The following is a 56560-nucleotide window of genomic DNA, read 5'->3' on the forward strand; positions in this document are numbered from 1 at the left end:
GCGAGAATACGGGCTTCGGGAAGGTTGGGGGTGGCAATGATGGACAGGGGCAGCAGGCGTTCGCGCATCGCGTAGCCGACTTCATCCTTGCCCAATCTTCCGCCGCCGCCCGCGCGCAGTACCGGGTCGCACACCACGGGTAAATGCGGGTGCGCCGCGAGCAGCTCGACAACCGTGTCGACCATCGCAAGCGAACCGAGCATGCCCAGTTTGACGGCGGCGACTTCGGAGTCGTTGAGTACGGCGTTGGCCTGAGCCAGCACCCACTCGCGGTCTAGCACGCGAAAGTCAGTGACGTTGACTGTGTCTTGCACGGTCAGGGCGGTGACGGCCGGAGCCGCATGACAACCCTGAGCGAGCAGGGCTTCGATATCTGCCTGCAGGCCGGCGCCACCACTTGGGTCGTGGCCGGAGAGACAGAGGACAACGGGGCGAGAGCTGTAGATATTCATGGTGCGCGAGCTTACCACCAAACATCTTTTTTCGGGTGTTGCCCCATCAATCCCCAGGCAGCAAAACGAAGGTCAGCAGGGCCTGTTTTCATAATCTGACCGAGCAAACAGCTCTATCTCAATGCATAGCGCTGGAACGCCCGTGCTAGAGCCTTTGTAGGAAATTTTTCTATAGTGTTCATTGGCCATCAACGGCTATGCTAGAGTGGATCCAAACCAATAACAGTTAGTACCGGTTTTTATGTCTACTCAAAGGGAATGAGGGGCTTCCTGAGGTAACCGGACAGGGCACGCTGGGGCTTAAATGCGCTATTTGCTGATGTTGCTGTTTTATTTGCCTTTCATGGCGAGCGCAGTCGAGTTCGACGAGTTCACTCAGAGCCTTCCCTTGGGCCGAGCCCTGCAGGTATATGAAGACGTGGATGGCCAGGCGACCATCGCCGACGTTCGTGCGCAAGCGGCTGCCGGAAATTTCATATCCCACGATAAAGAGACGCTCAACGCCGGGTATTCGCGTTCGGCTTTCTGGCTGAAAATCGATCTGCATTACCGGCCGACGAACCCTGCGGCTCAGCGCACCTGGCTGCTGGAACTGGCGTATCCGCCGCTTGATCACCTTGATCTGTATTTGCCCAATGCTGCCGGTGACTATCAATTAATCCGCCGCACCGGCGATGCCTTGCCATTCGACAGCCGCGAGATACGCCAGAACAACTATTTGTTCGCGCTTGATTTCAAACCTGACCAATCGCAAACCGTGTACATGCGTTTGCAAAGTGAAGGGTCGATTCAGGCGCCGGTGACGTTGTGGTCGGCTACCGCATACCTCGAAGAACAGCCCGTGCGGCTTTACGTGTTGGGGCTGATCTACGGCGTATTGCTGGGGATGCTGGTCTACAACCTGTTCATTTACCTGAGCGTGCGCGACACCAGTTACCTCTATTACATCTTCTACATCGCCTCGTTCGGCATGTATCAGCTGTCGGTGAACGGCGCCGCCGTGCAGTATTTCTGGCCCGACAACCCTTGGTGGACCAACGCCTCGACGCCATTTTTCATTGGCTGTGCAGGCTTGTTCGGCAGTCAGTTTGCCCGCAGTTTCTTGCAAACGGCCACTCACAATCGGTGGATGGACCGCTTGCTGCTGGCGCTGGTTGCGTTTGGCGCACTCGTTGTCGGCTTGTCGTTGATGACCAGTTACGCACTGGCCTTGCGTTTGGCGACAGCCCTGGCCTTGTCTTTTACCGTGGTGATTTTCGCCGCCGGCATGTTTGCCTGGCTGCGCGGCCTGCGGGTGGCGCGTTATTTCATTATTGCCTGGTCGGCGTTCCTGCTGGGCGGCGTTATCAACACATTGATGGTGCTGGGTTACCTGCCCAATGTGTTCCTCACCATGTATTCCAGCCAGATTGGCTCGGCGATCGAAGTAGCCCTGTTATCTCTGGCACTCGCTGATCGCATCAACTCAATGCGCGAGCAGCAGGCGCAGACGCTGTTCGATGCCGGTCAAAAACTTGAAATCCTCAACCAGCAACTGGCTCACAGCAATAAGCTCAAGGATGAATTTCTCGCCACCCTGACCCACGAACTGCGCACGCCCATGAACGGTGTCATTGGTTCGCTTGAGCTGATGCAGACCATGGACATGGACCAGGAACTGGCGCAATACCAGCAAACGGCTGCCGGGTCGGCGCGGGACATGATGCGTATGGTCAACGGCATTCTCACGCTGACCGAGTTGCAGGCCGGCAAGCTGAAAGCTAATCCGGCAGCCTTCAGTTTGCGCGGTGTGGTCGAGGCCTTGCGTGTGCAGTTCGAGGGCAATGCGTCGTTCAAGTCTCTGGATTTCAAAGTCGAAGTTACGCCCGGTTTGCCGGATCGCTTGCAGGGCGACAGCGCGAAACTGGCGCAATGCCTGGAATGCCTGTTGGATAACGCCATCAAATTCACCAAGGTTGGCGGGCTGGCGCTGCGGGTGACAGGGAAAGCGGCGGAGCCTGGCCGAGTGGCGCTGTCGTTTGCTGTCATCGACACGGGCATCGGTTTCACCGACCTTGGCGAGGCGACGCTGTATCAGCGATTCTTCCAGCTCGACGGCTCGATGACCCGTGAATACGGGGGGCTGGGCGTAGGCCTGGCCATATGCCGGCAGCTTGTGGAGTTGTTGGGCGGCAGCCTCACACACCGTTCCGAGCCCGGTCGAGGCAGTCGTTTTCAGCTCGATGTGGCGTTCGAACTGGACGTGGTGGAGCGGTCGCCGGCACCGATGATGCAGCGTGATTTGCGACGCTTGCGATTGCCACAAGATTGCACCGTGCTGTTGGTGGATGACAGCGGCATCCATCAACTGGTGATGCGCGGCATGTTGCTGAAGCTCGGCTTCAAGGTGCGCACCGCCGACAGTGGGCCCGCGGCGCTTGAGCAGTTGCAGCGAGAAAAAGTGGATGCGGTCCTGCTTGATTGCCAGTTACCGCCGTTGAATGGCGTGTCGCTGTGCTGCGAAATTCGCGAACTGCCAGGCTGCGCCGGGTTGCCGGTATTTATCCTCGCCCTGAATGCCAATCGGGAGCGCTGTCCCACTGGCGACCTGATCGATTACCTGAATAAACCGGTGAAATTCGAAGATCTCCAAGCGGCGCTCTACCGTCAGGTTCTCTGTCGGGAGTAGGGTGAAAGCGCCGGCAATTAGGCGTGTATGACACTTTGAACAGGGTGGAGGCGGTGCTTAACTGGTGCTCTGGCTGACCCGAGGAGCCCTGTCATGAACCTGCACCAGTTCGCCGAAACCCACGAAGTTACCAACCAGCCACCTTCGCTGGACGGCACCAACCTGTATCGCATTGACGTGCCGTTGCAGGAATGGTCGCGGCATTTTGGTGCTGGTTGGGCCGAATCGCGGATAGACGCCTATGGCGCGCTGGCCGGCGGGCCGTTGATGGAAGCAGGCTTTCTTGCCAATCAAAATAAACCGGTGTTCGTTAGCCATGATCGTTATGGTCATCGCATCGACCTGGTGGAATTTCACCCGGCTTATCATGAGCTGATGCGCACCGCCATTGAACACGGTTTGACGTCCCTGCCTTGGACCCATCCGCAGCCCGGCGCCCATGTTGCACGCGCCTCCATGACTTACCTGCACAGCCAGGCTGAAGCCGGCAGTGGTTGCCCTTTGACCATGACGTTCGCCAGTGTTCCGGCGATGCGCCTGCAGCCAGACCTGGCCGAAAAGTGGCTGCCCAAAATCATCGCCACCGAATACGACCCGCGCAATGTCGGCATGGCCCACAAGGCTGGCGTCACGATTGGCATGGCCATGACCGAAAAACAGGGCGGCACCGATGTCCGCGCCAATACCACCAAGGCCTATCCGGTGGGGGCAAGCGGCCCAGGTCAGGCTTATGAACTGGTGGGCCACAAGTGGTTCTGTTCGGCACCGATGTGCGATGCCTTCCTGACCCTGGCGCAGACCGACAAAGGGCTGACCTGTTTTTTGCTGCCGCGTCATCGCCCGGACGACACGCGCAACCAGTTCTACATCCAGCGTCTGAAAAACAAACTGGGCAATTGCTCGAATGCCTCCAGCGAAGTTGAATTTCGTGGCGCGCTGGCCTGGATGGTCGGTGAAGAAGGTCGCGGAGTGCCGACCATTATTGAAATGGTGGCCATGACGCGTTTCGATTGCATGGTGGGTTCAAGTGCGCTGATGCGTCAGGCGTTGACTCAGGCCAGTCATCACTGCGCTCATCGCAGCGTGGGTGGCAAGGTGCTCAGCGAGCAGCCCTTGATGCAGAACGTGCTGGCCGACCTGGCACTGGAAAGTGAAGCTGCATTGGCCTTGAGCCTGCGCATGGGCCGCGCGCTGGACCATTTGCAGGACGACGATGAAGCAAAATTCGCCCGGTTGGTTACTGCGGTGGGCAAGTACTGGATCTGCAAGCGTGCGCCGGCAATGATCAATGAAGCCGCCGAATGCATGGGCGGCGCGGGTTATGTAGAAGAAAGCATCCTGCCGCGCCTGTACCGCGAGGCGCCGGTCAACTCGACGTGGGAAGGTTCTGGCAATGTGCAGTGCCTGGACGTGCTGCGCGCCTTGTCCAAGGAGCCGGGTGTGCTTGATGTGTTGTTCAGCGAGTTGGGTGATGGCCACGGCGACAAACGTCTGGCCGCACACATCGGCCAACTGCAAACAGCCTTCAAGGACACTCATGACATTCAGTATCGCGCTCGCCAACTCACCGAAGACATCGCGTTGGGGCTGCAGGCCAAGCTACTGTTGGAGGCGGGTAATGCCGCCGTCAGCGACGCGTTCATCGCCAGTCGCCTGGGCTCCGCCGGTCGCGTGTATGGCGCTTTGCCACGCGGGCTGGACGTGGAAGCCATCGTCGCCCGGTCGACTCCGGTATTAATGTAGGAGGCTGGCTTGCCTGCGCTGGCGATATCGAAAACGTCATCGCCGGCAAGTCCGACGCCTACAGCATTTGTCAGGCGCTTGGAATATTGCTGGCGTGCCGGGCAACATCGAACCTCCTGCATCGGATGTGTGAAATACCCCGGCATTTGTGTCATCGCCACGGTTCCCGTCGGACCACGATGCAGGCAAGATAAAGACCTGCAAGTCAGAACACAGGATGCTGATCGTGACCGAAGCTTTTATTGTCGTTCAAACCGCCGAGCAAGCCGTGGATCGGCTTGCGATTTTGCACGAGCGTGCAACCACCGCGCTGAATAAGGCGCTCAAAAGTTACCTCAAGGATCGTATCGAGCCAGACGCCGAACAGCGTGCGATGTTTCGTTATCCGGAACTGCGCCTGACCTACCTGTGCCAGGGCGAAGTCCCACAGACCACTCGCGCTTATGCCAAGGTTCAACTGCCGGGCACCTACAGCGTCACCGTGACTCACCCAGGTGCCTTTCGCAAATACCTGCTGGAACAACTCGTGCCGTTGATGCACGACTTCACCGTGACCGTGGAAGTCGGCGTCAGTCAGCAGAACATCCCTTATCCGTACGTGGTCGAGCAGGGTGATGAACTCGCCGGCTCCGGCGTTACCGCTGCCGTGCTGGCGCGCGTATTCCCCAGTACCGACCTGTCGGCGGCGACCGATGCCATTGCCGATGGTTTGTACGATTGGGAAAACACCGATCCGCTGCCGCTGGCGTTGTTCGATGCGGCGCGGGTAGATTTTTCGCTGCGCCGTCTGGTGCATTACACCGGCAGTGACTGGCGTCATGTGCAGCCGTGGATTCTGCTGACCAACTACCACCGCTACGTTGACCAGTTCATCGTGCATGGCCTTGAGCAGTTGCGCAGCGACCCGCGTTTTGTACGCATGGTGTTGCCGGGCAACGTCATCATCGAAAAGAGCATGGATCACGGCGAAGCGTCGGCGATTGCGGCGGGTGTGGTCTGGCATCGCTACCAAATGCCGGCGTATCACCTGATCGCCAGCGATGGCCACGGCGTCACCCTGGTCAACATCGGCGTCGGGCCTTCCAACGCCAAGAACATCACCGACCACTTGGCGGTGCTGCGTCCACATTGCTGGTTGATGATCGGCCACTGTGGCGGTTTGCGTCAGTCGCAAACCATCGGCGATTACGTACTGGCCCACGCCTATATGCGCCGCGACGGGATTCTCGATCGGGTCGTGCCACCGAACATTCCGATCCCGGCCCTGGCTGAGGTGCAGATGGCATTGCAGCAAGCCGCCGCCAACATCACTGGCGAAAAAGGCGATGAGCTGAAAAAACGCCTGCGCACCGGCACCGTGTTGACGTATGACGACCGTAACTGGGAATTGCGTTGGGCTCAGGAGCGTCCGTTGATCAACCTGTCTCGCGCCGTGGCGGTGGACATGGAAAGCGGCACGATTGCCGCTCAGGGTTATCGCCTACGGGTGCCGTATGGCACGTTGCTGTGTGTGTCGGACAAGCCGCTGCACAGCGAAATCAAGCTGCCGGGATCGGCCAACGCGTTCTACGAGCGTGCGGTCAGCCAGCACTTGAAGATCGGCATCGAGGCGGTGGATTTGTTGCGCACCGAACTCAACTCGCTGCACTCGCGCAAATTGCGTAGTTTCGACGAGCCGCCGTTCCGCTAACAATCATGGTCATTTGACGGTCAGGGCACTAGCATTGTCAGCCCCGACCGTTAGATGTTCCTGTGCCCATGTCTCGTCCTCAACGTCCCGTTTCTCGCCGCCCTGGTGTGAAACCTGCGCCAACCTCCCAAGCCCCACGCCGTGTTGCCAAAGCACCACCGGCCGAGCCGAAACTGATTTTGTTCAACAAACCGTTCGATGTGCTGACGCAGTTCAGCGACGGCGAAGGGCGGGCGACGCTCAAAGACTATATCGATGTGCCCGGGATTTATCCGGCGGGGCGCCTGGACCGTGACAGCGAAGGTTTGCTGCTGCTGACCAACGATGGTCAGCTTCAGGCGCGCATTGCCGACCCCAAACATAAATTGGCCAAGACGTATTGGGTGCAGGTTGAAGGCGAGCCCACTGCCGAGCAGTTGCAACGCTTGCGCGAGGGCGTGGAGCTTAACGATGGCATGACCTTGCCGGCTGAAGCGCGGTCGCTGGAAGAGCCGCAACTGTGGCCACGCAACCCGCCAGTACGCTTTCGTAAAAGCGTGCCCACAACTTGGTTGGAGCTGGTGATCCGCGAGGGGCGTAATCGCCAGGTGCGACGCATGACCGCGGCAGTGGGCTTGCCGACGCTGCGGCTGGTGCGGGTCAAAATCGGTGACTGGTCAATCGAAGGACTCGACCAAGGCCAGTGGAAAGAAGTGCCTGCGCGGCTATGAATTGTTTTCGATGTAAGCGATGACCACGCTTTTGATGATGAACGCGAGAATTCCCAGGCCCAATACAAAAAACAGGATGAAGGTGCCGAAGCGTCCGGCCTTGGACTTCTTCGCCAGGTCCCAGACGATGAAACCCATGAAAATGATCAGGATGGTGACCAGGCCAGTCATCATCCACTCTTCAAATACTGCAGGATCCATCGAACATCTCCAGCGGGGGCGCGGCTAAAAGGGCGGGGCGAGTATACGCCAAGCGGATTTTCGCGGCATTGACCTGCGTCGGTGGGTCGCAGCAAGGTGTCTTGTCACCCAGTGTAGTGAGGGGATTTATCCCCGTTCCAATGCGTAGCTCTGGCCGAGACTCTTAGGGTCGCTGCGCAACCCAAGGGAATAAATCCCCTCGCCACACAACGATCTCACCTCATTCCCCCTCACCACCTACAGAGCGATCAGCTGCGCAAATGGGTCAGCGGCAGTTCAGTGCTGTTCAGAACCTGGTTCAATACAAAACTCGACCGTACGCTGGTCACGCCTTCAATTCGCGTCAAATGCCCCAGCAGCAGTTTCTGGTAGTGATCCATGTCTGGCACCACAACCTTCAATTGATAGTCTGCATCCACGCCAGTCACCAGGCTGCACTCCAGCACTTGTGGCAGCGTTCGAATGGCCGCTTCGAAGTTTTCAAAACGCTCGGGTGTGTGCCGGTCCATGCCGATCAACACGTACGCTGTCAGGCTCAAACCGAGTTTTTTGCGGTCGAGCAGCGCTACCTGGCGGGAAATGTAACCGTCATCTTCCAGTTGCTTGACCCGGCGCGAGCACGGCGAAGGTGACAGGCCGATGCGTTCGGCCAGCTCTTGGTTTGAGATGCGCGCGTCGCGCTGCAATTCCGCCAAAATGCTCAGGTCGTATCGGTCGAGTTTGCTCATCAATCAGGCCTTTGTCATAACTATTGCGGCAGATTATCTATCCAGGGTTAAAAATTGCGCAAGTGATGTTTAATTGAGCAATCTTCGCAATCCCCTGTCGAGGCCCCAGGCCTATTCTTATTAACAGAATCACTGCTCGGACAAACAGTCCACAGCGGCTCGCCCAATCAGGCCAGCCGCGGCCGCCACCCCATCAGGGATGTGCTGGCCGCCGAGCTACACACTGTCCAGAAGACGGCGTGAGGTGAGCCAACGTCAAAAGCGTTGAGCACGGACGAAGTTTTAGAAGGGAGGCCGACGGGTCTCCCTTTTTTCTTGCGTGTAATTTGCAGCATCACTCAATAAATAAGTTGCGTGACTGATAACCTGTTGCAGAACCGGCCTGTGCTTTTCAAGTCTTACGTACAAGCCCTAACCCGCAGTGAGGAAAAGCATGAAGTCGCGCATCTGGCGTTTGGCCGGTGTTGGTTTGCTGTGTGTCAGTGTGAGTGCGCAAACACTTGCCGATGACCCGGAGAGTCGCAGCAATAGTAATGGGCAGCACGAGCCGCAGCATCAGGGAAACAATCAGGGCCATGGCGGCGGTAATAATCAGCAGCACCCGCAAAATAATCCTCAGCCAAATAATCAGCCACGGCCGCCGCAGAATCAGCCACGTCCTCAGAACAACGAAATCATTCGTGGTGAAAACAGCCGCCAGTTCGAGCACAACGGTCAGTATCCGAACGGCGGGCAAGGGCAAAATCGCCCGCCGCAGAACATCAACAACCAGGCTCGCCCGGCGCCTCAGCCTGCCAATAACCTGCCGATCCAGAGTCACCCGGACGCGGTGCGCCAGACCCAGCAACCGCAGCGTGGTTACTATCAGGACGTCCCTGGGCGTAACAACAATAACAACCCGAACTGGCAGGCCGGGAATCAAGGCTCACACCCCAATGATCATCGCTGGGAAGGTCGCCCGGACGGGCATGGCAATGGCTGGGGCCCAGGCCCGCAATACCGTCCAGGCCAGGTGATCGACCGTTTCCCGGACCGTAATTTCCGCGTGCCGTATCGTGGCCAGGATTACTTTTATTCCGGCGGTTACTGGTATCGCCCACAAGGGCCGCGATACATCGTGGTGCAACCGCCACGTGGGATTCGTGTGCATTACATGCCCGATTACGCCCGTGAAGTGTGGATTGGCGGTGCGCTGCTGTTCCTGGCGGCTGGCTCTTATTACGCCTACGAAGAAAGCACTCAGGATTATGTTGTGGTCGAACCGCCGGTCGGTGCTCCGCCGCCGCAACCGCAACCGGCCAGTAACGGCATTGACGTGACGGCGTATCCGGCTAACGGCCAGTCGCCGCAACAAGTCAGCCAGGACGGTTACCAGTGCGCCCAGTACGCGGTGCAGCAGAGTGGTTTCAATCCACAAACCGCGACCTACCAACCAGACCCTTCGGTGGTGCAGGCTTACCGCCAGGCCGAAGGCAACTGTCTGAGCAGTCGCGGTTATCAGGTCAGCTACTGAGCCCTGGCAGCCTTGACCACTTCCTGCGGGTCGGCGTGCACCAGCACTTCGGCTCGCGGGTACTCGGCATGAATCGCATCGGCGGCTTGATCGCTGATGCCGTGTGCGACGGATAACGTCAAATCCCCAGGCAGCTCAAGGTGCAACTGCACGAACCAATGGTTGCCGGAGATTCGTGTGCGCAAATCGTGAGCGCCCAACACACCCGGCACGCTGCAGGCTAATTCCAGCATGCGTTGGCTGACATCCGTCGGCAGCTCTTCGTCCATCAGGACCGCAAAACTTTCGCGGGCGATCTGCACCGCACTCCAAAGAATGTAGGCCGCAATTCCAAGGCCGAACCACGCATCCAACTGATGCCAGCCGAAACCCGCCAGAATCAGGGCCACCAGAATACTGCCGTTGAGCATCATGTCCGAGCGGTAGTGCAGCGAGTCTGCGCGCACGGCGTTGGAGCCAGTTTCCTTGATCACCCGGTGTTGCAATATCAACAAGGCCAGGGTCAGTGCGAGCGAGAAAATGATCACGCCGATGCTGATCCACGGCGCGCCGACAGGCTCCGGATGTTTCAACCGGTCAATCGCCTGCAAGGCTATCAACACCGCACTGCCACCAATGAACAGCGCTTGAGCCATGCCCGACAGGGATTCGGCCTTGCCGTGGCCGTAACGGTGGTCCTCGTCTGCCGGGCGCAGCGCGTAATGCACGGCCAACAGATTGAGCAACGAGGTGACGCCGTCGAGTGCCGAGTCGGTCAACCCGGCAAGCATGCTGACAGAGCCGCTCAGCCACCAGGCGATGGCTTTGGCGACAATCAACGTACACGCAACGGCCACCGAGGCGCGGGTGGCCAGGCGTAACAGCCGTGCGTGTTCGGAACTGGTTTTCATGGGCGCGGCTTTTCCTTTGAGTGTCCCTGCAAACGCACGAATTACGCGGCGGGTTGCAAGCCGAACATGGCCAGTTGCTGGGAGCTGCCCTTGTGCTGGATCAGGCGTGGATCGTCCAGCGGGAAGCTGCGACCCAGTTCGCTTTTGAGAATAGTCTGCAATTTGTGGTTATCGACCCGGCCATCAGCGCCGATCGCTTCCTTGAGTTTTTCCGGGGCGATCTGAGCGGTCTTGCCCGGTTCAAAGTAAATGGCGCCGGTGGCGAAGTCGACGGCGAACGCGATCAGGCCGGGGATGATATAGAACAGCAGGCCAACGGCATCCAGCGCAGCAATGGCCGGGTCGATCTTGCCGTCGATCTGGCCGCGACGATCCGGGTAGAAAATCGATCCGCAAGCCGTTACCTGGGTCAGTAACGTTGCGACCAGCACACCGCCAATCAGGCGAAAGGGAACACGCATATGAAATCTCCTGAGTAATTTCAAAACGAAGGGGCATCAGTATGAATTAGGACCATGATTAACGCCGGGCAGTTCGCCGTTATACTTGCTGGCTTGCCTGGGAGCCAGCATGATTTCTTTGCCGATTGATGAAGTTTTACCCGCCCTGCGTGAAGCCTTGGCTACACGCCATGAAGCCGTGCTCGAAGCACCGCCCGGCGCGGGTAAGACCACCCGCGTGCCGCTGGCCTTGCTCAATGAGGCCTGGCTGGCCGGGCAGACCATTGTGATGCTCGAACCACGTCGCCTGGCAGCGCGCGCTGCTGCGGAACGTCTGGCCAGCGAACTGGGCGAAAAGGTCGGCGACACCGTGGGCTATCGGATTCGCCTCGACAGCAAGGTCGGACCCAAAACCCGTATAGAAGTGGTCACCGAAGGCATTCTCACCCGTCGCTTGCAAGACGACCCGGCGCTTGAAGGCGTGGGGTTGCTGATTTTTGACGAATTCCACGAGCGCAGCCTCGACGCTGACCTGGCGTTGGCCCTGAGCCTGAATGGCCGGGAGCTGTTGCGCGAAGATCAGCCGCTGAAAATCCTGTTGATGTCGGCCACCCTGGAAGGCGAACGCCTGGCAGGGTTACTCGATGATGCGCCGATCTTGCGCAGCGAGGGCCGCATGTACCCGGTGGCACTGCGCTGGGGGCGACCGTTCCAGCCCGGCGAGTTCATCGAGCCGCGTGTGGTGCAAACCATTCTTGAAGCCTTGAATGACGAGACGGGCAGCGTGCTGGTGTTTCTGCCGGGGCAGGCTGAAATCCGGCGCGTACATCAACAACTCGCCGAGGCGTTGGGCGACAACCCGCAGGTGTTGCTCTGTCCGTTACACGGTGAACTGGACCTCGCCGCGCAACGCGCCGCGATTGATCCAGCGCCGGCAGGCTTTCGCAAAGTGGTGCTGGCCACCAACATCGCCGAAACCAGCCTGACCATCGACGGCGTGCGTGTGGTAATTGATGCCGGGCTGGCGCGAGTGCCGCGTTTTGACCCCGGCAGCGGCATGACGCGGCTCGACACCCAGCGTATTTCCAAGGCCAGCGCCACGCAGCGTGCGGGCAGGGCAGGGCGACTGGAACCTGGCGTGTGTTATCGCTTGTGGTCGCAGGATCAGCACGAGCAACTGGCGGCTTACGCCAGCGCGGAAATCCTCTCGGCCGATCTCACCGGTCTGGCCTTGCAGTTGGGGCGCTGGGGCGTGACGCCGGGGCAATTGGTGTGGCTGGACGTGCCTCCCGCCGCCGCGTATGCCCAAGCACAGGATTTGCTTGATCGCCTGGGCGCATTGCATGGCGAGGCGCTGACCCGTCACGGTCAGGCCATGGCCGAGTTGCCGGCGCATCCGCGCATCGCTCATTTGTTGTTGCGGGGCCAAGCGTTGGGTTTGGCCGACATGGCGTGCGACGTTGCGGCGTTGCTTGGCGAGCGCGACATTTTGCGCGGGGCGGGCGCCGACCTGCACAGCCGACTGGTGCTGCTATCGGGTGAGGCGCGTGCGGCTCGTGGCGGTCAGGGCGGTGTGCAGCGCGCCCGGCAACTGGCGCGGCAGTACCGAGGTTACTTGCGGGGCAACGCGTCGGAGCAGGTCAGCGACCCGGATCATCCGCGTTGGCTCGGTGCCTTGCTGGCGCTGGCCTATCCGGATCGGGTCGCCCAACAACGGCGGCCGGGTGGCGCGGAGTATCGTTTGGCCAATGGTCGAGCCGCGCTGTTCGCCGAGGCCGATAGCCTGATGAAACAGGCGTGGCTGGTCATTGCTGATCTCGGCAGTCGCCAGGGGCAGCGTGAAGAACGGATTTATCTGGCGGCCGATTTTGACCCGGCACTGTTTGACTCGGTGCTGGCGGAGCAAGTGCGCGTGGTCGATCAACTGGATTGGGACGAGCGTGAAGGCGTATTGCGTGCCGAGCGTCAGCGCAAGGTTGGCGAGTTGATCCTCAGTCGCGAACCGTTGACCGGCCTCGATGAAACCGCGCGCAGTCAGGCGCTGGTGAATCTGGTGCGGCGCAAAGGCCTGGAACTGTTGCCCTGGACCCCAGAGCTGCGCCAATGGCAGGCGCGGGTAGCGTTGTTACGGCAATTGGACCTGGCAGGCAAGAGCGAGAGCGAATGGCCGGATGTCAGCGACACCGCGCTGCTTGAAAATCTTGAGCATTGGCTGATGCCGTACCTGGGTAAAGTCTCGAGGCTGAGTCATTTCGGCAATCTGGACCTGTCGAGCATCGTTCATAACTTGCTGCCATGGCCATTGCCGCAACGGCTGGACGAACTGGCGCCGCATCACTTGAGCGTGCCGTCGGGTTCCTCTATTCGTCTGGATTACAGCGAGCAGCCGCCGATTCTCGCTGTGCGGCTGCAAGAGTTATTCGGCCTGGCCGAAACTCCGCGCATTGCCGGTGGCCGGCAAGTGGTGAAACTGCATTTGCTGTCGCCAGCACGGCGGCCGGTACAAGTAACGCAGGACTTGGCGAACTTCTGGCGCAGCACGTATGCCGAGGTGAAGAAGGATTTGAAGGGGCGCTATCCCAAGCACTATTGGCCGGATGATCCGCTGGTGGCCGAAGCCACCGCACGGATCAAACCCCGGAAGTAATGGTCGGGGGATTAACGTTATCCTTCCTTTGAATTGGCGCGTTGGTGTGCCAATTCAAAGGCCGCAACATAGCCGTTGTACATTTTCGATACATCAGTTTCCTTGGCACGTTCAACATGGCGTTCCCTTGCCTCCTGGTGTTTGCTTAGTGTCAGTGCAATGTTCAGTTTTCTGACAAATACACCGATGGATTCATCGGACAGTGATTGGGTGTGTGGGAACAGAGGGTCGATCACTTCCGTTTCCTTGCGCTTTACACTTAGATTGTAGATATCAGTCAGTTCGCCCATGGCATTACACGTTCCAGGAAGTTCAGTGTATACCGCGATGCATCCTGCAGCCGCCGCTTCTAGAAGTGTAAGTCCCCACGATTCGGTTCTTGAGGTCGACAGGATGACGTCCGTGGCGGACATAACAGAAGGCATGTCTTGAAAGCCCAGGAAGTGAATACGACTTTTGAGTGTTTCATATTCATTGCCCAATGAAGTTTTTATAAGCGCCTGAAGGCGAACATTGTCGTTGCTCATCATCGACCCGCACCCGATAAAATGCAGGTGCTCGTGGGTGGGTTGCTTGAGCATTTCACCCATAATTTTTATAAAGGCGGTGACGTCCTTTTCTGGAGAATAGCGTCCTGCCAACGTTACGACACTGGCGGTTTGCGGAATGTTGTTTTCTTCTCGAAACCGCTGGCGATCAGCAGCGTTATGAGAGAATTTTACACAGTCTGTTCCATTCTCAACTTCCATCATGACGTTAGCGTTTCCGCCGACATCCAGGTAGTTCTGACCGGCTGATTGTGAACAGACGACGGCAACCTGAATGGCATCGTGTGTCGCCAACATGTTTTGAGTCACGCAGTAAGCTTTTTCGTTGATGTCGCTACCGTTAACGGCCAGATCTTCACGATGGATACCATAGGCCACCCCTATTTTTTCACCCGCCGGTCGTGTTGCATTTACTTGTTTAACGGCTTCCGATACCAGTGTTACAGCATGGTCCTGAGCCACATAGACGACTTGCGGGTCTGCATCTTCGATGGCTGTTTTCATATTCGCCAATGCAGCCGGGTTCAACTCAAATCCATGCGTGGTCTTTATCAGGATACCGTCAAGCCTGTTTGTATTACCCTGGTCATTGGTTTTTGTATCTGTCGCGATTGTTTTATGTCCAAGGTTCAGGAAGTAGTTTTTCAAACAGAGTTTTTCTATTGCCAGTCCAAACGGTCCCCTGCCTATGTGGGTGGTCGTATTATTTAGAATATCGCTGAAGTTAGTGTTTCTGTCCCAGTTTATGGCCTCGGTGGTAGTTCTTCGTTGGCCGCTGTTACTGATTTCTGTGACGTGGTTGATGATTTGAAATTTATGGCATGTTCCTTTTATTGAGCAATCCATGAGCGTGGCATTAGAGCAGGCCAAGTGAGCGCCGTTAAGGCTGGTGTTTTGCTCGAATAGCATTTTGCTGATGTTTTCAGTGCCTCCAGTTCCCTGGTAGTTTTGGATGAATAATACTGAACTCAGCCTGTTGTGGTTGTGAGCGATTTTTGATGGCGTTGTTGGCGTGCAGTATGCAGCGATGCCAATGGATATCGTCATGATTGATTACGGGTTGTGAAGGGAGCATGAAGCTAGTTTTTTTGTCGAAGTACAGCAATGCAATTAGTTGATTTCGGTTGTAACGTGTTTTTTCCAATGTTTAATGTTGTCGCGTATTTACTCCACCGTTCCTCGTGAAGTAAATACACGTTTTTGCTCCCCACTCGGCTTCGGCGTAATAGTGACGGGCAGTCAAGCCTTGGCACCGGCCTTCGCGGTAAGTTGCTCCCGGCAGTAATCGGCAAACAATTGCGCCGGTTTGGTCAGTTGCCCACGCTTGAGCCATGCCGCCACCAGCCCTGAGCCGGTAACGTCTTCGATGATGTTCACGCACACCACTTTCTGGCCGTCATAGGTGCATTCCGAATGCGGCCGGGTGACCAGAATCGAGAAGCCAAACCCTTGCCCGACCATGCCGCGCACCATTTCAATCGACGGTGAGCTGAAGGCAATCTGCGGCGTCAGGCCCAACTCTTCGAACAGGCTGACGAAGTAAGTGCGGCTCGGTTGCACGTCCAGCAGAATCATCGGTTCCAGGCACAGGTCGCGCAGGGACACTTGCTTGAGCTGCGCAAAGCGATGGTCCGCGGGCAGCAACGCATAAGGTCGCTGCGCCGGCATCAAGGGTTCGGTCTGGATGGTGGCGTCGAGTTCGTGTTCGTACAGGATCGCCAGATCGAACGTGCCGGAAGTCAGGCCTTGCACCAGTTCCTGTTGCTCTCCGTCACGGATACGAATCTTCACGCCTGGGTACAGCGCCGAGAACCCGGCAATCAACTGTGGCAAGTACAGCGGTGCGACTGTTTCAAAGCAGCCGATGTCTATTTGCCCGGACACCACGTCATTGTCGGCCAGCGCGTTCTGCTCGAACTCCTTGGCCATGCGCAGTAATTCCTGGGCTTTGCGATAAAACCGCGCGCCGCTGGGCGTCAGGGAAACTCCCTGTGCGTGATGACGTATCAACAGTTGCACGCCGAAGCTGTCTTCCAGGCCTTTGATGGCGGTGGAGATGGCAGGTTGGGCGATGTACAGCTTGCGCGACGCCTCGGCCACGCTGCCGCATTCGACGGTGGTGATGAAGTACTTCAGTTGACGCAGGTTGTAGGCAGCCACGGCAAACCTCTAGGTGGATGGACTCGACATCCAAGCAATTCGCGCGCCGCTCGCATCCGTTCCGACGACGGTGTTGTTGTGGTTGAACAATAACCACATGCCGTGCAACTGGGGAGATTGGCTGCCCAGTTTTTTCATGGTCTGCGAAGACATTTTTACTATTTTTCCTGGACACCTGCCTGCGCCACCATCCAATTCACAAGAAAGCCAACGGAGCATCTGAACGTGTTTGAGCTTGCATATTGGCAGCGTCAGGCTGCTGCGCTGAGGTTTCCCGACCAGGCCTTGATTGACGGCAAACACTGTTCTGCCGATTCAGGGCAGACGTTTGCTGCGATCAACCCCGCCACTGGGCGGACGCTGGCCAACGTGGCCGCCTGCGGTGAGCACGAGGTTGACGCCGCCGTCAGCAATGCCAGGCGCGTGTTCGAGGCCGGGACGTGGTCGGCGCGCTCGCCCATTGAACGCAAACAGCTGCTGTTGCGCCTGGCGGACCTGATCATGGTCCATCGCGAAGAGCTGGCGTTACTCGATTCGTTGAACATGGGCAAACCCGTGATGGACGCATACAACGTCGACGTGCCGGGCGCTGCGGGTGTGTTTCGTTGGTATGCCGAAAGCCTCGACAAGCTTTACGACCAGGTCGCGCCCAGTGCCCAAAACGTGTTGGCAACCATCACCCGCGAAGCCTTGGGTGTGGTGGCGGCGGTGGTGCCGTGGAATTTCCCACTGGACATGGCTGCCTGGAAACTCGCCCCGGCGTTGGCCGCTGGCAATTCGGTCATTCTTAAACCCGCCGAGCAATCACCGTTCTCTGCGTTGCGCCTGGCCGAATTGGCGCTGGAGGCCGGGTTGCCTGCCGGTGTGTTGAACGTGCTGCCGGGGCTCGGCGAGCAAACCGGTAAAGCCCTCGGCTTGCACCCGGATGTCGATTGCCTGGTGTTCACCGGGTCCACCGAAGTTGGCAAGTATTTCATGCAGTATTCCGCGCAATCGAACCTGAAACAGGTGTGGCTGGAGTGCGGCGGCAAGAGTGCCAACCTGGTGTTTGCCGATTGCCAGGACCTGGACCTGGCCGCCGAGAAAGCGGCGTTCGGGATCTTCTTCAATCAGGGCGAAGTGTGCTCGGCCAATTCACGGTTGCTGGTGGAGCGGTCGATTCATGATGAATTTGTAGAGCGCCTCAAGGCGCACGCCGAACGGTGGTTGCCGGGAGATCCGCTGGACCCTTCGAGCAACGCCGGGGCGATTGTCGACAGCCGTCAAACCGCTCGTATCATGGGTTTTATCGAGCAAGCCGAGCGCCAAGGCGCGACCCGGGTATGCGGTGGCCGGCAATCAACTTTCAACGGGTCTGATAACTTCATTCAACCCACCATTTTCAGCAACGTGCACCCGCACATGCCGCTGTTTCGTGAAGAAGTGTTCGGCCCGGTGCTGGCCGTTACCGCGTTCGACGACGAGGCCCACGCCTTGCAACTGGCCAATGACAGCGTCTACGGTCTGGCCGCCTCACTGTGGACCGACGACCTCAATCGCGCGCACCGTGTGGCGCGGCAATTGCGAGCGGGCACGGTGTCGGTCAACAGCGTCGACGCGCTGGACGTGACGGTGCCTTTTGGCGGCGGTAAACAATCGGGTTTCGGCCGCGACTTATCCCTGCACTCATTCGACAAATACACCCAGTTGAAGACCACCTGGTTTCAACTGCGCTAACAACAAAATGGAGACCCGGCGATGACTACACCCCGTGAAACACGCGATTATCAGGCCGCCGATGCTGCGCACCACATCCACGCATTCGTCGATCAGAAGGCACTCAATGACGAAGGCCCGCGGGTGATGGTGCGCGGTGATCGCCTGCACCTGTGGGACAACGACGGTCGGCGTTACCTCGATGGCATGTCGGGTCTTTGGTGCACCAACCTCGGTTACGGCCGCAAAGACCTGGCCGCTGCGGCGAGCCGACAGTTGGAGCAATTGCCTTACTACAACATGTTTTTCCACACGACCCACCCGCAGGTCATCGAACTGTCCGAGCTGCTGTTCAGCCTGCTGCCGGGGCATTACAGCCACGCGATTTATACCAACTCCGGCTCCGAGGCCAATGAGGTGCTGATCCGCACGGTGCGCCGTTACTGGACGATCCTCGGCAAGCCCGAAAAGAAAATCATGATCGGTCGCTGGAACGGTTACCACGGCTCGACGCTGGCGGCGACGGCGCTGGGTGGCATGAAGTTCATGCATGAAATGGGCGGCATGATTCCGGACATCGAGCACATCGACGAACCGTACTTTTTTGCCCATGAAGGCAACCTGACACCGGCCGAGTTTGGCCTGCGGGCGGCGCAGCAACTGGAAGAAAAAATTCTGCAACTGGGCGCCGACAAGGTGGCCGGGTTTATCGCAGAACCGTTCCAGGGCGCGGGCGGGATGATCTTCCCACCCGAAAGCTACTGGCCGGAGATTCAGCGTATCTGCCGCAAGTACGACGTGCTGCTGTGCGCCGACGAAGTGATCGGCGGCTTCGGTCGCACCGGCGAATGGTTTGCTCACGAGTACTTCGGCTTCGAGCCCGACACACTGTCGATTGCCAAGGGTTTGACCTCGGGCTACATCCCCATGGGCGGCCTGATCCTGTCGAAAAAAATGGCCTCGGTGTTGGTTGAGCAGGGGGGCGTCTTCGCCCATGGCCTGACCTATTCCGGGCACCCGGTGGCGGCTGCGGTGGCGATCGCCAACCTCAAGGCACTGCGCGATGAGGGCGTGGTGACGCGGGTCAAGGATGACATCGGCCCGTACCTGCAGCAGTGCTTGCGCGAGGTGTTCGGCAGTCACCCGTTGGTGGGCGATATCCAGGGCGTCGGCATGGTTGCGGCGCTGCAACTGGCCGAGGACAAAACCAGCCGCAAACGCTTCGCCAATGAGAACGACATCGCCTGGCGCTGCCGCACGATCGGCTTCGAGGAAGGCGTGATCATTCGCTCCACGCTGGGGCGAATGATCATGGCGCCAGCGCTGATTGCCAGCCGTGAAGAGATTGACGAGCTGGTCGGCAAGACGCTGGAAGCGGTTGATCGTACGGCTCAGGAATACGGCCGGCTCTGATTTTGTAGCGTTCTTTAGGGCCCCATCGCGAGCAGGCTCGCTCCCACAGGGGGTTTGTGATCGACACAGATTCAATGTCCCACAGGGGATTTGTGATCGACACAGATTCAATGTGGGAGGAATACGGCCGGCTCTGATTTTGTAGCGTTCTTTAGGGTCTCATCGCGAGCAGGCTCGCTCCCACAGGGGATTTGTGATCGACCCAGATTCAATGTGGGAGCGAGCCTGCTCGCGATTGCTTTTGTCCATTCAATACACTCCTCCAGTTTTGCACCCACCCAGTGCACCCCCGCCAGCCCCGCCCTTTTACCGCGCACGCTACCCAGTTTTTTCATCGCTCCCAACGACATATTTCCTGATTTTCCTAAGCCCCACCATGGGCCAACATCGACCTCGCCAGCCAACCGAATGCTGCTCATCGAAAGGTCCACCAGAGACTGCAGGTGACAGCTGCTGATTCATCGCTACTGGCCGTACTGCCCATGACAACAACTAAATCAACAGTGTTGGGAGTGCTTCATGATCAAGTCCTTGTTTACCCGTTTTGCTCATCCGCTGGCGATTACCGCCATTGCTGCGACGGTCGCCACCAGCGCCCAGGCCGGCACCTTGTCCATTGGTCACACCACATGGGTTGGCTACGGCACCCTTTACCTCGCGCAGGATCTTGGCTACTTCAAAGAGAACGGCTTGACCGTCGAATTGCCGGTAGTCGAAGAAGCCTCGATGTACATGGCCGCCCAAGCCTCAGGTGAGTTATCGGGCTCGGCGTCGACCATCGATGAGGTTCTCAAATACCGTCCGCAATTTTGCTTCAAGGCAGTGGCTGCGCTGGATGACAGCCATGGTGGCGACGGTGTGCTGGTGGGCAAGGACGTCAACAGCCTGCAGGAGCTGAAGGGCAAAGCGGTGGCGGTGAACGAAGGTTCGACCTCGCAGTTCTGGTTGTCGTATTTGCTGAAAAAGAACGGCATGAAAATGAGCGACATCACGGTACAGAACATGACCGCCGATGATGCCGCCACCGCGTTTATCGCAGGTCGTGTACCCGCCGCCGTGACGTGGGAGCCGCACCTGTCGATGGTCCGTGACAAAAAGCAGGGCAAGGTGTTGATCGACAGCAGCAGCACACCGGGCGTGATTGTCGATGTGGTCGCGCTGAACTGCTCGGTCATCGATAAGCAGCCTGAAGACGTCAAAGCCTTGGTCGCCGGTTTGTACAAAGCGGTCCAGTACACCCGGGACCATCCGGAAGAAGCCTACAAAATCATGGCCAAGGGTGTCGGCGGCTACTTGGCCGATCCAAAGGAACTGGCTGCGGCAGCGCAAGGCGTGCGCTTCTACGACCAGGCCATGAGCGAAAAACTGTTCGGCTCGCCGGGCAAACCGGGCGACAGCGCACCGCTGATCAAACTGGCCAACGAAACCGCCAGCGAGCTGCAGGGCAAGCCTTACAACGTCAGCAATGACGACCTGATCGATAACCGCTTTGTCAGCCCGCAGTAGGAGGTTTGCATGTTCAAGCGCAATTCATGGCTGAGCCGCTGCGTCACGCCCAAAACCGGTCTGCCGGTGCAGATTGTATGGAGCGCGAGCGGACTGGCCTGGGTGTTGTTGATCGGCTTGTGGGCCGGTTTGTCGTATGGCGGTGTGGTGCCGGGAATGTTTCTGCCGACGCCGGGCGCGGTGGTCGAGGCTGCCATACGCCTTGGCCGCGACGGCACGCTGGGCTTGCACGTATGGGCCAGCCTGGAAGTGGTGATGGTCGGATTTATTATTTCCTCGCTGGTGGCCGTGCCGCTGGGATTGCTGATGGGCAGCTTCCGCATCGTCCAGGCGTTCCTTGAGCCGATGGTCAATTTCATCCGCTACTTGCCGGTGACCTCGTTCGTACCGCTGTTCATTCTGTGGATCGGCATTGGTCTGGAGCAGCGGGTTTCGGTGATTATTTTCGGCGTGTTCTTCCAGCAACTGGTGATGATCGCGGACGTGTCCAAAGGCATTTCCAAAGACCTGGTCAATGCCTCGTACACCTTGGGTTCCAGCCGCCGCGATGCGGTACTGCATGTCATTGCCCCGGCGTCGTTGCCAGGTGTGCTCGATACGTTGCGCGTGACCATGGGCTGGGCGTGGACGTACCTGGTGGTTGCCGAACTGGTCGCCGCTTCCAGTGGCCTGGGTTATTTGAGCCTTAAAGCCATGCGCGGTTTTCAAGTGGATGTGATTTTTCTGGCAATCGCGATCATTGGCCTGCTGGGCCTGATCACCGATCAACTGTTCCGTTTTTTACGTCTGAGGATCGCCGCATGGGCTCAGTAAGCGCTGCCAATCATCGTTTCGTCACGCCACAAGCGAGCGCTGTGCACGCAGCGCCACGTTTGCAAGTGGACAAGGTCAGCCTGCGTTATAAAAAACCTGACGGCGGCGTGTTTACCGCGCTGGAGCAAGTCTCGTTCGAGGTGCCGGACCAGCAGTTCGCGGTGCTGGTGGGGCCATCGGGATGCGGCAAGTCGAGTTTGTTGTACCTCACCGCAGGCCTAGCAGAGCCTACCGAAGGTGAGATTTACGTCGGCGGCCAGCAGGTCCAAGGCCCGGGCGCGGATCGCGGGATGGTGTTTCAGAGCTATACCTTGTTCCCGTGGCTGACGGTGCGGCAGAACGTCGAGTTTGGCCTCAAGCGTCGCGGCATGCCGGCGGCACGGCGCAAGGAAATCGTCGATTACTACGTCAATGAAGTCGGACTCGCCGGGTTTGCCGACAACTACGCCAAGCAGCTGTCAGGCGGCATGATGCAACGCGTGGCCATTGCCCGGGCGTTGGCCAATGATCCGCAAATCCTGCTGATGGATGAGCCCTTCGGCGCGCTCGATAGCCAGACCCGTCTGCAGATGCAGCAGTTGTTGCTTCGGGTGTGGGGCAACAGCAAAAAAACCGTGCTGTTCGTCACGCACGATATCGACGAGGCCATTTTGTTGGGCGACCGCGTGTATGTGATGGGTGCCAGGCCTGGACGGATCAAGCAGATTCTGGACGTGCCGATCGAGCGTCCACGCAACCTGGACATGGTCATGGAACGCTCGTTCATCGACATGAAACGCGAGATTTTCGGGTTACTGCACGATGAGCTGGAAGAGGCGCATTGATCAGCCGCAAGTGTTGCACTGTGCTTGGGCTAAGGCGCGGGGGGTAACAGGAAACGCGCGATCACCGGCAAGTGATCGGAGATTCGCAACGTATCGTCCTGTCGCACCATCGCCTCGACCCGTTTGATCCGTGGGCTGTAAAACAGGTAGTCAACCGTGCGGTCCGGCCCGTTCAGGCCCGGGTCATTCGGGTAATGGGTCAGCCAACGTTCCCGATCAATGCCGGTGGCCTCGTTGTTGGTCGGGATCATCGGATATTTGTCCCACAGCACATGCAACGCGCTGTCGGCAGAGTAGGGCGTGCGCTGTTCGGCGGGCAGGCGTTGGTATTGGCCCAAAGGCAGTAGATTGAAATCACCGCCGATCAACCATGGCGTGCCGCGGCTTTCGTACTTGTCGAGCACCTTGGCCACGGCAGTCACCTGAGCCAGCAATGTATCGTCGGCTTGAGTGGCGCGATCCAGATGGGTATTGAGCACCGCTATCTGGCCGCCGTCACTCAACGGCAGATAGGTGATCAGCAATGCATTTTTGGGCTTGAACTGGCGGCTGATGATGTTGGCCTGCGCGACCGGCAATTGCAGGCGCTCGGCGTGTTCGATCTCGTAGCGGCTAAGCGTGGCGATTTGCCGCCCGACGCTGCCGAAGATGTGCGGTTCCGGCACGAAGTCAGCTTTCCAGTCGAAGGCATGAGCGCTGCACGGGTAAATGTCGGCGACCCGCTCTTGAAGCAGTTTGAGCTGGTTCTGGTAATCGCTGGCCTTGGCGCCATCGTCCAGCTCTTGCAACAACACGATGTCGGGCTGTTCGTCACGGATGACCCGCGCTACTTCGTCGAGGCTGAAGGCCATGTCTTCGGGCGTCGGGCTTTCGTCATCACCGTTCGCCAGATCGTTCCAGAACACATAGCGCTTGCCCGCCAGGTACTGCACGTTCCAGGTCATGACCTTCATTGCCTGGCCGGGCGCCAGTGCAGGTGCTGGCGCTGTGCAACTGACTGGCAGCACTTCCTTGGCGCCGGGGCGCCACGTCAGGTTGTAGATCAGCAATGCAAACAGGCCGAGAACCAACAGCACTATCAGCAGGGTGTAGCGCAGTAGACGGGTCATGGTTCGGCTTATGGCGTTACAAAGTTGATCGCGAGCATAACCGACCGCCGGGCGGATTCCCAAGCGCTGTCAGCGAGGCTCATCCGCTTTCGTGGGTGCTTCACCGATCAACATGAACAGGCGGAACAGCACCACGCTGGTAAACAGTTGCAAAAAGCTGTGCGCACTGTCGATCAACAGCGAAATAAGCGGGTTCTGCGGGTCGGGATAAATCGCCAGCGTCGCGCCTTTAAGCACCCATAACGGACCCATCACACACAGAATGCACACCAGAATGCGCAGGAAATGGCCGCGCGTAAGGCGCAGGCTTTCTTTCATGGCCGCCAGTGGAGCCATGCCTCTGAGCACCAGCAGGTACTCGGAAAACGCCAGTGTCACCATCAGCCAGATGCCCGGCAGAAAGTACAGCGACAGACCGAGCAGAATCAGCAAGGTGTTAAGCGCGGTGAGCAAGGCAAAACGCGGCCACAACGTCGCCGACATCGCCAACAGGTCGCGGATACGCGGCGATTCACCACGGCTGCGGGCGTCCAGGAACAGAATCAGGGCCGCTGTGTAGAGTGGATAAACCAGCAGGCCGACGATCACACTGTAACCGGGGAAACCTTCCGGCCCCGCGGTTCGGTCGACCACTTGTTGCAACAAGGCTTCAAGGATTACCAGCGGCAGGCACAGCTGCACGATCTGGCCCAGATTGCGTTTGAAGAAGTAAAAAGAGTCACGCAGTACATCGAACGGATTCATACGGTCGGTATCGCTGGTAAAAAGCTGTCACACACTTTAACCGATGAAGTGCCGCCACAAGCAAACGTAAACGTTAGGTAAAGATCATTGAAACATCCTGTTGCAGGCTCCATTACCAGTAAGCACCTCATTCACAGTGAATGTGGGCGACGAAATTCCCGGCAATCTACGAGGTCGCCATGAACAGCGAAGAACAAACCCTGATCGATGGACTGTTTTCCCGGCTGCAACAGGCCGAAACGGATTCAGCCCCGCGCGACGCCCAGGCTGAGGCGCGGATCAAGGAACACCTGACTCGCCAACCCGCGGCGGGCTATTTCATGACCCAGGCGATTCTGGTTCAAGAGGCCGCCATCAAGAGCCTCGACGAACAGAACAAACAACTCACTCAGCACGTGCAGCAATTGCAGGCCGAACTGCAATCGGCCAAGGCTCAAGCGCCTGCTGCGGCGCCTGCCAGCGGTGGGTTTCTGTCGAGCATTTTCGGAGGCGGTTCTCGTGATCCGCAGCCCGCACCGACGCAAAGTGCACCGCCGTCGAGTGGCGGCTGGCGCGAACCGGCACGGCCTGCGTTCAATTCGCAGCCGCCACAGCAAAACTTCGGCGCAGCCCCGGCGCAGCAGAATTACGCGCCACAACAGCAAGCCCCGGCAGCGGCGGGCAGCAGTTTCCTCGGCGGCGCACTGAAGACGGCGGCGGGCGTCGCGGGTGGCGTAATGCTGGCTCAAGGCATCAGCAGCTTGTTCCACAGCAATCAGCAGCCGCAGGAAATCGTCGAAGTCATCAAGGAAGAGCCGGCTCAGGTCAATGACCAGAGCAATGGCAACGGCTGGGGCGACGACCAGCGCATGGCCGACAACGCAAGCGATCAGGGCGGTTACGCCGACGCTGATTACGGCAATGACGACAGTTCATCGTTTTTCGGCGGCGATGACGACGACTCCTTCGTCTGACACACCTGTGGCGAGGGAGCTTGCTGCCTCGCCACATGGCCGATTATTCGCGGAACAATCCTCTTGGCTGGCATACTGGGCAACTTTTCGGGCCTTGTGCCTGATCCTGCCTGCGCGCCAGCGCTCTATCGAGGATGCACGGTGAAAAAAATCGCAGTGTTCGCCGATGTTCAAAACCTCTATTACACCGTGCGTCAGGCTTATGGTTGCCACTTCAACTACGCCGCACTGTGGGCCGATATCAGCAAGCAGGGCGAGATTGTCGAGGCCTACGCCTACGCAATCGACCGCGGCGACAGCAAACAGCAGCAGTTCCAGCAGATCCTGCGCAACCTGGGTTTCGTGGTGAAGCTCAAGCCTTACATCCAGCGCAGCGATGGCTCGGCCAAGGGTGACTGGGACGTGGGCATCACCATCGACATCATGGACGCCGCCGCGCATGTCGACGAAGTGGTGCTGGCTTCCGGTGACGGTGATTTCGACATGCTGCTGGAGCGAATCATCAGCAAGCACGGCGTACAAGCAGTGGCATATGGCGTGCCTGGCTTGACCGCCAACTCGCTGATTCGCGCCGCCAGCCGCTATGTGCCGATCGAAGGCGCATTGCTGCTCAAGAATTGATTTTTACGGAGTTGAAACAGGTTTGGAACGCATAGCAGTCATCGACTTTGAAACCACCGGGATCTCCCCGAGCAGCAGCTGCCGGGCCACGGAAATTGCCGTGGTGATTCTTGAACAGGGGCGCATCGTTGATCGTTACCAAAGCCTGATGAACGCCGGCGTTCGCGTGCCGGCCTTCATTGAACAACTCACCGGCATCAGCAACGCCATGCTGCGCACCGCGCCATCGGCCGAGCAGGTGATGAACGAGGTCAACGAGTTTGTCGGCATCACGCCGCTGTTGGCCCATAACGCTGCCTTCGACCAGAAGTTCTGGGATTTTGAGCTGGGGCGTATCAAACGCACGCGTTTGCAAAACTTTGCCTGTTCGCTATTACTCGCCCGCCGCCTGATGCCGGCCGCGCCGAACCATAAACTCGGCACGCTCACCACGTTCGCCAGGTTGCCGCATACCGGCCAGGCTCACCGGGCCATGGCCGATGCGGAAATGGCCGCCAACCTGACCGCGCACCTGGCGCAAGAGCTGCGGCAAAAACACGGGTTGCGCGAGTTGTCGCATGATTTGCTGGTGAGCCTGCAAAAAGTGCCGGCCGCCAAGATCAACGAGCATCTGAAGCGCCATCGCGGCTTCTAAAAAAGTGTACCGGCGCTAAAAACAGATTTTGTAACTTAATTTTCGGCGTGGGGCTTTCTAGAATAACCGGTCTCTTTGTTCTGCCTTCGAGCTGCCCATGCCTGGCTTACGTCGCTTTCCCTTGCCGTTGATCGCTGCCTTTTTCGCGTTGTATGTGATTTGGGGGTCGACTTACCTGGTCATTCGCATCGGTATCGAATACTGGCCGCCGTTACTGCTGGCGGGTATCCGCTTTGTCATTGCCGGTTCCTTGATGTATGCGTTCCTGCGGTGGCGCGGTGCGCCGGCACCGACCTGGGCGCAATGGAAGGCTGGGGGCATCATCGGCATCTTGCTGCTGACCTGCGGTAATGGCGCGGTCAGCGTGGCGGAACACACTGGCGTGGCGTCGGGTGTTGCTGCGCTTGCAGTGGCGACGGTGCCGTTGTTTACCTTGCTTTGCGGCTACTTCTGGGGCGCGCGTAATACCCGCCTCGAATGGGCCGGTATTGTGCTTGGGCTGATCGGCATCGCCATGCTGAATCTTGGCTCAAACCTGCAATCGAGCCCGATGGGCGCCATGTTGCTAGTGTTTGCAGCGGCCACCTGGGCTTTCGGCTCGGTGTGGAGCAAGCATTTGCCGTTGCCGCAAGGTGCCATGGCCAGTGCCGTGGAAATGCTGGTGGGCGGCGTGGCGCTGCTGATTGGCAGCGCGCTTAGCGGTGAGCAATTGCAGGGCATGCCGCCTATAGAAGGCTGGATGGCGCTGGCTTACCTGATTTTCTTCGGCTCGATCATTGCCTTCAACGCCTACATGTATCTGTTGAAAAACGTGCGTCCGGCGGCGGCCACCAGTTACGCCTACGTCAACCCGGCCGTTGCGGTGTTGTTGGGCATTGTGTTCGTTGGCGAAACGATTGGCATCGAAGAAGCACTGGCCATGGCCGTGATCATCAGCGCTGTGGTGCTGATCGGTTTGCCACAGTGGCGCCGGCGCCCCGTTCAGCCGGCCGCAGCAGTGCCGACAGAATCGCGTGTGAATTAGGGTAAACTGCGCGCCATTGCACACTCGTTTTGCACAACCGCGCTGAATTTTCCTACGGTAATCCCATGACTTTCGCCACCCTTGGCCTGATCGAACCCTTGCTGCGCTCTCTCGAGACGCTCGGCTACCAGACCCCGACGCCGGTTCAGGCGCAAGCGATTCCGGCGGTGCTGGCTGGCCGCGACTTGATGGCTGCGGCCCAGACCGGGACCGGCAAAACGGCCGGTTTCGCTGTGCCGCTTCTGCAATTGCTGGCGATGGAAGGGCCGAAAGTCGCCTCCAACTCGGTGCGTGCACTGATTCTGGTGCCGACCCGCGAGCTGGCTGAACAGGTTCACGAAGCCGTGCGTCAGTACGCCGAGAACCTGCCGCTGAGCACTTATGCGGTATACGGCGGCGTCAGCATCAACCCGCAAATGATGAAGTTGCGCAAAGGTGTCGACGTGTTGGTGGCAACGCCAGGTCGCTTGCTCGACCTGTTCCGCCAGAAGGCCTTGAAGTTCAATCAGCTGCAAACGCTGGTGCTGGACGAAGCGGATCGCATGCTTGACCTGGGCTTCTCCGAAGAGTTGGGGAATATTTACCGGGTTTTACCGAAACAGCGTCAAACACTGTTGTTCTCGGCCACGTTCTCCGATGCGATTCGCACCTTGGCCGGGCAAATGCTCAACGATCCGCTGAGCATTGAAGTCAGCCCGCGCAACGTGGCGGCGAGTACGGTCAAGCAGTGGGTGGTAACGGTCGACAAGAAGCGCAAACCGGAGTTGTTCATTCATTTGCTGCGTAAAGGCAAATGGAAACAGGTGCTGGTGTTTGCCAAGACTCGCAATGGCGTGGACGCACTGGTGGAAAAACTCCAGGGCCTGGGCATCAACGCCGACGGCATTCATGGCGACAAACCTCAAGCGACTCGCCAACGTGCACTGGACCGTTTCAAGGCCAGTGAAGTGCAGATTCTGGTGGCCACCGACGTTGCGGCCCGAGGACTGGATATCGAAGATCTGCCATTGGTGGTCAACTTCGACTTGCCAATCGTGGCTGAAGATTACATTCACCGTATCGGTCGTACCGGCCGTGCGGGTGCAACTGGCCAGGCTATTTCGCTGGTGTGCGCCGATGAAGTGAATTTGCTGTCAGCCATCGAGACGTTGACGCGTCAGACGTTGCCGCGCCAGGTCGAACACGATTTCGAGCCAGAGCACCGCGTACCGGACACCGACGCCAGCGGTCAGGTGGTGAAGAAACCGAAAAAGCCGAAGAAGCCAAAAACTTCCGGCGGTGGTAAGCGCAACCTGGGCAAGTGGGTTGAGAGCGGGGATGCTTCAGCGCCGGAACCTTCGATCAAACCTGTGCGAAAAGTACCGGTGTTCAACACCGGGCCGCGCAAGAAGAAGCCTTGATGTACGGCGGCGTTTAGAAAGACGCCATCGCGAGCAGCCTCGCGCCCTGAGGGGTCACATTTTTTCTGGATAAATGCGATTCCTGTGGGGGCGAGCCTGCTCGCGACGGGCGCAACTCTGTCTCAGGACTTGTTGCGCAACCACGTCACCATCCCCATTCCCGCTGTTCGCCCGCTGGCAAAACATGCGGTCAGCAGATAGCCGCCGGTCGGCGCTTCCCAATCGAGCATTTCCCCCGCGCAAAACACGCCTGGCAGTTGCTTGAGCATCAAGCGCTCATCCATGGCCTCGAACATCACACCGCCAGCGCTGCTGATGGCTTCGTCCAACGGGCGGGTTTTGATCAGTTGCAGCGGCAATGCCTTGATCGCTTTTGCCAACAGCGCCGGGTCTGCGAAGCAGTCGGCAGGCGTCAGTTCCCGCAACAATGCCGCTTTGACGCCATCGATCCCAAGTTGACTGTGCAAGTGCTTGGACATCGAGCGCGAACCACGTGGCTTGCTCAGTGCAGCCTGAACGTTATCCACAGGCTTGCCAGGTAACAGGTCGAGGTGAACGGTTGCCGAACCCTGCTGGTTGATGGCTTCGCGAATCGGTGCAGACAGGGCGTAGATCAAACTGCCTTCAATTCCGGTGGCGGTAATCACGCATTCGCCGAGGCGTGGGACGTCGTCATTGAGGCCGATGGCGATGTTTTTCAGCGGCGCGCCAGCGAATTTACTGACCATCAGTTCGCTCCAGGCTTGCACCTCGAAGCCGCAATTGCTCGGTTGCAGCGGCGCCAGTTCTACGCCGCGTTGTTCAAGTGGCAACATCCATGCGCCGTCCGAGCCAAGGCGCGACCAACTACCACCGCCGAGGGCCAGTAACGTGGCGTCTGGGGTTAAAGCCTTTTCACCCTCCGGGCTCGACACCTTAAGGCTGCCGTCGTTATTCCAGCCCAGCCAACGGTGTCGGGTGTGGATGACGACACCGCAATCGCGCAGGCGCTTAAGCCAGGCGCGTAGGAGCGGGGCGGCTTTCATGTCAGTCGGAAACACTCGGCCGGAACTGCCGACAAAGGTTTCGATGCCCAGCTGATGAATCCATTCGCACAGCGCATCGGCGCCAAACGAGCGCAGCAGCGGTGCAATGTGCGGCGCGCGTTCGGCGTAGCGTGAGAGAAACGCGGGGTAGGCTTCGGAGTGGGTAATGTTCATGCCGCCAACACCGGCCAGCAGGAATTTTCGCCCCACCGAAGGCATGCCATCGTACACATCGACTTTGATTCCGGCCTGGCTCAAGACTTCAGCCGCCATCAAACCGGCGGGGCCGCCACCGATGATGACGACGTGAGAGGAGGAGGGCGATGGCTGGGTCATGGCGAAAGCTGCGGCGTGGCGGAATAAGCCGCGCATTCTACCGCTTCGATGCGTTGAAAGGCTGATCAAAAAACAACCACCGCTTTGCAGGCTATGTGCAGTCTGGTCTGTAGGACCTTTCACTCAGGTTATCCACAGGCAGTTCCACAGGCATTGTGGGTAAAGCATCCACAGGTCAATGACAACCTGATGACTCCCAGACACGTTGCGCACTGTGATGGAGGATGCCGTGACGCCGCGCCAGGGCTTTACGGTCTTTGCTGTAGCCGCCGCCGATAACCCCAACCACGGGAATATCGCGCCCCAGGCAATGGCGCATCACGCTTTCGTCACGAGCAGCAACGCCGGCGTCCGTCAGCTTCAGATAACCGAGCGCGTCGTCCTTGTGCACATCGACGCCTGCGTCATACAGCACCAGGTCTGGCTGATAAAGCGGCAGTAGGTAGTTGAGTGCATCGTCGACCACTTTCAAATAATCGGCATCGCCCATGCCCATCGGCAGCGGGATGTCCCAGTCACTTTCGGCTTTGCGCGCGGGAAAGTTCTTCTCGCAGTGCAGGGAAACCGTCACCGCTTGCGGCGTGTTGTGCAGGATGCGTGCGGTTCCGTCGCCTTGATGCACATCGCAGTCAAAAATCAGTACCCGGTCCACTCGGCCACTTTGCAGCAGGAAATGGCTGATCACCGCCAAGTCATTGAAGATGCAAAATCCTGCCGGGTGGTCGTAATGCGCGTGATGGGTGCCACCTGCCAAATGGCAGGCCAAACCATGCTCCAACGCTTGTTCGGCCGCCAGCAACGAGCCGCCGACCGCGCGTACCGTGCGCCGGGCCAGGGCTTCACTCCACGGCAAACCCAGGCGCCGCTGGTCTTCACGTGACAACTCGCCGCCCATGTAGCGTTCGATATACGCAGGGTCATGTGCGAGTGCGAGAATCTCTGGCGGGCAGAGTTGCGGGCGCAGCAGGTCGGCGTCCCGGGTCAGGCCGCTGTCCACCAGGTGATCGCGCAGCAGGCGAAACTTGTCCATGGGAAAGCGGTGATCCGCGGGGAATTCCGGGCTGTAGTCTTCGTGGTAGATCAGAGGCAGCTTCATGGCGAATTCATGTAGGAACAAGTGAACGATCCTACCAGCGATGTAGACTGGCGGGATGGAAATGGAGGAGCACGATGGAGCCGATACTGGAACTCGAAAGCGCACGCCTGCTGTTGCGGCAGTGGCGCGATGAGGATTTGCCGGAATTTGCGGCGATGTGTGCCGATCCTCAGGTGATGCGTTATTTCCCGGCGCCCCTCAGCCGCTTGGACAGTGCTTCATTGATCGGTCGCATTCGTGGACATTTTGCCGAGCACGGCTTCGGATTTTGGGCGTTGGAGCGCAAGGATACCGGTGCTTTTATCGGATTCACCGGGCTCGCCGTCACAGGCTTTGAGGCAGCGTTTACCCCGGCGGTGGAAATTGGCTGGCGTTTGGCTCGTGAGCATTGGGGGCTCGGTTATGCCAGTGAGGCGGCCTGGACCGCTCTGCGCTGCGGGTTTGATCGGCTGGCCTTGAAAGAAATAGTGTCCTTCACCACCCAAACCAATATGCCCTCGCAGAAAGTCATGCAGGCCATCGGAATGCAGCATGATTCAGCTGATGATTTCGAGCACCCAAGGCTCGCAGTCGGTCATCCGTTGCGTCAGCATGTTCTGTACCGCATCAGCCGCGAACAATGGCTGCAAACCTTACATGGATAAGCCGGCGCGGACGTTTACAATGGTCCCCATAGTGGCGTTGGCCAGAACCTGAATCGACCGTCGCAGCCAAGACTGCGCGGTATTGTGTTGTGTGAGGAGAGTCTGAATGAGCCAAGTGTTGGAGGATCTGGTCGACTTGCTGACCCTGGAACCGATCGAAGAAAACCTGTTTCGTGGTCGTAGTCAGGACCTGGGGTTTCGTCAGTTGTTCGGCGGCCAGGTCATTGGCCAGTCGCTGTCGGCGGCCAGTCAGACCGTTGAAGAAGCGCGCCATGTGCACTCCATGCACGGTTATTTCCTGCGTCCGGGCGACTCCGCGCTGCCCGTGGTTTACCAGGTCGATCGAGTGCGCGACGGCGGCAGTTTCAGTACGCGCCGCGTTACCGCAATCCAGAAGGGCAACCCGATTTTCACTTGCAGCGCATCGTTCCAGTACGACGAAGAGGGGTTCGAGCATCAGGCCGAGATGCCGATTGTAGTGGGCCCGGAAAACCTGCCATCGGAACTCGAACTCGCGCAGCAGCGTGCACACCTCATCCCCGAGCACATGCGCGAAAAACTGCTGTGCCCGAAACCGATCGAGTTTCGCCCGGTTACTGAAGATGACCCGTACAACCCGAAACCTTCCGATCCGATCAAGTACGTGTGGTTTCGCGCCGACGGTTCGCTGGCCGACTCCCCGGCGCTGCACAAATACCTGCTGGCCTATGCCTCGGATTTTGGTCTGCTGACCACCTCGATGCAGCCGCACGGCAAATCGGTCTGGCACAAAGACATGCAGGTCGCCAGCCTTGATCACGCCTTGTGGTTCCACGCGGATCTGCGCGCCGATGACTGGTTGCTGTATGCGATGGACAGCCCATGGGCCGGCAATTCCCGGGGTTTCACCCGTGGAAGCGTATTCAATCGCGCCGGGCAATTGGTGGCTTCGGTGACTCAGGAAGGCCTGATCCGCTACCGCAAGGATTGGGCATGAGCCTGGCCGAAGTCAGGCATTGGGTGTTCGACATGGACGGCACCCTGACGGTGGCCGTGCATGATTTTGCAGCCATCCGCGTGGCATTGGCGATACCGGCCGAAGACGACATTCTCACTCACCTTGCTGCATTGCCGGCTGATGAAGCGGCGGCTAAACATGCGTGGCTGCTGGAGCACGAGCGTGATCTGGCGCTGGGTTCGAAACCGGCAACAGGTGCCGTGGAACTAGTGCGCGAGTTGGCCGGGCGCGGGTATCGGCTGGGCATTCTGACGCGCAATGCGCGCGAATTGGCGCACATCACGCTTGAGGCCATCGGGCTGGCCGACTGTTTTGCGGTCGAGGATGTACTGGGCCGTGATGAAGCGCCGCCCAAACCACATCCCGGGGGTTTGCTGAAGTTGGCCGAAGCGTGGAACGTACCCACCACTGAAATGGTGATGGTCGGCGACTACCGGTTTGATCTTGATTGCGGGCGAGCGGCTGGCGCACGGACGGTGTTGGTGAACCTGCCGGATAATCCGTGGCCTGAGCTGACGGATTGGCATGCGGCAGATTGCGTGGCATTGCGGGAAATGCTCTCGGTTTGAAAGCACTTCCGCCGACAAGCCACGCGCTTAAGGGAACAACACCTTCTGCCCCTCGGGCGACGTAAACATGCCATCGCCATTGTGCCCGACACCGGGCACTTCGATCAGTTGCTGGCTCAAACCCTGCGGATGGCGGCGCGTCAGGTAATCAAAATAGTTGTGCCCGCGAATCAGACGGTAAGCGCCTTGCGCTTCGGCTTCACAGCGTTTGTCCAGGGCCGGATGATTCGGGTCGGTGTCTTGCTGCCCCAAAAGATAAACGATATCGCGCTTGATGTACTTTTCCTCAAGTTGCGCAGGCGTTTGTCCGTCGGCGTACGCGGGTAAATCCGCCAACCCGTACTTCCAGCGATTGAAACCGGGGCACGCGGCATGATTAAACGCCACCGGCCGTTGCTCGTTGAAGTAGGCATATGAGGAAGGGTTGGCGATGACATAGCGCAGGCGCACGCCCGCAGATTCCAGCGCTGGCTGATCGTGACCGAGCATGGCATAGCGTTGCACGACTTGAGCGCCACCAGAGTGTCCGGCGATGACCACTTCCTTAACGTCTGGAAACTGTCGACGGTCGCCGAGCCGGCCGATGATTTCGTCGAGCGCACCGTAGGAACTTAAAGGGAACGGTCCTGTGGACAAGCCGCCCGCCATCCAGTCATTGCCTTGCCAGCGCAACACCGTGTCGGCCACGGGATGTTGCTGGACGTCGGTTTCATTGAGGAATTGTGGAGCAATCACCAGCGTCGTGGCGCTTTGTCCGGCCTGAGCCGCTGCGCTTTCGCCACTTCTAAGATAAGTCTCAGCATTGCGCAGTCGACCGTGGATGATGATCAACACGCGTTCGATTTTTGCGGGCGCCGGGCCGATGCCCACCGCCATTTCACCTTCTTTAAGCAACAAACGGCCGGGGCTGAGCTGCTTCACCGCATGTTCCGCAGCCCCGGCGCTTGCGCAGGTCATCAGGAGAACCAGCAACCAGATTTTCATTTAGAGATTTTTCGCCGCGAAGGTGTCGCATTGGTTGATCTGACCTTGGGCAAACCCGGCCTTGAACCAACGCACACGCTGCGCTGAGGTGCCGTGGGTAAAGGAGTCCGGCACGACACGGCCCTGTCCTTGTTGCTGTAAACGGTCGTCACCAATGGCATTCGCCGCGTTGAGCGCCTCTTCAATGTCACCTGGCTCCAGCCAGTTCAGGCGTTTCTGCGCATTGTTGGCCCACACGCCCGCCAGGCAATCGGCCTGCAGTTCCTGACGAACCAGCAAACCGCCGTCGCCCTCCATGCGTTGACCTTGTTGGCGAGCGGTCTGGATTTTTGCCGAAACGCCCAGCAGCGTCTGAACATGGTGCCCGACTTCATGCGCGATCACGTAGGCCTGAGCAAAGTCACCGGCGGCGGAGAATCGTTGGGACATCTCCTGGAAAAAACTCATGTCCAGGTAGACCTTCTGGTCTGCCGGGCAATAAAACGGACCCGTCGCCGAGGTCGCGAGGCCGCAGGCTGAATTCACCCGATTGCTGAACAGCACCAGCGTCGGGTTTTTATACTGACGGCCGGCCTGCTGGAAAATCTGCCCCCAGGTGTCTTCGGTATCGCCGAGGATCGAGCGCACGAACTCAGCCTGTTGATCGTTGGCCGGTGGCGCCTTGCGGGCCTGATTGGTGGCCGGTGCCGATTGATCGCTCATTTGCCCGGTGAGTTGTCCGAGTATTTGCAGCGGGTCCTGACCGGTCATCCAGCCGATCCCGACAATCAGAATGATCGCCGTCAGGCTCAGGCCCTTGCCGCCACCGAAGCGCATTCCGCCGCCACCGCCGCCGACATCATCACCACGGGCGTCGACCACGTTGTCGCTGCGTCGGCCTTTTTTCCATAGCATGTGGGATTCCTCTGATTGTCCGTGGGATGAGTGTTGCTGGTGAGCGAGTGCGGCGCCAGTCCGGTCGTCCGGCATTTATCGTGCACCGTAACATTCCCAGGCGCGCATCGCGGGCTCTGCGGAACATTACTGACGTGTAAGAACGTCGCTCCCTTATCAAATTCCGTCAGGCAGCGGATTTAGTTTGGATTGCATTGTCAGTTCCAGATTTTGCGTTCGACCGGTTGTCTTCTAGAATCGTGAAAATCTTGTTTGGAAGGTCCCATGGCCGGCAGTCAGATCGAACGTGTTTTCAGCGTGCTGGAAAGCCTTACCAGCGAGCCTCGTGGCCTGCCGATGCAGGCGTTGGCAGAACAGCTCGATATTCCTAAGAGCGCCACGCACCGATTGCTCGCTGAGCTGATCCGCTTGGGTTACGTGCGGCAGAATCCAGAGAATTTGCGCTATCAACTGTCGACCAAACTGGTCGCCATGGGCTTTCGTTACTTGTCGAGCAGTGGTGCCGATATTGTGCAACCGGTGCTTGATCGTCTGGCTCACGAAACCGGTGAACTGGTGCGTCTCGGCGTTATCGAGGGCGAGCGACAAACCTGGATCGCCAAGTCTCAAGGCGCTCGTTCCGGGCTGCGCTACGACCCGGACATGGGGCGTGATGCGCCGCTGTTCTATACCGCCTCGGGGCATGCGTGGCTGGCGTGCATGAGCGACGCCGAGGCATTGTCGCTGGTGGAGCGTCAAGCGGCAGAGCAGCCCGAAAACGTTGGCCCTAACGCGCCGCGCTCTAACATCGAACTGCTTGAGCGCTTACGTTTGGCGCGAGAACAGGGCTATGCCTGGGTCGAAGAAAGTTCGGCTGTTGGCACCTCGGCAATTGCGGCCGTCGTTCGCCATCCCGATAACGGGCAGGTGATTGGCGTGCTAAGTATCGCCGGGCCCAGCGCACGCATGCCGGGCGCGCGGTTGCATGAGTTGGCGCCATTGTTGTTGAAATTTACGGCGGAGCTGTCGGCGGCCAGCCTGGCGTCTGAACTGTTCGTTTAGTTGATGCCGCGCACTTTTCGCACACGTTTGCGGTTTGTTTGTGTGAGAATCTGGAACAAGGTTCTAAAATGTCTTCATCAATGTGCCAACGATAATCACAAGTGAACCGGGATGAGTACGAGGGAAGGGGTGTTTTGCATCGCTTCTTTTCCGACTTCAACAGGGACTTTTCATGACCATCAGCACTCCGCTTTCCGGCGTAAACCAACCCTTTCGCGGGATTTTGCTGATTGTCGTCGCGACTTTTCTGTTCTCCAGCCACGATGCGCTGTCGAAATACCTATCGGGCTTTTACCCGATCATCATGGTGGTATGGGCCCGGTATCTGGTGCACACGCTGCTGATGGCCGGGATATTTTTGCCGCAATCCGGTTTGCGTGTCTTGCGCACCAAACGACCATTGCTGCAATTGATGCGGGCGTTGTGCCTGCTGGGCACCAGTTTGTTTTTTACCACCGGCCTGCAGTTCATTCCGCTGGCCGAGGCCACGGCGGTCAACTTTCTTGCGCCGGTGTTGGTCACTGCACTGTCAGTGCCGTTGTTGAAAGAACATGTCACACGCGGACAATGGATTGCGGTGATTTGCGGGTTTATCGGGGTGCTGATCATCGTTCACCCTGGCGGCGAACTGTTTACCCCTGCGGTATTGCTGCCGCTGTGTTCGGCACTGTTTTTTTGCTTCTATCAATTGCTCACCCGCAAGCTCAGTGAAATCGATAGTCCGACCACCAGCAACTTTTTTGCAGGCTTGTGCAACACGCTGATCATGAGCGCGTTGGTGCCGTTCTTCTGGCAAGTGCCAACCTTCGGCCATGGATTGATGATGGTGGCATTGGGCACTTGCGGGATGACCGCTCACCTGTTCCTGACCCAGGCGTTTCGCTACGCGGCTCCCGCACTGCTGGCGCCATTCGGTTACTGCCAGATTGTGTTCGCCGGTTTGCTCGGCTGGTTGCTGTTTTCGCATACACCGAGCTTGACCACGGTGATCGGCATCGCGGTAATTTGTTGCAGCGGCCTGGCGGCAGCGTGGCAGCAGCGTCGACGTTAAAAGGCAAAGCCCCGTAGGAAACCGGCTTGCCGGTGATGGCGATTTCGAAGGCGCCATCGCTGGCAAGCCAGTCTCCTACAGGTCGGTGGTGAATCACGGATTTATGTCGTTAACACAGATCCCGTAGGAAACCGGCTTGCCGGTGATGGCAATTTCGAGGGCGCCATCGCTGGCAAGCCAGTCTCCTACGGTTCGGTGGTGAATCACGGATTTATGTCGTTAACGCAGATCCCGTAGGAAACCGGCTTGCCGGTGATGGCAATTTCGAGGGCGCCATCGCTGGCAAGCCAGTCTCCTACGGATCGGTGGTGATTCCCGGATTTATGTCGTTAACACAAATCCCGTAGGAAACCGGCTTGCCGGTGATGGCGATTTCGAAATCGCCATCGCTGGCAAGCCAGGCTCCTACAGGTCGGTGGTGATTCCCGGATTTATGTCGTTTACGCAGATCCTGTAGGAAACCGGCTTGCCGGTGATGGCGATTTCGAGGGCGCCATCGTTGGCAAGCCAGTCTCCTACAGGTCGGTGGTGATTCCCGGATTTATGTCGTTAACGCAGATCCCGTAGGAAACCGGCTTGCCGGTGATGGCGATTTCGAAATCGCCATCGCTGGCAAGCCAGACGCTTACACGTCGGTGACGGCAGTAATCTTGCGCGGGGCCATGAAGTACATCCAGATAAGGGCGATGAAGTACATCGCCGGAATCAGGGTAAATAGCACGGTGTAGTTATTGTGGGTGATGGTCAGGATGTGGCCCACCAGTTGGGTCATGAACATCCCGCCTATCGCGGCGCACATGCCGCCGAATCCAAACACGGTGCTCATCATGTGTTTAGGTGTGTAGTCCATCACCAGGCTCCAGATGTTGGCTGTCCAGGCCTGGTGCGCGCCGATGGCCAGGGAAATCGCGAACACCGCTACCCAGAGGTTGCTTGATCCCGCCGCCATGATTACGCCGATGATGCAGCAGGCGAACAGGAGCATCGACACCAACCGCGCCTTGATCGGGTTGACGCCGCGACCGATAAGGAACGAGGACAGGATGCCGCCACCGATGCTGCCGAAGTCTGCGGTCAGGTAGATGATGATCAACGGGATGCCCATTTGGGTCACGTTGATGCCCAGGCTGTATTGCTGGTTAAGGAACGGCGGCAGCCAATACAGGTAAAACCAGAACACCGGAGCCGTCAGCGCGTAGGCAATGGCAAACGCCCAGGTGCCGCGCATACGCAGGATTCTGGAGAACGGTACCCGCGCGGGCGCCGGTTCGACTTCCTGCTGGATATAGTCCAGTTCCGACTGTTTAACGCTTGGGTGGTCTTCAGGGTTGAAGTACTTCAAGCCCCAGAACAGCAACCAGATGCCCCCCAGTGCCGACATGCACAAGAAGGCAGCCTGCCAACCCCACACGTGAAGGATCAGCGGCAGCAGCATTGGGGTGAACATGGCTCCGACGTTAGTCCCGGCGTTGAAAATGCCAGTGGCCACGGCACGTTCACCGGCAGGAAACCATAGCCGGGTGGTTTTCACGCACGCCGGGTAATTGGCCGCTTCGGTGAGGCCGAGGATAAAGCGACACACCATGAAACCCAGTGCCGATGTGGCCAGGCCATGGGCGCCGGTCGCCAGGCTCCAGAGCAACACGGCGCAGAAGAACACGCGTTTAACGCCGACCCGATCGATCAGTCGTCCCTGCAGCACAAACCCGATGGCATAGCCGACCTGGAACCAGAAGTTGATGTTGGCGTAATCCATCGCAGTCCAGCTCATCTCCTTGGCCAGAATGGGTTGCATCACGCCCAGTGCGGCGCGGTCGATGTAGTTCAGCGTGGTGGCAAAAAACACCAGTGCAAGCATGCCCCACCGGGTTTTGCCCACGGCCATTGCGCCACGGATCTTGTCGCCGATGCCAGCGTTGGCAGGGGCTATGGAGGAATGCTCCATGGCAGAGCTTTGAGACGGAGTCATGTAGGCCACCCGATTATTTTTATGTGGGGTTCCAGATCGTTGGTCGCAGCGCACGATGAGTGTGACCGGACCGAATGTGCTGCGATGTTGCGCAGTGAGCAAAAAATCGTCAATTCATCAAAAGCCATTCTGTTCGATAATCGCACGCAAAACTAACTGGGTAGTACACTTTGAATTGCTCAATCGAGGGGGCTCACTCAATAATTCGATCATCACATTAAAAGCGGCGCAAATTCCCTGTAGCCGAAGCCTTCACCGGGAGTCGACCTATGCAGCGTTCCATTGCCACCGTTTCCTTGAGCGGTACCCTGCCGGAAAAACTCGAAGCCATCGCCGCCGCTGGTTTTGACGGGGTCGAAATTTTCGAGAATGACCTGCTGTACTACGACGGTAGCCCACGAGCAATAAAGCAAATGTGCGCCGACCTGGGGATTGCGATCACATTGTTTCAGCCTTTTCGGGATTTTGAAGGCTGCCGCCGCGACCGCTTGCCGCGCAATCTGGAACGGGCAGAGCGCAAATTCGACTTGATGCAGGAACTGGGCACAGACCTGGTGCTGGTGTGCAGCAATACCTCGGCAGACTCGATCGGTGATGAGCAAATCCTGGTCGACGATTTGCGTCAGCTAGCAGAACGAGCCGGTGCACGGGGCTTGCGCATCGGCTATGAGGCACTGGCGTGGGGAAGGCATGTAAACACTTATCAACAGGTGTGGAATATGGTTCGTCAGGCTGATCATGCCGCGTTGGGTGTTCTGCTGGACAGTTTTCACACGCTGTCGCTGAAGGGCGATCCAAGTGCCATTGCCGAGATTCCAGGCGACAAGATTTTCTTTGTGCAGATGGCCGATGCGCCCATTTTGGCCATGGACGTGCTGGAGTGGAGCCGGCATTTTCGCTGTTTCCCTGGCCAGGGCGAATTCGATCTGCCGGGTTTTCTCGCCCCTATCATCAAGAGCGGCTACACCGGCCCGTTGTCGCTGGAGATATTCAACGACGGTTTCCGCGCTGCGCCACCTCGCGCCAACGCTGCTGACGGCTTGCGCTCGCTGTTGTACCTCGAAGAGAAGACGCGTCAGCGCCTGGAGCAAGAATCCCAACCTGCGGCGTACCACGATATGTTGTTCGAGACGCCGAAGGCTTGCGAATACAACGGTATCGAATTTCTCGAATTTGCGGTTGATGAAAGTCTTGGCGCCAAACTCTCACATTGGCTACAGCGGTTGGGATTCGCCAAGGCCGGACAGCATCGCTCCAAGAGCGTGAGCCTGTTGCGCCAAGGTGACATCAACCTGATCCTCAATTGCGAACCGTATTCCTTCGCCCACAGTTTTTTCGAAGCGCACGGCCCCTCGCTGTGCGCAACAGCACTGAGGGTCAAGGACAGCGCCAGCGCACTGGCCAGGGCGGTGGCTTACAAAGGGCAGCCTTATCGAGGTTTGGTGGGTCCCAATGAACTTGAATTGGCTGCGATGCGCGCACCTGATGGCAGCCTGATCTACCTGGTAGACCCGCAAACCGACGTCTATGGCACTGACTTCAATCTGATGCCTGCAGACGCAACCGGCGGTGGTCTTAAACGGATTGACCACATGGCCATGGCGTTGCCCGCTGACAGCCTCGACAGTTGGGTGCTGTTCTATAAAAGCCTGCTGGATTTCGAGGCTGACGATGAAGTGGTGCTGCCCGACCCGTATGGCCTGGTAAAAAGCCGTGCGCTGCGTAGCCGTGACAGTTCGATTCGCTTGCCGTTGAACATTTCCGAGAACCGCAACACCGCCATCTCACACGCGTTGTCGAGTTATCGCGGCTCTGGTGTGCATCACATCGCGTTTGATTGTGACGATATCTTCGCCGAAGTCAGCCGTGCGAAAGAGGCCGGCGTGCCACTGCTGGATATCGCGCTCAACTATTACGATGACCTGGCGGCTCGCTACGACTTTGATGATGAGTTCCTCAGCGAACTGGCCTATTTCAATGTGCTGTATGACCGCGACGCTCAGGGTGGCGAGCTGTTTCATGCGTACACCGAGCCATTTGAGGGGCGCTTTTTCTTCGAGATCATTCAGCGCAAACAAGGTTATGCCGGTTACGGCGCGGCTAATGTCGCGGTGCGGCTGGCGGCGATGGCCAAAACACGTAGCGCAGGTATCAGGAAGGCGAAGTTGTAGGGAATTCGTAACCGCAACATGAAACCGCTGCCGCACGACTTCCTTCGCTGTGCGGTGCGGCTCATAATCGCCCGCTTGTGCAGTGATGGCCGTGAGCCCGCAATGACAATAAATTCAGAACTCTCCGTAACGCCCGACGAACCTGTTGCCGAGCCGCGCAAGAGTCGCAAGAACAACCCGGAGAAGACCCGGGAGAACATTCTTCAAGAAGCTATTGTGGAGTTCGTTCAGCAAGGGCTTTCCGGTGCTCGCGTCGATGCTATCGCCGAGCGCATTCACACCTCCAAGCGCATGATCTATTACTACTTCGGCAGTAAGGAACAGCTTTACGTCGAGGTGTTGGAGAAGCTCTACGGCGATATACGCCACACCGAAAACCGCCTGCAACTGGCCGAACTCGCGCCCAGGGAGGCGATTCGGCGACTGGTGGAATTTACCTTCGATCACCATGATCGCAATGTCGATTTCGTGCGCATTGTCAGCATCGAGAACATTCACAACGCCGAATATGTGAAGCGCTCCGATGCAATCAAGGCAATGAACAACACCATCCTCGATGCCTTGGGCGTGATACTGCAGCGCGGTGTCGAAGACGGTGTCTTCCGTTCGGGGCTTGATGCCTTGGACGTGCATTTGCTGATCAGTTCGTTCTGCTTCTATCGCGTGTCGAACAGACACACTTTTGGTGAGATTTTTCAGATCGACTTGCCAGACGAAGGCATCAAGCAACGCCATCGGGAAATGATTTGCGAGTCCGTGCTGCGGTACTTGCAAGCCTGATCACGCTTGAAAGATCGCGGCCTGCAACAGGCCGCGATCGTATGTCGTTCAACCGTTCATGCTTTGAAAGTGCGCGAGCATCCGTTGCGCGTCCGGGACCACGCCGCTAAACAACTCGAAAGCCTTGACTGCCTGAAACACTGCCATTGTGCCGCCATCCAGCGTTCGGCAACCCAAGGCGCGGGCGTTGCGCAGCAGCTCGGTTTCCAGTGGGAAATACACGATTTCCGCCACCCACAGTTCTGCACGAAGCAGTTCTAGCGGCACCGGTGTGCCCGGCAGTTTTTTCATGCCCACCGGGGTGGTGTTTACCAAACCATTCGCCTGCGCAAGCGTGCTCGGTAAATCATGCCCGGCCTCGGCGCGGCCTGCGCCGAAATGCTGATTGAGATTGTCTGCCAGGCTTTGGGCTCGACTGATCTCGACATCAAAAATACTCAGGCGCTGTACGCCTTCGCTCAACAGTGCGTGGGCAACTGCCGCGCCAGCACCACCGGCGCCCATCTGTACTACACGTTCTATGGCAACGCCCTGCAAGCCACGGCGAAAGCCTTCGGCAAATCCAAGGCAATCGGTGTTGTGGCCGAGGCGTTTGCCATCCTTCAGCACCACCGTATTCACCGCGCCGATGCCGCGTGCTTCCGCTGACAATTCGTCCAGCAGTGGGATGATCGCTTGTTTGCATGGAAACGTAATGTTCAAACCGGTGTAGTTCATGCGCTCGGCAGCCATCAGCAAATCGGGCAGCGCTGTGATATCGAGTTTCAACGGGTCGAGGTCGATCAAGCGGTAGAGGTAACGCAAACCCTGAGCGTCACCTTCGTGCTCGTGCAGCGCCGGTGTGCGGGAAGCCTGAATGCCCGCGCCGATCAGGCCGGCCAATATCACGTTGTCATGGCTCACCGTGTTCAACCCCTCAACTGCAAATGGCTTTGCGCAAGTCGATAGCCGTGGCTGACCAAACCGCACGGTGCTGTGATATCGACGTTAGCCCGTTCACGCGTACCCAACCCATTCAGGTTTGGGCCGATAAGCAGCAAAAAGATAGGCGACATTGAGGTTTCTCCACTTTTTATTGTTGGCATCGGCTGAGCATCCAGCCAGTGGAGATAAATTGTACCAGTTGGTTAATTAGGTCAATTGCAGCGAGTTTGTTTCGATGGTTTGTGTGCGGTGATCGGACGATCTCACGCACCTTATGATTAACGTCCACAGCGCAATGCATTGGGCCCACACGCGCAGCAGCGATCGGTTTGTTCAAGGAAAGGAAGATCCTTGTTCTCTTTAACCTAACGGATGGGTTAGTGTGAATGTGTGCCGCTACAAAGGGCTATCGCTAGTGGTGATGCTGCGCGACGAACATTGCCCGCCCCACGTGCATGTCGATGCCGGAGCCTGGAGTGCGCGTTTCAAGTTCTGCTTTTGGCACAACAATGTCGAACTGTGGGACGTGGTGCCTCAATCACGTCGCCCGCCTACGGCAGTGTTAGAAGGATTGCGACACGCCCTTGGACAACCCGCCCATTTACGTCGAGCTCGAGGCATCTGGTGGAGCAAATTGCAAACGGTTTGCCTCGATCATCAATTGTGGGATGAACAGATCAACCAAGTAGTGGTGCTGAAAAGTATCGTCACCACCACCTACATCATTAGCTCGGCATGGTATGTACCCGAGAAAAACAAGACCTTGCTGGCCTTGATGGGAGCACTGGAGGGCGTGGAGATCACTCTATGAAAACGATAAGGGCAAGCATATTGGTGGATAGGCCCGTCACCGAAGAAGTAGTGGATGAAGCGATCGAACGTGGGCTACTTAGTCAAAAAAAACTTTGCAGGCGACGGCGGTTGCCTATGCAGAACCTTGTCTGATCATCAGCTTCAAGGACGGCAGCGGTGTATTGCTGCCAGTAAAGCGCCACCCTGAATTCGATGATTTCGAGGCGGAGGATTTTGCTCAACTGAAAATCGGTTTTGCCGCAAGCGCGCTGTGTCACGAAGGAAAGGATCTGCACGTTTCCATCGCGGGATTGATTTCGGCGAGTGAGCCGCTGATGAATATGGCGGCGTATGTCATTGCGTCGCGTAATGGTCGTCAAAGCAGCGCGGCTAAATCTGCCGCTGCACGCGCCAATGGCAAGAAGGGCGGGCGCCCGCGAAAGGTTGATAAGGCTCTTTGATTGACCCACAAAAAAGCCGTCGCGAAGACGGCTGATTCGTAACGGCGGCGACTGATCAGCGTCGGGTCAGCAACACGCCGGATTCCATGTGATGGGTCCACGGGAACTGGTCGAACATCGCGCATTGAGTGATGCGGTGAGTGTCGTGCAGTTGGGCGATGTTGGCTGCCAACGTTTCCGGGTTACAGGAGATGTACAGAATGTTGTCGAAGCGCCGGGTCAACTCGCAGGTGTCCGGGTCCATGCCGGCGCGAGGCGGGTCGACGAAGACGCTGCCGAACTCATAGCTCTTCAGGTCGATGCCCTGCAGGCGACGGAACGGGCGCACTTCGTTCAGCGCTTCGGTGAGTTCCTCGGCGGACAAACGCACCAGCGTGACGTTATCCACCGCGTTTTCGCTGAGGTTGCTCAGCGCCGCGTTGACCGAGGTTTTACTGATTTCGGTGGCCAACACTTTGCGCACGCGGGTGGCGAGCGGCAAGGTGAAGTTGCCATTGCCGCAATACAGTTCCAGCAAATCGTCGGGACGATCACCCAGGGCGTCGTAGGCCCAGTTGAGCATCTTCTGGTTTACCGTGCCGTTCGGCTGAGTGAACGCGCCTTCAGGCTGGCGATAGCTGAAGGTGCGGCCGCCGACTTCAAGTTGCTCAACCACGTAATCATGGCCGATCACTTCGCGCTTGCCCTTCGAGCGGCCGATCACGCTGACATTCAGCTCAGTCGCCAGTTTGGCTGCAGCCGTGTGCCAGTGCTCGTCCAGTGGGCGGTGATAACACAGCGTGATCATCGCATCGCCGGACAGCGTGGTCAGGAACTCCACCTGAAACAACTTGTGGCTCAGTGCCGCGCTGGCTTTCCACGCCGCTTTGAGTTGCGGCATCAATTGGTTGATACGCAGGCTGGCGATCGGGAACTCTTCGATCAGGATCGGCGTGCGTTTATCTTCCAGGGAAAACATCGCGTAATGACGCTCGCCGGCCTCGCGCCACAAACGAAATTCGGCGCGCAAGCGAAAGTTTTGCAGCGGTGAATCGAAAACGGCCGGCTCTGGCGCATCGAACGGGGCCAGCAGGTCACGCAATCGCGTGACCTTTTCTGCGAGTTGAACGGCGTAGGCTTGAGAATCAAAAGTCATGCGTTAAACCAACCCAACTTGATCACGAACAGAATCGACAGAATCACCAGTGCCGGGTTCAGCTCACGGGCGCGTCCGGACAGAAACTTGATCGCGGTCCACGAAATGAAGCCGAAGGCGATGCCGTTGGCGATGGAGTAAGTGAACGGCATGGCCAGCGCAGTGACTACGACCGGTGCGGCAACGGTGATGTCGTCCCAGTCTATTTCGGCCAGGCCTGAGGTCATCAGCACGGCGACGAACAGCAGTGCGGGGGCGGTAGCAAATGGCGGAACGCTGGAAGCCAATGGCGAGAAGAACAGCGCCAGCAGGAACAGAATCGCCACCACAATGGCCGTCAGGCCAGTGCGGCCGCCAGCACTGACGCCGGCTGCAGATTCGATGTAGCTGGTGGTGGTCGAGGTGCCCAACAACGAACCGGCCATGGCGGCGGTGCTGTCTGCGATCAGCGCGCGACCCATTTTCGGCATGTGGCCGTCCTTGCCCATCAGGCCCGCGCGCTTGGCAACCCCGATCAGCGTGCCGGAGTTGTCGAACAGGTCAACGAACAGGAAGGCAAAAATCACGCTGACCAGACCGATGTCCAGCGCGCCCTTAATGTCCAGTTGCAAAAAGGTTGGCGCCAGCGATGGAGGCATCGACATCACGCCGCCGAACGGGGTGAAGCCCATGACAATCGAAACGATGGTCACCGCTAGAATACCGATCAACACCGCGCCGCGAATCTTCAAGGCTTCTAGGGCCACGATCAGGGCAAAACCCAAGGTCGCGAGGATAGGCGCCGGTTGCTTGAGATCGCCCAAGCCAACCATGGTTGCCGGGTTGCTGACGACGATGCCGGCGTTATGCAGGGCAATCAGCGCCAGGAACAGGCCGATGCCGGCTGCAATCGCCGAGCGCAGCGGCAACGGGATGCTGTTGATGATCCATTCGCGGATACGGAAGATCGACAGCAGGAAGAACAGCACCGCCGAAATGAACACCGCACCCAACGCTACTTGCCAGGTATGGCCCATGTGCAAAACCACGGTGTAGGTAAAGAAGGCGTTCAGGCCCATGCCCGGCGCCAGCGCGATCGGGTAGTTGGCAATCAGGCCCATCACCGTGGAGCCGATGGCGGCTGCCAGGCAGGTCGCGACAAACACCGCGCCTTTGTCCATGCCGGTCTCGCCGAGAATGCTCGGGTTGACGAACAAAATGTAGGCCATGGCCAGGAAAGTTGTGACGCCCGCCAGAATCTCGGTCCGCACGTTGGTGTTGTGTGCCTTGAGTTGAAACAGCCTTTCCAGCATGTCTGCTCCCCGTGGCGCGCCCGGCGCCGTGAATGTATCGACCTCAACAGCAAAGCACAGACCACTGAAGGCGCCCGGGAATTTTGTGTCGGTCCCAAAAAGCCGCGCATCATACCAGCAGCGTGGGGCGATGGCTGCCTATGGCTGTGATCGTCGTCGATGTTTTGCGTTAAAGCCTAATCAGCCATACTGCGCGCCTGTTTCGGGGGCACGGTTTTGCATGGAAAAGGGTATTGCATGAAAAAGTCACGGTTAGCGCTGTTGGGGACGATGATCGCCTTGATGCTGGGGGCCAACACGGCGTTGGCTGCGTCGGCACCAGCACTGAGCCAAGTGAAGGTGCTGAAGGTTGAATCCCCTTCCTGCGGTTTTGAAGACATCGTCGAGGGTCAGGCGCAGACGACCTGCAACCATACCGGTGCGAACATCAAGGTGTACGTATTGGAGGTGGGCTACGGTCGCGGCGCGCAAGTAGGGCTGGACGGTTTTGTGCTGAATGGCACGCGAACGCCGGTGTGTGCTTTTGATAATGGCAACCTCACCGAATGCACCGTGGGCAGAAAAACGGTCGGCTATTTGTACGTATTCGATCTGGCCGGCAAACAGGAAGGCACCTTCACGTTCAGCAATACCTCGCTCAACTCACCGGGCAACACCCTGTCAACGCAGCTTTACATCAAATAAAGGCAGGTTCGAACACGGGCGGCAAAGCTGACTACGCTTTAAAGACCTTCCCGTGGACCGTGCCCATGACCTTTAGAGCCCTGATTGCCCTTGCCGAGGGCATCGACGATTTGCAAGCAGTAACCCTGGTCGATGTACTGCGCCGCGCCCAGGTTGAAGTGGTGGTGGCCAGCGTCGAAGGACGGCGCATGCTGACCTGTGCTCGCGGCACGCGCCTGACCGCCGATGCAATGCTGGTCGATTTGCTTGCCCAACCCTTCGACCTGATCGCGCTGCCCGGAGGCCAGGTCGGCGCGCGGCACTTGGCCGCCCATCAACCACTGCAACAGTTGCTCAAGGATCAAGCCGCCGCTGGTCGCTTGTTTGCCGCTATCGCCGAAACCCCGGCCGTGGCGCTGCAAGCCTTTGGCGTGCTGCGTCAGCGGCGCATGACCTGTCTGCCATCGGCCAGCCATCAACTGTCGGGCTGCACGTTCGTCGACCAGCCAGTGGTGGTCGACGGTAACTGCATCACGGCTCAGGGCTCGGGTGCAGCCTTGCAGTTTGCCCTGACGCTAGTGGAGCAGCTCTGCGGTAAATCCACGCGAGCGATGGTGGCGAAAGAGCTGTTGGTTTAGCACGCCGCTGTTACCACGGATCAATTCCCTTGAACGCCCATACCACCCCGAAGTCGTACCCCTTATGACGGCGGTTTGCCAAAACGCCGCGAACGTATGACCAACCGTGAGGTGTTTATGAGCGCGACCCCACTCGACGCGGCGCAGCCGTCGTTTACCCGTCATCCGCTGCGCCTGACCCTGAACGGTGAGTGGCGTCAGCTTGAGGTTTTGCCCTGGACTACGTTGCTCGACCTGTTGCGTGAGCACTTGGACCTGATCGGCACCAAGAAGGGCTGTGACCACGGCCAGTGCGGCGCGTGCACCGTGTTGCTGAACGGTAAACGGGTGAATGCCTGCCTGACGCTGGCGGTGATGTGCGACGGTGCCGAGTTGACCACTGTTGAAGGCCTGGCCGTCGGGGATGAGTTGCACCCGATGCAGCAGGCTTTTATCAAACACGATGCCTTTCAGTGCGGCTATTGCACGCCCGGGCAGCTCTGTTCAGCAGTGGGTCTGGCCAATGAAGGTCGGGCACACACCACTGCGCACATTCAGGAACTGATGAGCGGTAATCTGTGCCGCTGCGGCGCGTACAACAACATCCGCGATGCCATTGAAGAAGCGCTTCCGGCCTGTCGCCAGCCAGTGCAAGGAGATGGCCAATGAATCCTTTTCACTACAGCAAACCGGACTCGGTGCAGGACGCTGTCCATCTGGCCGGTCCGGCCTCTCGTTTTATTGCCGGCGGCACCAACCTGCTGGATTTGATGAAGGAAAACCTGACCCGCCCTGAGCATCTGATCGACATCACCGGGCTGCCGCTGCGCGAAGTCAGCCCGACCGCTAAAGGAGGCGTAATGATCGGGGCGCTGGTCAGCAACGCCGATCTGGCATGGCATCCGTTGATCGAAACCCGTTATCCATTGTTGTCCCAAGCCATTTTGGCGGGGGCTTCGCCGCAACTGCGCAACATGGCGAGCACTGGCGGCAATCTGCTGCAACGCACGCGTTGCTATTATTTTTACGACGCCAGCGTGCCCTGTAACAAGCGTAACCCCGGCAGCGGTTGCCCGGCGCGTGATGGTTTGAACCGCATTCACGCGATTTTCGGCGCAAGTGCACAGTGCGTCGCCACGCACCCCTCCGACATGTGCGTGGCACTGGCTGCGCTGGAAGCCTTGGTTCATGTGCAAGGCCGTGGTGGGGCGAGAACCATCGAATTCGCCGACTTCCATCGCTTGCCGGGCGACGCGCCGGAGCGTGATAACCAATTGGCCGACGATGAGCTGATCACCGCCATTGAACTGCCTGCCGCCGGTTTTGCCGACTACAGCCATTATCTGAAAATTCGTGATCGGGCCTCTTATGCGTTTGCATTGGTGTCGGTCGCCGCAGCGCTCGAGATGACCGGGCCGATCATTCGTGAGGCGCGCCTGGTGTTGGGCGGCGTTGCGCACAAGCCTTGGCGCGATAAAGCAGTGGAAGCCTGGCTGGTCGGCAAAGCGGTCAGTCGTGAAACCTTCAGCACCGCCGCCGATGCTCTGCTGCAAAACGCCGAACCGCTTGAGCACAACGCTTTCAAGGTCAAATTGGCGCGTCGGGCGATTGTCCGCGCATTAAGCGATGCCGCGTTGGGAGGCCAAGCCTGATGAACACTTTTACCAAGCCGATGGGCCAGCCACTGGACCGGGTTGACGGTCATCTGAAAGTCACCGGTCAGGCACGTTACGCGGGCGAGTTTGGGGCGCCCGGCCTGCTGCATGGCAGCGTGGTTTCCAGCACCATCGCCAGTGGGCGCGTGGTCGGCATTGATGTAACGCAAGCGCTGGCGCTGCCCGGCGTCATCGCCGTTATCGATCACACCAATCGGCCAAGAATCGCCAGTTACGACGAAGACTATGAAGACGCCGACTCGGCCAAAGGTTCACCGTTTCGCCCGTTGTACAACGACCGGGTCCTGTACAGCGGCCAGCCGTTGGCCCTGGTCGTTGCAGATAATCTTGAGTTGGCGCGGTATGCCGGTTCGCTGGTGACGATCGAATACGAGGCCGAGGCGCATCAAACCGACCTCATCAGCCAGCAGGGTGATGCCCACTCAGCGCCCGCCGAAGTGCCCAAGCCTCGCGGGAATTTTCAGGCCGAGTTTGCCGGCGCAGCCATGCGCCTGGATTTGAACTACAGCACGCCAATCGAGCACCACAACCCTATGGAACCGCACGCCAGCACGGTGCTGTTTCAGGCCGACGGCAGTCTGCACATCCACGACAAGACTCAAGGTCCGCAGAACTGCCAGTCTTATGTGCAAAAAGTGTTCGGCCTGGCAAAAGAACATGTGAGGGTATTTGCGGCCTACGTCGGCGGGGCATTCGGCTCCGGCTTGCGCCCGCAATATCAATTGCCACTGGCGGTGATGGCCGCGTTGCACCTCAAGCGTTCGGTGCGCGTTACCTTGACGCGTCAGCAGATGTTCACCTTTGGTTATCGTCCTCGCACCTTGCAACGCCTGCAATTGGGCGCCGCCGCGAATGGACGGTTGCTGGCCATCGGTCACACTGCTATCGGCCAGACTTCACGGTTCGAGGATTTCACCGAACACGTGGTGGAGTGGAGCGGCATGCTTTACCACTGCGACAACGTGCAGCTGACGTACAAATTGGTGCCGCTGGATGTGTTCACGCCGCTGGACATGCGTGCGCCCGGCGCCGCGCTGGGATTGGTCGGCCTCGAATGTGCGATGGACGAATTGGCCTGTGCGCTGGCGATCGACCCGGTACAACTGCGCCTGATCAACTACAGCGAGCGTAACCAGAACGAAGACAAGCCCTATTCCAGCAAAGCGTTGCGCGAATGCTACGCCCAGGGCGCCGAACGCTTTGGCTGGGAGAAGCGCAACGCCGAACCGCGCAGCATGCGTCATGGCCGGCAATTAGTGGGCTGGGGCATGGCGGGCGGCGTCTGGGAGGCGTTGCAGATGAAAGCGAGTGCCAAAGCACAACTCGATCACAACGGCAAACTCACAGTCAGCAGCGCAACAACGGATATCGGCACCGGGACCTACACGGTGATGACCCAAATCGCTGCACAGGCCTCAGGTGTTTCGTTGCCGGACGTGACGTTTGTGCTCGGGGACTCCTCGCTGCCCACAGCACCATTGCAGGGCGGATCGTTCACCGTTTCCTCGGTGGGCACGGCGGTGCAGCAAGCCTGTGAAGCCTTGAAGGAAAAACTGTTGGCGATAGCGCGGCAAACGTCTCCGGCCTTCAGTGGCGTGACCACGGAGCAAGCGGTTTTCGAAGACGGATTTCTGTCATTCGGTGAGGCGCGAATCACGTTGGCTGAACTGGTTGAGGGCAGCGGGGAGGCGGTGATTGAAGTCCAGGTGGACGCCGAACCCGACAAACAGCGTGACGCCTACGCGACTGCGACTCACTCGGCGGTATTTGTCGAAGTATGGGTGGATGAGGATTTGGGCTCGGTCAAAGTCAATCGGGTGGTGAGCGCGATTGCCGCCGGTCGAGTGGTGAATCCGAAAATGGCTCGCAGCCAGATTCTCGGCGGTGTGGTGTGGGGCATTGGTATGGCGCTGCACGAAGAGACCCAGACGGACCATGCGCTGGGTCGGCATATGAACCACAGCCTGGCCGAATATCACATTCCGGTTAACGCCGATATTGGCGACATTGACGTACTTTTTGTTGAAGAACACGACGAGATCGTCAACGCCCTCGGGTCGAAGGGTGTCGGTGAAATCGGCATCGTCGGCGTTGCGGCGGCGGTGGCCAATGCCATTTATCACGCCACCGGCAAACGGGTGCGGGATTTCCCCATCACCCTCGACAAGCTGCTTTAAACCTTGGCTTCTTCGACCGGCACGTGCATGCGGTCGCGGTTGGCCAAGGTCGGGAACAGTTTGATCCAGACCCCGGTCACCACCAGCGTGCCGATACCGCCCATGACCACTGCCGGCACGGTGCCGAACCAATGGGCGGTGACGCCGGATTCAAACTCGCCGAGCTGATTCGAGGCGCCGATAAACAACCCGTTCACGGCGCTGACCCGGCCGCGCATTTCGTCCGGGGTTTCGAGTTGTACGAAGGACGCGCGAATCACCATGCTGATCATGTCCGCGGCGCCCAGTACCACCAGCACTGCCAGCGAAAACCAGAACGAGGTCGACAGCCCGAACGCGATGGTGGCAACGCCGAAAACCCCGACGGCGGTAAACATCACCCGGCCGACCTTGCGATCCACGGAAAACCGCGCCAGCCACAGCGACATCAGCAATGCGCCGACTGCCGGCGCCGAGCGCAACAGGCCGAGGCCCCACGGGCCGGTCAGCAGAATGTCTTTGGCGAACACCGGCAGCAGCGCCGTTGCGCCGCCCAGCAACACGGCAAACAAATCCAGGGAAATCGCCCCGAGGATGTCGGGGCGGCTGCGAATGAAGCGGATACCCGCCAGCAGAGAATCAAGCGTCGCCTTGCCCTTGTTCAGCGGCGTTTGCCGGGCGGGCAAGTTGAGCATCAAACCGCACGCAATGATGTACAGGACCACGGTCGGGCCGTAGACCCAGACACTGCCGAAGGCGTACAGCAAACCGCCGAGCGCCGGGGCCACGATGGTGGCCGACTGTTGCGCCGATTGTGCGGCAGCGACGGCGCGGGGGAACAAGGCTGACGGCACGATGCTGGGCAGCAACGCCTGGGTGGTGGGCATTTCGAAGGAGCGGGCAGCGCCGAGCAGGAACGCGAGGATAAAGATCATTTCGCGGGTGACATGATCGGTTGCACTGCCTATGGCCAGTGACAGGGCAATCAGCGCTTGAACCGACTGGCAGATGGCCGCGACTTTGCGCCGGTCGTAGCGGTCGGCGACATGCCCGGTGTGCAACATGAACAGCACACGCGGGGCGAACTCCACCAGACCGACCAAACCCAGGTCCAGCACGTTGCCGGTTAGTTGATACAGGTTCCAGCCGATGGCGACGGTGAGCATTTGAAAGCCGCTGGCGGTAAATATCCGAGCCAGCCAGAACGCGAGAAAAGGGCGGTGATGACGTAACAGCAACGGTTCTTGGCTGGGCATCTGGAGGAAAATCTGAGCGGGGAGAGGGGCGAGATTATCACCAACCTGTAACCAAAAGTTGCGGTTCGCGGCAATTTAGTTAGCTAGACACCGATTCAACGGGCCCCGGCGCGATGAGGCAACCTGTCACGCGGCAAAAGACCACACCGGTCACCCTCGAAAATGGGACTACTCTTTCAATCATGCTTGATCCAGATCAAAACCCTTGGTGGAAATGATCCGGCGGCCATAAGGCCAGACTCCCTACGTTGTGATGTTTGTAAAAAAAGAACGAATTCGAATTCGCCACACTCCATATCCGTGGGGGCAGTGGGTGCAGGGCCACAAGCCTCGCAGCCGGTTTTACCTGACAGAGGAAGACTTATGTTCGGTTTAGAGGCACTTGATCTCGCCCGGATGCAGTTCGCGTTCACCATCTCATTCCACATCCTGTTCCCGGCCATCACCATTGGCCTGGCGAGTTACTTGGCGGTACTCGAAGGTTTGTGGCTGAAAACCCACAACGATACCTACCGCGATCTGTACCACTTCTGGTCAAAGATCTTTGCCGTCAACTTCGGCATGGGCGTGGTCTCCGGACTGGTGATGGCCTATCAGTTCGGTACCAACTGGAGCCGCTTCTCGGACTTCGCAGGTGCTGTTACCGGGCCACTACTGACGTATGAAGTACTCACAGCCTTCTTCCTCGAAGCCGGTTTCCTTGGCGTCATGCTGTTCGGCTGGAACAAGGTCGGGCGCAAGCTGCACTTCTTCTCCACCGTCATGGTGGCCGTCGGCACATTGATTTCAACGTTCTGGATCCTGGCCTCCAACAGCTGGATGCAAACGCCTCAGGGCTTTGAAATCATCGACGGCCGGATCATCCCGGTGGACTGGCTGGCGGTGATCTTCAATCCATCCTTCCCGTACCGTTTGGCGCACATGGCCACTGCGGCATTTGTAGCGACCGCGTTCTTCGTCGGTTCGTCAGCGGCCTGGCATTTGCTGCGCGGCAAGGACAACCCGGCGATCCGCACCATGCTGTCGATGGCGATGTGGATGGCGTTGATCGTGGCGCCGATTCAAGCGGTCATCGGTGACTTCCATGGCCTCAATACGCTTGAGCACCAACCGGCAAAAATCGCGGCCATCGAAGGGCATTGGGAAAATATCGGTGATGAACCGACGCCGCTGATCCTGTTCGGCTGGCCGGACATGAAAGCCGAGAAGACTAAGTATGCGGTCGAAATCCCCTACATGGGCAGTTTGATCCTCACCCACTCGCTGACCAAGCAAGTGCCAGCGCTCAAGGACTTCCCGCCTGAGGACCGGCCGAATTCGACCATTGTGTTCTGGTCGTTCCGGGTCATGGTCGGCTTGGGTTTCCTGATGATTTTTACCGGTTTGTGGAGTTTGTGGCTGCGCAAGAGCGACAAGATGTACACCTCGCGGCCGTTCTTGTACCTGGCGTTATGGATGGGCCCGTCCGGCCTGATTGCGATTCTCGCCGGTTGGTTCACCACCGAGATCGGCCGTCAGCCGTGGGTGGTGTATGGCCTGATGCGCACGGCGGATGCGTCCTCCAATCACAGCTTCATGCAAATGAGCATCACCCTGGTCCTGTTTGTCGTGGTGTATTTCGCGCTGTTCGGTGCGGGCCTCGGCTACATGATGCGCCTGGTGCGCAAAGGGCCGAAGATCGACGAAGGCAAGGAAACCAACGATGGCGGTCCAGGGCAGAAACGCACACCGGCCCGTCCGCTGTCCGCAGCTGACGATGATGGCAGCGATGCCGACCACCGCCCCAGCCTGACCAAGGAGACTTAAGTCATGGGTATTGATCTTCCGCTGATCTGGGCCGTGATCATCATCTTCGGCATCATGATGTACGTGGTCATGGACGGTTTTGATCTGGGCATCGGGATTCTTTTCCCGTTCATCCCGGGCAAGACTGACCGTGATGTAATGATGAACACCGTCGCCCCGGTGTGGGACGGCAACGAAACCTGGCTGGTGCTCGGTGGCGCGGCGTTGTTTGGCGCCTTTCCACTGGCCTATTCAGTGGTGCTCTCGGCGTTGTACCTGCCGCTGATCTTTATGCTGATCGGGCTGATCTTCCGCGGTGTGGCGTTTGAGTTCCGCTTCAAGGCCAAGGACGACAAGCGCCATCTCTGGGACAAGGCCTTCATCGGCGGTTCTGTGGCGGCAACGTTCTTCCAGGGCGTGGCGCTGGGGGCGTTCATCGATGGGCTGCCGGTGGTCAATCGTCAATTTGCCGGGGGCTCACTGGACTGGCTCACGCCGTTTACCTTGTTCTGCGGCTTGGCGCTCGTCGTGGCTTATGCGCTGCTCGGTTGCACCTGGCTGATCATGAAAACCGAGGGCAAGTTACAAGAGCAGATGCATAACCTGGCGCGGCCGTTAGCCTTTGTGGTGCTGGCCGTGATCGGTATTGTCAGCCTCTGGACGCCGTTGGCGCATGCCGAGATCGCGGCTCGCTGGTTCACATTGCCAAACCTGTTCTGGTTCTTGCCGGTGCCGATTCTGGTATTGGTGACCATGTACGGCTTGATTCGCGCCGTGGCGCGTAATGCGCATTACACGCCGTTCCTGTTGACGCTGGTGCTGATTTTCCTCGGCTACAGCGGTTTGGGTATCAGCCTGTGGCCGAACATCGTGCCCCCTTCGATCTCGATCTGGGACGCTGCCGCACCGCCGCAAAGTCAGGGTTTCATGTTGGTGGGCACGTTATTCATCATCCCGTTCATCCTGGGTTACACCTTCTGGAGCTACTACGTGTTCCGCGGCAAGGTCACCCATGAAGATGGCTACCACTAGAGGAGATTCCGATGATGGCCGGCAAACCTTCTTTGCAGGAAATCGAAGCAGCCGAGAAAAAGCCGCTGTGGCAGCGGCTCGGTTGGTT

The 56560-nt window shown here is 58.5% G+C and carries 52 protein-coding genes (2 of these 52 only partly in view); 33 read left to right on the forward strand and 19 right to left on the reverse strand.

The genetic code is table 11. The features are described 5' to 3' along the window. Positions 1-452 carry the 5' portion of a bifunctional hydroxymethylpyrimidine kinase/phosphomethylpyrimidine kinase gene (locus ACQR3R_RS26435; RefSeq protein WP_428276925.1) on the reverse strand. The gene continues 346 nt to the left of window position 1, outside the view, so only the first 452 of its 798 coding nucleotides appear in the window; it begins with the start codon at positions 450-452; its stop codon lies beyond the left edge, outside the window. Positions 453-756: 304 nt separating this feature from the next. Here ACQR3R_RS26435 and ACQR3R_RS26440 point away from each other — a divergent pair, with 304 nt between their 5' ends. From ACQR3R_RS26440 to ACQR3R_RS26455, 4 genes are all read left to right on the forward strand, one after another. Beyond that, complete coding sequence (locus ACQR3R_RS26440; RefSeq protein ID WP_428276927.1) at positions 757-3120, forward strand: 7TM diverse intracellular signaling domain-containing protein; 2364 nt, start codon at positions 757-759, stop codon at positions 3118-3120. Between the two features lie 93 nt (positions 3121-3213). Continuing rightward, the gene (locus tag ACQR3R_RS26445) at positions 3214-4863 is read left to right on the forward strand and encodes an acyl-CoA dehydrogenase family protein (RefSeq protein WP_428276929.1); all 1650 of its coding nucleotides are present in this window, start codon (positions 3214-3216) and stop codon (positions 4861-4863) included. Between the two features lie 226 nt (positions 4864-5089). Next, entirely contained in the window at positions 5090-6553 is a 1464-nt protein-coding gene (gene amn, locus ACQR3R_RS26450) for an AMP nucleosidase (protein ID WP_428276931.1), read from the forward strand. A gap of 68 nt (positions 6554-6621) precedes the next feature. Then, positions 6622-7263: a pseudouridine synthase gene (locus tag ACQR3R_RS26455; RefSeq protein ID WP_428276933.1), complete on the forward strand. Its 642-nt coding sequence runs from the start codon at positions 6622-6624 to the stop codon at positions 7261-7263. On the opposite strand, the gene ACQR3R_RS26460 is transcribed toward ACQR3R_RS26455, so the two are convergent. Next, positions 7258-7464, reverse strand: coding sequence for a DUF2788 domain-containing protein (locus tag ACQR3R_RS26460; RefSeq protein ID WP_428276935.1), 207 nt, complete (start codon positions 7462-7464; stop codon positions 7258-7260). The two genes, ACQR3R_RS26455 and ACQR3R_RS26460, sit on opposite strands and share 6 nt — an antisense overlap. A gap of 248 nt (positions 7465-7712) precedes the next feature. Beyond that, positions 7713-8192 carry a winged helix-turn-helix transcriptional regulator gene (locus ACQR3R_RS26465; RefSeq protein WP_428276937.1) on the reverse strand — a complete coding sequence of 160 codons (480 nt, stop codon included), beginning with the start codon at positions 8190-8192 and terminating at the stop codon, positions 7713-7715. A gap of 433 nt (positions 8193-8625) precedes the next feature. Here ACQR3R_RS26465 and ACQR3R_RS26470 point away from each other — a divergent pair, with 433 nt between their 5' ends. After that, a complete protein-coding gene (locus tag ACQR3R_RS26470; protein WP_428276939.1) occupies positions 8626-9705 on the forward strand; it encodes a DUF6515 family protein in 1080 nt (359 codons plus the stop codon). Here the strand turns inward: ACQR3R_RS26470 and ACQR3R_RS26475 are convergent. Next, positions 9699-10595 carry a cation diffusion facilitator family transporter gene (locus ACQR3R_RS26475; protein ID WP_428276941.1) on the reverse strand — a complete coding sequence of 299 codons (897 nt, stop codon included), beginning with the start codon at positions 10593-10595 and terminating at the stop codon, positions 9699-9701. The two genes, ACQR3R_RS26470 and ACQR3R_RS26475, sit on opposite strands and share 7 nt — an antisense overlap. Before the next feature lie 41 nt (positions 10596-10636). Then, the gene (locus tag ACQR3R_RS26480) at positions 10637-11056 is read right to left on the reverse strand and encodes a hypothetical protein (protein WP_428276943.1); all 420 of its coding nucleotides are present in this window, start codon (positions 11054-11056) and stop codon (positions 10637-10639) included. A gap of 109 nt (positions 11057-11165) precedes the next feature. On the opposite strand from ACQR3R_RS26480, the gene hrpB reads away from it, so the two are divergent. Next, on the forward strand, positions 11166-13682 hold the full coding sequence (gene hrpB, locus ACQR3R_RS26485) for an ATP-dependent helicase HrpB (RefSeq protein WP_428276945.1): 2517 nt from the start codon (positions 11166-11168) through the stop codon (positions 13680-13682). A gap of 17 nt (positions 13683-13699) precedes the next feature. Here the strand turns inward: hrpB and ACQR3R_RS26490 are convergent, their stop codons facing one another. Together ACQR3R_RS26490 and ACQR3R_RS26495 are read right to left on the reverse strand one after the other, a co-directional pair. Then, on the reverse strand, positions 13700-15277 hold the full coding sequence (locus ACQR3R_RS26490; RefSeq protein WP_428276947.1) for a glycosyltransferase: 1578 nt from the start codon (positions 15275-15277) through the stop codon (positions 13700-13702). A 192-nt stretch (positions 15278-15469) separates the two neighbouring features. Beyond that, on the reverse strand, positions 15470-16390 hold the full coding sequence (locus ACQR3R_RS26495) for a LysR substrate-binding domain-containing protein (protein WP_428276949.1): 921 nt from the start codon (positions 16388-16390) through the stop codon (positions 15470-15472). A gap of 225 nt (positions 16391-16615) precedes the next feature. Between ACQR3R_RS26495 and ACQR3R_RS26500 the strand changes: the two genes are divergently transcribed. The 5 genes from ACQR3R_RS26500 (at position 16616) to ACQR3R_RS26520 (ending at position 22641) form a co-directional block, all read left to right on the forward strand. Continuing rightward, on the forward strand, positions 16616-18106 hold the full coding sequence (locus ACQR3R_RS26500) for an aldehyde dehydrogenase family protein (protein WP_428276951.1): 1491 nt from the start codon (positions 16616-16618) through the stop codon (positions 18104-18106). A 21-nt stretch (positions 18107-18127) separates the two neighbouring features. Then, positions 18128-19498 (forward strand): aspartate aminotransferase family protein, encoded by a 1371-nt coding sequence (locus tag ACQR3R_RS26505; RefSeq protein ID WP_428276953.1) that lies wholly within the window; start codon positions 18128-18130, stop codon positions 19496-19498. 519 nt (positions 19499-20017) lie between these two features. After that, on the forward strand, positions 20018-21004 hold the full coding sequence (locus ACQR3R_RS26510; RefSeq protein WP_428276955.1) for an ABC transporter substrate-binding protein: 987 nt from the start codon (positions 20018-20020) through the stop codon (positions 21002-21004). A gap of 9 nt (positions 21005-21013) precedes the next feature. Further along, the gene (locus tag ACQR3R_RS26515) at positions 21014-21817 is read left to right on the forward strand and encodes an ABC transporter permease subunit (RefSeq protein ID WP_428276957.1); all 804 of its coding nucleotides are present in this window, start codon (positions 21014-21016) and stop codon (positions 21815-21817) included. Continuing rightward, complete coding sequence (locus ACQR3R_RS26520) at positions 21805-22641, forward strand: ATP-binding cassette domain-containing protein (RefSeq protein ID WP_428276959.1); 837 nt, start codon at positions 21805-21807, stop codon at positions 22639-22641. The genes ACQR3R_RS26515 and ACQR3R_RS26520 overlap by 13 nt, the downstream gene beginning before the upstream one ends. A gap of 29 nt (positions 22642-22670) precedes the next feature. Here ACQR3R_RS26520 and ACQR3R_RS26525 read toward each other — a convergent pair whose 3' ends face one another. Both ACQR3R_RS26525 and ACQR3R_RS26530 read right to left on the reverse strand, forming a co-directional pair. Continuing rightward, entirely contained in the window at positions 22671-23750 is a 1080-nt protein-coding gene (locus ACQR3R_RS26525) for an endonuclease/exonuclease/phosphatase family protein (protein WP_428276961.1), read from the reverse strand. A gap of 69 nt (positions 23751-23819) precedes the next feature. Further along, positions 23820-24494 (reverse strand): YciC family protein, encoded by a 675-nt coding sequence (locus tag ACQR3R_RS26530; protein WP_428276963.1) that lies wholly within the window; start codon positions 24492-24494, stop codon positions 23820-23822. A gap of 179 nt (positions 24495-24673) precedes the next feature. Between ACQR3R_RS26530 and ACQR3R_RS26535 the strand changes: the two genes are divergently transcribed. The 5 genes from ACQR3R_RS26535 (at position 24674) to ACQR3R_RS26555 (ending at position 29126) form a co-directional block, all read left to right on the forward strand. Beyond that, positions 24674-25447, forward strand: a complete 774-nt coding sequence (locus tag ACQR3R_RS26535; RefSeq protein ID WP_428276965.1) for a DUF2076 family protein — start codon at positions 24674-24676, stop codon at positions 25445-25447. A 141-nt stretch (positions 25448-25588) separates the two neighbouring features. Next, positions 25589-26068, forward strand: a complete 480-nt coding sequence (locus tag ACQR3R_RS26540; RefSeq protein ID WP_428276967.1) for an NYN domain-containing protein — start codon at positions 25589-25591, stop codon at positions 26066-26068. Between the two features lie 22 nt (positions 26069-26090). Next, positions 26091-26702, forward strand: a complete 612-nt coding sequence (locus ACQR3R_RS26545; protein ID WP_428276969.1) for an exonuclease domain-containing protein — start codon at positions 26091-26093, stop codon at positions 26700-26702. Positions 26703-26799: 97 nt separating this feature from the next. Then, a complete protein-coding gene (yedA, locus tag ACQR3R_RS26550) occupies positions 26800-27726 on the forward strand; it encodes a drug/metabolite exporter YedA (protein ID WP_428276971.1) in 927 nt (308 codons plus the stop codon). A 65-nt stretch (positions 27727-27791) separates the two neighbouring features. Then, a complete protein-coding gene (locus ACQR3R_RS26555; protein ID WP_428276973.1) occupies positions 27792-29126 on the forward strand; it encodes an RNA helicase RhlE1 in 1335 nt (444 codons plus the stop codon). A gap of 122 nt (positions 29127-29248) precedes the next feature. On the opposite strand, the gene ACQR3R_RS26560 is transcribed toward ACQR3R_RS26555, so the two are convergent. Both ACQR3R_RS26560 and ACQR3R_RS26565 read right to left on the reverse strand, forming a co-directional pair. Next, positions 29249-30523, reverse strand: coding sequence for a TIGR03862 family flavoprotein (locus ACQR3R_RS26560; RefSeq protein WP_428276975.1), 1275 nt, complete (start codon positions 30521-30523; stop codon positions 29249-29251). Positions 30524-30662: 139 nt separating this feature from the next. After that, complete coding sequence (locus ACQR3R_RS26565) at positions 30663-31583, reverse strand: histone deacetylase family protein (RefSeq protein WP_428276977.1); 921 nt, start codon at positions 31581-31583, stop codon at positions 30663-30665. Positions 31584-31657: 74 nt separating this feature from the next. Between ACQR3R_RS26565 and ACQR3R_RS26570 the strand changes: the two genes are divergently transcribed. From ACQR3R_RS26570 to ACQR3R_RS26580, 3 genes are all read left to right on the forward strand, one after another. Beyond that, a complete protein-coding gene (locus ACQR3R_RS26570) occupies positions 31658-32227 on the forward strand; it encodes a GNAT family N-acetyltransferase (protein WP_428276979.1) in 570 nt (189 codons plus the stop codon). A gap of 106 nt (positions 32228-32333) precedes the next feature. Continuing rightward, positions 32334-33203, forward strand: a complete 870-nt coding sequence (tesB, locus tag ACQR3R_RS26575; protein WP_428276981.1) for an acyl-CoA thioesterase II — start codon at positions 32334-32336, stop codon at positions 33201-33203. Then, entirely contained in the window at positions 33200-33793 is a 594-nt protein-coding gene (locus ACQR3R_RS26580) for an HAD-IA family hydrolase (RefSeq protein WP_428276983.1), read from the forward strand. Before tesB ends, ACQR3R_RS26580 begins: the two co-directional genes overlap by 4 nt. Before the next feature lie 27 nt (positions 33794-33820). Here the strand turns inward: ACQR3R_RS26580 and ACQR3R_RS26585 are convergent, their stop codons facing one another. Both ACQR3R_RS26585 and ypfJ read right to left on the reverse strand, forming a co-directional pair. Then, positions 33821-34777 (reverse strand): hypothetical protein, encoded by a 957-nt coding sequence (locus ACQR3R_RS26585; RefSeq protein WP_428276985.1) that lies wholly within the window; start codon positions 34775-34777, stop codon positions 33821-33823. Next, positions 34778-35671 (reverse strand): KPN_02809 family neutral zinc metallopeptidase, encoded by an 894-nt coding sequence (gene ypfJ / locus ACQR3R_RS26590; RefSeq protein WP_428276987.1) that lies wholly within the window; start codon positions 35669-35671, stop codon positions 34778-34780. It abuts the gene before it with no gap. 264 nt (positions 35672-35935) lie between these two features. Here ypfJ and ACQR3R_RS26595 point away from each other — a divergent pair, with 264 nt between their 5' ends. Together ACQR3R_RS26595 and ACQR3R_RS26600 are read left to right on the forward strand one after the other, a co-directional pair. Further along, the gene (locus ACQR3R_RS26595) at positions 35936-36712 is read left to right on the forward strand and encodes an IclR family transcriptional regulator domain-containing protein (protein WP_428276989.1); all 777 of its coding nucleotides are present in this window, start codon (positions 35936-35938) and stop codon (positions 36710-36712) included. Positions 36713-36884: 172 nt separating this feature from the next. After that, a complete protein-coding gene (locus ACQR3R_RS26600; protein ID WP_428276991.1) occupies positions 36885-37763 on the forward strand; it encodes an EamA family transporter in 879 nt (292 codons plus the stop codon). A gap of 625 nt (positions 37764-38388) precedes the next feature. Here ACQR3R_RS26600 and ACQR3R_RS26605 read toward each other — a convergent pair. Beyond that, positions 38389-39732, reverse strand: coding sequence for an MFS transporter (locus tag ACQR3R_RS26605; RefSeq protein WP_428276993.1), 1344 nt, complete (start codon positions 39730-39732; stop codon positions 38389-38391). A 269-nt stretch (positions 39733-40001) separates the two neighbouring features. Between ACQR3R_RS26605 and quiC the strand changes: the two genes are divergently transcribed. Together quiC and ACQR3R_RS26615 are read left to right on the forward strand one after the other, a co-directional pair. Next, a complete protein-coding gene (gene quiC / locus ACQR3R_RS26610) occupies positions 40002-41903 on the forward strand; it encodes a 3-dehydroshikimate dehydratase QuiC (protein ID WP_428276995.1) in 1902 nt (633 codons plus the stop codon). A 102-nt stretch (positions 41904-42005) separates the two neighbouring features. Beyond that, entirely contained in the window at positions 42006-42683 is a 678-nt protein-coding gene (locus ACQR3R_RS26615; RefSeq protein WP_428276997.1) for a TetR family transcriptional regulator, read from the forward strand. A gap of 48 nt (positions 42684-42731) precedes the next feature. Here ACQR3R_RS26615 and ACQR3R_RS26620 read toward each other — a convergent pair whose 3' ends face one another. Then, positions 42732-43586 (reverse strand): shikimate dehydrogenase, encoded by an 855-nt coding sequence (locus ACQR3R_RS26620; protein ID WP_428276999.1) that lies wholly within the window; start codon positions 43584-43586, stop codon positions 42732-42734. Between the two features lie 5 nt (positions 43587-43591). Further along, positions 43592-43738 carry a hypothetical protein gene (locus ACQR3R_RS26625; protein ID WP_428277001.1) on the reverse strand — a complete coding sequence of 49 codons (147 nt, stop codon included), beginning with the start codon at positions 43736-43738 and terminating at the stop codon, positions 43592-43594. Positions 43739-44028: 290 nt separating this feature from the next. Between ACQR3R_RS26625 and ACQR3R_RS26630 the strand changes: the two genes are divergently transcribed. Beyond that, positions 44029-44418, forward strand: a complete 390-nt coding sequence (locus ACQR3R_RS26630; RefSeq protein ID WP_428277003.1) for a hypothetical protein — start codon at positions 44029-44031, stop codon at positions 44416-44418. Positions 44419-44512: 94 nt separating this feature from the next. Then, entirely contained in the window at positions 44513-44860 is a 348-nt protein-coding gene (locus ACQR3R_RS26635) for a DUF2442 domain-containing protein (protein ID WP_428277005.1), read from the forward strand. A gap of 55 nt (positions 44861-44915) precedes the next feature. Here the strand turns inward: ACQR3R_RS26635 and trmA are convergent, their stop codons facing one another. Both trmA and ACQR3R_RS26645 read right to left on the reverse strand, forming a co-directional pair. Continuing rightward, on the reverse strand, positions 44916-45995 hold the full coding sequence (trmA, locus tag ACQR3R_RS26640) for a tRNA (uridine(54)-C5)-methyltransferase TrmA (protein ID WP_428277007.1): 1080 nt from the start codon (positions 45993-45995) through the stop codon (positions 44916-44918). Then, positions 45992-47287: a solute carrier family 23 protein gene (locus tag ACQR3R_RS26645; protein WP_428277009.1), complete on the reverse strand. Its 1296-nt coding sequence runs from the start codon at positions 47285-47287 to the stop codon at positions 45992-45994. The genes trmA and ACQR3R_RS26645 overlap by 4 nt, the downstream gene beginning before the upstream one ends. A 237-nt stretch (positions 47288-47524) precedes the next feature. On the opposite strand from ACQR3R_RS26645, the gene ACQR3R_RS26650 reads away from it, so the two are divergent. The 5 genes from ACQR3R_RS26650 (at position 47525) to ACQR3R_RS26670 (ending at position 52420) form a co-directional block, all read left to right on the forward strand. After that, on the forward strand, positions 47525-47971 hold the full coding sequence (locus ACQR3R_RS26650; RefSeq protein WP_428277011.1) for a DUF4879 domain-containing protein: 447 nt from the start codon (positions 47525-47527) through the stop codon (positions 47969-47971). A 65-nt stretch (positions 47972-48036) separates the two neighbouring features. Next, the gene (locus tag ACQR3R_RS26655; protein WP_428277013.1) at positions 48037-48588 is read left to right on the forward strand and encodes a DJ-1 family glyoxalase III; all 552 of its coding nucleotides are present in this window, start codon (positions 48037-48039) and stop codon (positions 48586-48588) included. A gap of 117 nt (positions 48589-48705) precedes the next feature. Next, complete coding sequence (locus tag ACQR3R_RS26660) at positions 48706-49236, forward strand: 2Fe-2S iron-sulfur cluster-binding protein (RefSeq protein WP_428277015.1); 531 nt, start codon at positions 48706-48708, stop codon at positions 49234-49236. Beyond that, positions 49233-50219 carry an FAD binding domain-containing protein gene (locus ACQR3R_RS26665; RefSeq protein ID WP_428277017.1) on the forward strand — a complete coding sequence of 329 codons (987 nt, stop codon included), beginning with the start codon at positions 49233-49235 and terminating at the stop codon, positions 50217-50219. Before ACQR3R_RS26660 ends, ACQR3R_RS26665 begins: the two co-directional genes overlap by 4 nt. Then, positions 50219-52420 carry a molybdopterin cofactor-binding domain-containing protein gene (locus ACQR3R_RS26670; RefSeq protein ID WP_428277019.1) on the forward strand — a complete coding sequence of 734 codons (2202 nt, stop codon included), beginning with the start codon at positions 50219-50221 and terminating at the stop codon, positions 52418-52420. Before ACQR3R_RS26665 ends, ACQR3R_RS26670 begins: the two co-directional genes overlap by 1 nt. Here the strand turns inward: ACQR3R_RS26670 and ACQR3R_RS26675 are convergent. Continuing rightward, the gene (locus ACQR3R_RS26675) at positions 52417-53655 is read right to left on the reverse strand and encodes an MFS transporter (protein WP_428277021.1); all 1239 of its coding nucleotides are present in this window, start codon (positions 53653-53655) and stop codon (positions 52417-52419) included. The two genes, ACQR3R_RS26670 and ACQR3R_RS26675, sit on opposite strands and share 4 nt — an antisense overlap. A gap of 363 nt (positions 53656-54018) precedes the next feature. On the opposite strand from ACQR3R_RS26675, the gene ACQR3R_RS26680 reads away from it, so the two are divergent. The 3 genes in view from ACQR3R_RS26680 to ACQR3R_RS26690 are tightly spaced (at most 11 nt apart) and all read left to right on the forward strand, a layout consistent with a single transcriptional unit that may run on beyond the window. Continuing rightward, positions 54019-55461 (forward strand): cytochrome ubiquinol oxidase subunit I, encoded by a 1443-nt coding sequence (locus ACQR3R_RS26680; protein ID WP_428277023.1) that lies wholly within the window; start codon positions 54019-54021, stop codon positions 55459-55461. A gap of 3 nt (positions 55462-55464) precedes the next feature. Then, a complete protein-coding gene (gene cydB, locus ACQR3R_RS26685) occupies positions 55465-56472 on the forward strand; it encodes a cytochrome d ubiquinol oxidase subunit II (protein ID WP_428277025.1) in 1008 nt (335 codons plus the stop codon). 11 nt (positions 56473-56483) lie between these two features. Next, positions 56484-56560, forward strand: the beginning of a protein-coding gene (locus ACQR3R_RS26690; protein ID WP_428277027.1) for a DUF2474 family protein. It continues 94 nt past the right edge of the window; 77 of the gene's 171 nt are visible here — the first part of the coding sequence; its start codon is at positions 56484-56486; its stop codon lies off the right edge, out of view.

It is taken from the genome of Gordonia sp. IEGM753 (genome assembly GCF_050321825.1).
Lineage (GTDB): Bacteria > Pseudomonadota > Gammaproteobacteria > Pseudomonadales > Pseudomonadaceae > Aquipseudomonas.

Coding starts and splice junctions, on each gene's coding strand:
- ACQR3R_RS26440 (WP_428276927.1), top strand. CDS start 757: ATGCGCTATTTGCTGATGTTGCTGTTTTATTTGCCTTTCATGGCGAGC.
- ACQR3R_RS26445 (WP_428276929.1), top strand. CDS start 3,214: ATGAACCTGCACCAGTTCGCCGAAACCCACGAAGTTACCAACCAGCCA.
- ACQR3R_RS26455 (WP_428276933.1), top strand. CDS start 6,622: ATGTCTCGTCCTCAACGTCCCGTTTCTCGCCGCCCTGGTGTGAAACCT.
- ACQR3R_RS26460 (WP_428276935.1), bottom strand. CDS start 7,464: ATGGATCCTGCAGTATTTGAAGAGTGGATGATGACTGGCCTGGTCACC.
- ACQR3R_RS26465 (WP_428276937.1), bottom strand. CDS start 8,192: ATGAGCAAACTCGACCGATACGACCTGAGCATTTTGGCGGAATTGCAG.
- ACQR3R_RS26470 (WP_428276939.1), top strand. CDS start 8,626: ATGAAGTCGCGCATCTGGCGTTTGGCCGGTGTTGGTTTGCTGTGTGTC.
- ACQR3R_RS26475 (WP_428276941.1), bottom strand. CDS start 10,595: ATGAAAACCAGTTCCGAACACGCACGGCTGTTACGCCTGGCCACCCGC.
- ACQR3R_RS26480 (WP_428276943.1), bottom strand. CDS start 11,056: ATGCGTGTTCCCTTTCGCCTGATTGGCGGTGTGCTGGTCGCAACGTTA.
- hrpB (WP_428276945.1), top strand. CDS start 11,166: ATGATTTCTTTGCCGATTGATGAAGTTTTACCCGCCCTGCGTGAAGCC.
- ACQR3R_RS26490 (WP_428276947.1), bottom strand. CDS start 15,277: ATGACGATATCCATTGGCATCGCTGCATACTGCACGCCAACAACGCCA.
- ACQR3R_RS26505 (WP_428276953.1), top strand. CDS start 18,128: ATGACTACACCCCGTGAAACACGCGATTATCAGGCCGCCGATGCTGCG.
- ACQR3R_RS26510 (WP_428276955.1), top strand. CDS start 20,018: ATGATCAAGTCCTTGTTTACCCGTTTTGCTCATCCGCTGGCGATTACC.
- ACQR3R_RS26515 (WP_428276957.1), top strand. CDS start 21,014: ATGTTCAAGCGCAATTCATGGCTGAGCCGCTGCGTCACGCCCAAAACC.
- ACQR3R_RS26520 (WP_428276959.1), top strand. CDS start 21,805: ATGGGCTCAGTAAGCGCTGCCAATCATCGTTTCGTCACGCCACAAGCG.
- ACQR3R_RS26525 (WP_428276961.1), bottom strand. CDS start 23,750: ATGACCCGTCTACTGCGCTACACCCTGCTGATAGTGCTGTTGGTTCTC.
- ACQR3R_RS26530 (WP_428276963.1), bottom strand. CDS start 24,494: ATGAATCCGTTCGATGTACTGCGTGACTCTTTTTACTTCTTCAAACGC.
- ACQR3R_RS26535 (WP_428276965.1), top strand. CDS start 24,674: ATGAACAGCGAAGAACAAACCCTGATCGATGGACTGTTTTCCCGGCTG.
- yedA (WP_428276971.1), top strand. CDS start 26,800: ATGCCTGGCTTACGTCGCTTTCCCTTGCCGTTGATCGCTGCCTTTTTC.
- ACQR3R_RS26555 (WP_428276973.1), top strand. CDS start 27,792: ATGACTTTCGCCACCCTTGGCCTGATCGAACCCTTGCTGCGCTCTCTC.
- ACQR3R_RS26560 (WP_428276975.1), bottom strand. CDS start 30,523: ATGCGCGGCTTATTCCGCCACGCCGCAGCTTTCGCCATGACCCAGCCA.
- ACQR3R_RS26565 (WP_428276977.1), bottom strand. CDS start 31,583: ATGAAGCTGCCTCTGATCTACCACGAAGACTACAGCCCGGAATTCCCC.
- ACQR3R_RS26570 (WP_428276979.1), top strand. CDS start 31,658: ATGGAGCCGATACTGGAACTCGAAAGCGCACGCCTGCTGTTGCGGCAG.
- tesB (WP_428276981.1), top strand. CDS start 32,334: ATGAGCCAAGTGTTGGAGGATCTGGTCGACTTGCTGACCCTGGAACCG.
- ACQR3R_RS26580 (WP_428276983.1), top strand. CDS start 33,200: ATGAGCCTGGCCGAAGTCAGGCATTGGGTGTTCGACATGGACGGCACC.
- ACQR3R_RS26585 (WP_428276985.1), bottom strand. CDS start 34,777: ATGAAAATCTGGTTGCTGGTTCTCCTGATGACCTGCGCAAGCGCCGGG.
- ypfJ (WP_428276987.1), bottom strand. CDS start 35,671: ATGCTATGGAAAAAAGGCCGACGCAGCGACAACGTGGTCGACGCCCGT.
- ACQR3R_RS26595 (WP_428276989.1), top strand. CDS start 35,936: ATGGCCGGCAGTCAGATCGAACGTGTTTTCAGCGTGCTGGAAAGCCTT.
- ACQR3R_RS26600 (WP_428276991.1), top strand. CDS start 36,885: ATGACCATCAGCACTCCGCTTTCCGGCGTAAACCAACCCTTTCGCGGG.
- ACQR3R_RS26605 (WP_428276993.1), bottom strand. CDS start 39,732: ATGACTCCGTCTCAAAGCTCTGCCATGGAGCATTCCTCCATAGCCCCT.
- quiC (WP_428276995.1), top strand. CDS start 40,002: ATGCAGCGTTCCATTGCCACCGTTTCCTTGAGCGGTACCCTGCCGGAA.
- ACQR3R_RS26615 (WP_428276997.1), top strand. CDS start 42,006: ATGACAATAAATTCAGAACTCTCCGTAACGCCCGACGAACCTGTTGCC.
- ACQR3R_RS26625 (WP_428277001.1), bottom strand. CDS start 43,738: ATGTCGCCTATCTTTTTGCTGCTTATCGGCCCAAACCTGAATGGGTTG.
- ACQR3R_RS26630 (WP_428277003.1), top strand. CDS start 44,029: ATGCTGCGCGACGAACATTGCCCGCCCCACGTGCATGTCGATGCCGGA.
- trmA (WP_428277007.1), bottom strand. CDS start 45,995: ATGACTTTTGATTCTCAAGCCTACGCCGTTCAACTCGCAGAAAAGGTC.
- ACQR3R_RS26645 (WP_428277009.1), bottom strand. CDS start 47,287: ATGCTGGAAAGGCTGTTTCAACTCAAGGCACACAACACCAACGTGCGG.
- ACQR3R_RS26650 (WP_428277011.1), top strand. CDS start 47,525: ATGAAAAAGTCACGGTTAGCGCTGTTGGGGACGATGATCGCCTTGATG.
- ACQR3R_RS26655 (WP_428277013.1), top strand. CDS start 48,037: ATGACCTTTAGAGCCCTGATTGCCCTTGCCGAGGGCATCGACGATTTG.
- ACQR3R_RS26660 (WP_428277015.1), top strand. CDS start 48,706: ATGAGCGCGACCCCACTCGACGCGGCGCAGCCGTCGTTTACCCGTCAT.
- ACQR3R_RS26665 (WP_428277017.1), top strand. CDS start 49,233: ATGAATCCTTTTCACTACAGCAAACCGGACTCGGTGCAGGACGCTGTC.
- ACQR3R_RS26670 (WP_428277019.1), top strand. CDS start 50,219: ATGAACACTTTTACCAAGCCGATGGGCCAGCCACTGGACCGGGTTGAC.
- ACQR3R_RS26675 (WP_428277021.1), bottom strand. CDS start 53,655: ATGCCCAGCCAAGAACCGTTGCTGTTACGTCATCACCGCCCTTTTCTC.
- ACQR3R_RS26680 (WP_428277023.1), top strand. CDS start 54,019: ATGTTCGGTTTAGAGGCACTTGATCTCGCCCGGATGCAGTTCGCGTTC.
- cydB (WP_428277025.1), top strand. CDS start 55,465: ATGGGTATTGATCTTCCGCTGATCTGGGCCGTGATCATCATCTTCGGC.